Raw genomic sequence first — 56253 nt, forward strand, 5'->3', positions numbered from 1 at the left:
TCGGCCTCTGCGAGGTCTGCCGACATCGTGTTGAACGCGACGGCCAACTGGCCGATCTCGTCCCGCGACGTGGCACGAACCCGGTGCGTGTAGTCCCCGTTCGCCATCGCTCGCGAGGCTGCGGTCATCTCGCGCAGCGGCGAGGTCATCCCGTGCGCGACGATCTGCGTGACCACCAGAGCCACGACGAGTGCGAGCAGCAGCGCGTACCGGAACGGCTGCTGCGCCGCGAGCCAGAAGGTGCCCGACGCCGCGAACAGCGCGATCACCACCACCAGGCCGGTCTTGACCTTGAACGAGCGCAGCGAGTCGAGAGGGCGGATCATCCGCGTGCCCGGAACGCGTACCCGACGCCGTGGACGGTGCGCACGACGTCGGACCCCAGCTTGCGCCGCAACGCCTTGACGTGGCTGTCGACCGTGCGGGACGGCACGGACGTCATGGAGTCGTCGCGCGACCACCCCCACACGTCCGACAGCAGTCGATCTCGCGCGTAGGCCGCGCCCGGCCGCCGAGCGAGGAACAGCAGGAGATCGAACTCCGTGCGTGTCAGGTGGACCTCGTCGCCGTCACGGAAGACCCGCCGCGCGTGCTCGTCGACCCGCACGTCGTCGAACTCGTGCACGACGGTCGGCGTCGGCGCGGGATGGCGTTCCACCCGGCGCAGCAGTGCGTGCACGCGGGCCACCAGGGTGCGCATCGAGAACGGCTTGGACATGTAGTCGTCCGCACCCACCCCGAGGCCCACCAGCTGGTCCGTCTCGTCCGACCGCGCCGTGAGCATGAGGACGGCGACTGCTCCCTCGGGGCGGGACTGGATGCGTCGGCACACCTCGAGACCGTCGAACCCGGGCAGCATCACATCGAGGACAACCAGGTCGGGGTTCGTGTGGGCCACCGTCTCCACGGCGGCCGGTCCGGTTGACGCGAGGTCGACGTCGAAGCCCTCGGACCGCAGCCGCGCCGCGATCGCGTCGGCCAGGGCCCGTTCGTCCTCGACCACCAGAATTCGTCGTCGATCCATGAAACAGACCGTAACGGCATCATGTGCGGGTCTCGGGGACACGTTGTGAAGATTCCGTGGAGATCGCTCCGGCCCACGAACCGGACGCCGCGTCAGCCGAGCAGCCGCGCCACCTCGGCGGCCGCGCGACCACCCGACACCAGAGCACCCTGGATCGACGGGGTGTCGCGATGGTCGCCGGCGAGCAGCACGCGGTCACCGACCCGCAGCGATCGCCGGAGCGACGTCCCGGGTGCCTGGACCGGGAGCGCACGCCGCACGTCGTGACGCACGATCACCCGCCACGACGCGGTGGACCGACCCCACAGCCGATCGAGAACGGCGCGCACGACGGACTCCTCGGCGGGACCGGCGTCGTCCAGCAGCGTGGTCGCCTGCACCAGGGTCTTCCCGGTCGGCGCGTATCCCGGTGCGATGGAGCTCATCTCGGCGGTGTTGACCACCACGCCGCCCGTCCCCGAGATGCGGAGGAACTCGTCGGATTCCGCGGCGTCGGCCTCGAACCACCACGTCGACAACCCGCGCATGGGAGAGGTCCGGGTGTCCGTCAGCTCGTTCGCGCCTCGAGCGTCCGTCGCCACCACCACCGCGCGGGCCTGCAGCACCGACCCGTCGGCGATCCGCACGGCGGGTGCCGCGCCGTCGGTGACCTGCTCGACGCGCGAGGAGTACGCGATGTCGACCCCGGCATCGCGGGCGAGCTGCTCGGGGAACGCCTGCATTCCGCGGTTCGGCACACCGGGTGTCGCGAGAAGAAAGCTGCGGAGCACGAGCCGAACGTAGCGGTTCGACGTGTCTCCCACGCCGTCGGCGAGGACCCCGCTGAGAAACGGAGCCAGCAGTGCGGAGCGCAGCGGACCGCGGAGGCCGACGCGGTCCCAGTCGTCGGCGAGTGCAGCGTCGGGGGACGCGGCCAGGCGGCGCACCGGTCCGACAGCGGGCAACGCCCACCGCGCGGCGCCGACGACGGCGCCCGGGTGCAGCAGGCCCAGGCGAGCCGCGGACCGCACCGTCCCGAGCAGCAGGCCCGGGTGCCGTGTCGGGTCGGCGACCGTGTGCGCTCGCCCCGAGTCGTCGACGATCCGCACACCGCGACCGGCGACCCGCAGATCGAGCGCGGACACGTCGACATGACGCTTCACGGCCGGGTAGGAGGGGTTGAGGAGCTGGAAGCCTCGATCACAGCGGAAACCGTCCACGAGATCGGTGCGGATCCGTCCTCCCGGGGCGTCGCCCGCCTCCACGACCCGCACCGTGAATCCACGCCGGCGCAGCGCTCCGGCGCACCGTAGACCGGCGATACCCGCCCCCACCACGATCACGTCAGCATCGATGTCAGTCATGCCCTATCGATACCACCCGGGCGTCGGCGACCTCGGACGACGGGTCCGGAAACGAGAAGAACCACCTGCGCGGGCAGGTGGTTCCAGTCTGTGTCTATCTTCGGTGGCCAGAGCCGGGATCGAACCGGCGACCTTCCGCTTTTCAGGCGGACGCTCGTACCGACTGAGCTACCTGGCCGTGGGCACCCTCGCGGGTGCCGGTGATGCTGTACTACTCGGTGCTGACGATCATCGCATCACTGAGGTACTGCGACCTCTGAGGTGTTGCGACCCTGACGGGACTCGAACCCGCGACCTCCGCCGTGACAGGGCGGCGCGCTAACCAACTGCGCCACAGGGCCATGCTGTGAAGCATGTACTGCGTGGAAGACCCTACTGCATCTTCGTCCTACTTCTCACCACTCCCGCTCCAGCGTTGTCACTCGCTGAAACGTACCCCCTACGGGATTCGAACCCGCGCTACCGCCTTGAAAGGGCGGCGTCCTAGGCCGCTAAACGAAGGGGGCCCGTCGAATCGCTCCGACCGTACCCCAACGGCGTTCCGTTGGGAGCTTGGATAGCTTAGGACACCGCTTCGGAATTTCACAAATCCGCAGGTGAGGCTATGTTTCGACGCTCACGGCGTCGACTCGGGGCCACCCGTTGACGCGCCACTTGTCGAGCCATTCCCGCGACGCCATCGCCATCAGGAGAACCTCGAGGGACTCCTCGAACAGCACCACCAGGTCGGTGTCCTCGGCGGTCAGATCGGCCATGTACCGCTGGCCGGCGAGCGAGGTCACCAGCACGCGGGTGAACATGCGCGGATCGATGTCGGGGCGCAGCAGACCGGTCTCGTGCGCCTCGGCCGCGAGCTTGTGGGCGGTGCGACCCCACACGGCGCCCGCTCCCTCGCGGATGCTCGCGTGGAACTCGGGCTCGACCACGAGACGGAACTCCGCACGCACGACGACGTTCTCGTCGAAGGACCGGGCGAGCTGGAAGATGAGGTTGTGCAGCCACTCGAGGGCGTCGACGCCGTCCGGGCGCTCCACGTCCATGATCGCGACGTACTTCTCCATCGCGGTCTGCAGAACGGCGCGAGCCAGTTCTTCCTTGGAGCTGAAGTGGAAGTACATCGCACCCTTGGTGGCGCGTGATCCCTCGAGAATCGTGTTGACCGACGCCGCGGTGTACCCACGCTTGCTGAACTCGTACGCGGCTGCCTCGACGATCGCGGCCCGGGTGCGTCGAGCACGTTCCTGCTGTGCCATTGCGCTGCTGCCTCCGAAATTGAACACCCTGAAGGGCCCTGATACTGAGTGAAGGGTAGCCGACAAACCTGAGAATCCCCTCGGACGTGGCCGCAAACATCGAGCTCGAGCGGGTTCGTCCGGCGTGTTCGGACGGCCCCACCAGCGTGTCGTGCGTTCCGATGACCGGTTTGTCCGACATTCCCCCGGCCCGCGTCCGAATGTAGACCGTCGAGAATGGTGATGATTCATAGCGAATAGGTGAATGGTGAATGCGTCACTCTCGACACGAGGCCAGGTCGAGAGCGTCCGCCCGGGGTCCATTACACTCGTCGAGCACTGCCCCTATAGCTCAGTTGGTAGAGCTACGGACTTTTAATCCGCAGGTCGTAGGTTCGAGCCCTACTGGGGGCACAACGTCTTTCCCCACACCCGTCGACGCTCAGGAATTCTGGCTCAGCCGGGCCCCGATGCTCTGATGGAGTGAGCGCAACGCGTTCTGACCCAGCGCCACGGTCTCCGACTCGATGTGGCGGAGTAGATGAGCGTCGCTCACCACCTTCTCGGACGACTGGATCAGGACCGTTCCCGCACCGGTGAAGTCGAACTGCCGCTCCTCCCCCGTCTGTGCTCCGAGGAGCATCCCCTGCGCCGCCCCCAGGAAGCTCTGCATCCACTGCGCGTCGAAGTGGTGGGACGGAGCGGGGCAGTCGGCCCAGCCGACGAGTGCCTGCGGATCCACTCGAACGGGCGGTTCGGCGAACACGACCGCACCGTTGGACGAGGCGAGGAACTTCCCGGTGCCGAGCAGCGTGAGAAAACCGGGCACGATGGACTGCTTCAGCTCGAGGCCGGGTTCGAAGGCCAGCAGGTTGGACGCCCGGATGGTCAGGTTGCCGTCGTCGAGATCGAACGAGTTGATGTCGAAGCCGCGATCGCCGAGCAGCACCTTGCCGTGTCCGCTCGCGAGCACCCAGTCGTTCGCGTACAGCGGCGACGAGAAGCGTGAGGCCACGACGGCCACCATCGACGTCCGCCCGAGAGGCTCGAACTGCACCGACCCGTAGTAGGCGATCATCGCGCCCTTCGCCGTGAACCACGGCTGTCCCGCGAGTTCGATGCAGAAGGCGTAGTCGTTTCCCGGCACGTTGTCGTTCACCGGCAGGGTGTGGGGGTTGTGCACGACGTCGGTCATGTCCGATCCCTCTCGTCAGAACTTCTGCTCGGACGCCTGGACCCACACGGTCCCTGCGCCGCCGATAGCGAGTTGCACCGCTTCACCCGAACCGCGGCCGACGGCGTCACGCCACCCGACGTTCGTCGAGATGTCGACGGTGAGAGTGCCGCGGTGACACACGTACGCCTGCGGATCGACCACCACCTGCGGCCGGTGCGGACCCACCTCGATCTCGACCGTCCCACCGTGGGACAGCACGGCCACCTGCCCACGTCCGGCGACCTGTGTCGTGAACATGCCCTGCCCGGTCATCGCCCCGCGCACCGCGCCGCGGACCCCTCCCTGCTGCGTCAGGGGTACGACCGATGTCGAGAGTGCGCCACTGTGTGCGAGCAACCGTGACGCCTCGACCGAGAGGACACCGGTCCCGTCGAGATCGATGACGGACACGTGCAGCCCGGCGTGGCCGTAGTGCACGGTGCCGGACCCCTCGGCGGCCATCATGGCGACGTGCTCGCCCGACATCATCCGGCCGGCCATACCCACGACTGCACCCATCCCCGGCATGCCGCCCGCGCCGCCGATCGTGTGCGGGACGAAGCGGACGTCGCCCTGGTGGAACAACATGGATCCACGGCGCGCCGGCGTGGGCGAGCCCTGGGCGACGGTCGACTTCACGACCTTGCTGTTGACGAGTTCCAACATGTCAGCGCTCCTGCGGCTGGATGTAGACGACACCGGTGCCGTCGAAGCGGAGGGAGAAGGCCTCGCCGCTCCCGCCACCGACGGCCGACCGCCACGTGACGTCGGTGACGAAGCTCTGTGTCACCTGACCTCGGTGCGCGACGAAGGCGTCCGGATCGACCACCAACGGGTACTGCGGCGACACCTCGAGCGCGATGAGCGGTCCGCCCGCGGACAGCAGTCCCACCTCGCCCTGTCCACTGACGACCGTCGTGAACAGGCCCTGCCCGGACGAGGCGCCGCGGAGCCCGGCGAAGGCCACATCGGACCGCAGCCCGCCGGACAGAGCGAGCAACTGCGACGATTCGACGTGGAGTGCGTCACCCGCCAACGGCACGACGACGACGTGCTGCGCGTCGACCGCGAGCCGCACCGTTCCCTGCCCCGCCATCTCCATCAGGGACAGCGACTCGCCGGTGACCTTCTGCTTGAGAGCGGCGCGCAGTCCACCGCCACCGCCCATCCCGGCGTTCCGGAAGGTCACCTGGCCCTCGTACGCGATCATCGATCCGGTGACCGCCCGCACGCTGTCCCCGTGCAGGTCGACGACCAGAACGCGGTGTCCCTCGGTTCTCAGTTGCGCCACGGCAGACAGAATGGCAGACAACGGCCGTCGCCACAGTGGCTCCGGTGATCTGTCCCCTGCCACCGACTCCGAGTGACGCACAGTACATCGAGTTCGTTTCTCGCAGAAGTCACAACACCTGTACCCCGTACCCCGCGGCATATACTGGACGGGGTCGACGGCGGGCGGGCGTAACGAACTGTCGCCCCGCTCGATGAACGTCTACCGGACGGTACGCACCCCTCGCGGCGGCTCGTCGAAGCAATTCACATCGAAGTTACGGTGCCGTAGGCTGCCCTCACAGTACGAGGCAGCGCGGTCATCGCGCGGAAGCAGTGAGCCGAACACCATTCTGGAGGACACGCATGGCACGGGATCTGACCCAACTGGAGCTGCTCGGAGAGCTGCAGCCGGTTGCGGAAGAGAATCTGAACCGGCATCTCTCCATGGCGAAGGAGTGGCACCCCCACGACTACGTCCCCTGGGACGAGGGGCGTAACTTCGCCGCGCTCGGTGGCGAGGACTGGTCGCCCGAGCAGTCTCGGCTCGACGAGGTGGCCAAGGCCGCCATGATCACCAACCTCCTCACCGAGGACAACCTGCCGTCGTACCACCGCGAGATCGCGGAGAACTTCTCGCAGGACGGCGCCTGGGGCACCTGGGTGGGCCGGTGGACCGCCGAGGAGAACCGCCACGGCATCGTCATGCGCGACTACCTGGTGGTCACGCGCGGAGTGGATCCCGTCGCCCTCGAGCAGGCCCGCATCGAGCACATGACCAATGGCTTCTCCTCGGCCGCTGCCGGTGGCCACGATCAGATGGGCTTCCTGCACTCCGTCTCGTACGTGACGTTCCAGGAGCTGGCCACGCGAGTGAGCCACCGCAACACGGGCAAGGTCTGCAACGACCCCATCGCCGACCGCATGCTCCAGCGCATCGCGGCCGACGAGAACCTGCACATGATCTTCTACCGCAACCTGTGCGGTGCGGCGCTCGACATCTCGCCCGACCAGGCGCTGCGTGCCATCGCCGACATCGTGCAGAACTTCCAGATGCCCGGCGCCGGCATGCCCAACTTCCGCCGCAACGGCGTGCTGATGGCCAAGCACGGGATCTACGATCTGCGTCAGCACCTCGAGGACGTCGTCATGCCGGTGCTGCGCAAGTGGAACATCTTCGATCGCACCGACTTCACCGCCGAGGGCGAGCAGACGCGTGAGGAGCTCGCCGCCTTCCTCGAGAAGCTGGAGAAGGACGTTCTCAAGTTCGAGGAGCAGCGCGACCGCATGCTGTCCCGCGAGGCTGCCAAGCGGCAGGCCGCGCAGGCATCCTGACCCGCACCGCACCACGGAGTGGCCGAGTGCCAGTTCCGACGGATACCCTCGATGTGCCCGGCACCCGTTCCGCGGATGCCGGGCACATCGCTGTTTCCCGTCGACCATGTCTGGTGTGTGATCAACCATGACTCTGCAGATCGGTTCCCTCGCCCTGCGTAGTCCCGTCGTCCTCGCGCCGATGGCCGGTGTCACCAACGTGGCGTTCCGCACGCTGTGTCGGGAGCTCGAGGAGACGCTGACGGGCAGCACCTCCGGGCTCTATGTCTGCGAGATGGTCACCGCGCGTGCCCTCGTCGAGCGGCAGCCCGCCACGTTGCACATGACCACGTTCGGCCCGACCGAGACGCCTCGCTCTTTGCAGCTCTACACCGTGGACCCGGACACGACGTACGACGCCGCGAAGATGATCGTCGACGAGAACATGGCCGACCACATCGACATGAACTTCGGCTGCCCCGTGCCCAAGGTGACGCGCAAGGGCGGCGGCGCCGCCCTGCCGTACAAGCGATCGCTGTTCGGACGCATCGTCGCCGCGGCGGTGAAGGCCACCGAGGGGACCGACATCCCGGTGACCGTCAAGTTCCGGATCGGCATCGACGACGAGCATCACACGCACCTCGACGCAGGACGGATCGCCGCCGGCGAGGGTGCTGCGGCCGTCGCGCTCCATGCGCGCACCGCGGCGCAGCGTTACTCCGGTACGGCCGACTGGTCCGAGATCGCGCGCCTCAAGGATCACGTCCGCGACGTCCCCGTCCTGGGCAACGGCGACATCTTCGACGCGTCCGACGCCGCCCGCATGATGGCCGAGACCGGCTGCGACGGCGTGGTCGTCGGCCGCGGCTGCCTGGGACGCCCCTGGCTGTTCGCCGAACTGTCCGCCGCCCTGCGCGGCACCACTGCGCCGACTCCGCCCACGCTGGGCGAGGTCGCCGTCATCATGCGTCGGCACGCGGAACTGCTGTCCGACCACCACGGCGAGGGCCGCGGGCTCCGGGAGATGCGCAAGCACGTCGCCTGGTACATGCGCGGATTCCCGGCCGGCTCGGACCTGCGGGTACGCATGGCCACCGTCTCGACACTCGCAGAGCTCGACGAGCTGCTGGCCCGCCTGGATCCGACCGTTCCCTTCCCGGCCGACGCCGAGGGCCCCCGCGGTCGCCAGGGTTCCCCCGGCGCCGTGTCGCTGCCCGACGTCTGGCTCGACGATCCCGACGACTGTGCGGTGCCGGCGGGCGCCGATCTGATGCACTCGGGCGGATGATCAGTACTATGGCGTCGATCCGTCGACCACTGTTCGACGCCCGAGAGAAAGACGGAACGACCAGTGGGTGACGAGAACGAACCGGGGTCGCCCACACCCGGACGACGCGCCCCCTGGGAGCGTCCCATCTCGCGAGTGCCGCGCTCCGATCGCGACCCCGAGACACCGTCTCCCCCGTCCGAGCAGCCCGCGCCGGAACAGCGCCCGCCAGCGGATCGACCCGAGCCCGACCAGACCCCGCCGTCCTCGTCCGACGACCAGGATCGACGCCTCTCGGTGGCCGAGGTCGTGGATCGGATCTCCCGCATCGGTTCGAACCGGGGACGCGCAGCGGGTCGCGACGACTCGCCGACCTCCGGCGCGGACGATCGAGCGGTCGCGTCGAGCCCTCCACCGTCCCCGCCGGTTCCACCTCGCGAGGATCCGGAGCCGCCTACCGAGGTGATCGCCCCCGTCGTGGACGAGCGACGCACCGCGGAGCGTCCGGCACCCGAGGCGGTCGGCCCCGTCGCACCCCCGACGCTCACGCGGCTCGCCCTCAGCAGGGCACGCAAACGCAAGCGGATGCGGGTCGCCGGCCGTGTCGGCGTCTCGATGGTCTCGATCCTGGCCCTGGTCATCACCGGTGTCGTGTGGGGATATCTCCGGGCGACCGACCGCGGGTTCGAGCAGGTCGCGGCCCTGGACACCGAGTCCACCGACGTGGTCGACGCGCCCGGCCAGTACGGCGACGAGACCTACCTCATCGTCGGGACGGACACCCGAGCCGGAGCCAGTGGTGAGATCGGCGCCGGCACGGTGGCCGATGCCGAGGGTGCACGGTCCGACACCGTCATGCTCATCAACATCCCGGCCGACCGCAGTCGCGTGGTCGCCGTGTCGTTCCCCCGCGACCTCGACGTCGAACGCCCCGAGTGCGAGGGCTGGGACAGCACCACCGGTGACTACACGGGCGAGATGTATCCCGCCGCGGACGGCGACAAGCTCAACGCGACCTATGCGCTCGGTGGACCCAAGTGCCTGGTCAAGATCATTCAGAAGATCTCTGGACTGCGGATCGGCCACTTCGTGGGTATCGACTTCGCCGGCTTCGAGTCGATGGTCGACGAGGTCGGCGGGGTGGACGTGTGTTCCCCGGTTCCGCTGGTCGACGAGGAGCTGGGAACGGTCCTGGCCACCGCGGGCGAACAGCGCATCGACGGACGCACCGCGCTCAACTACGTACGCGCCCGCAAGGTGGACGCCGAGGGCACCGGTGACTACGGACGCATCAAACGTCAGCAACTCTTCCTGTCCTCGCTCCTGCGCTCCGTGCTGAGCAACCGCGTGCTGTTCGACCCGGGCGCCCTCAACGGTTTCGTCACGGCGTTCACCCGCGACACGTTCGTCGAGAACGTGAAGACGTCGGATCTGCTGACGCTCGGCAAGTCGCTGCGCGGCGTCGAAGCGGGCGCGGTCACGTTCCTCACCGTCCCCACCGCGGGTACCACCGACTACGGCAACGAGATCCCGCGCACCGACGACATCAAGGCGATCTTCCAGGCGATCATCGACGACCAGCCGCTCCCCGGCGAGGAACGCGCACCCGAGACCACCCCCGAGGTCGCGCCGCCGGTCACCACCGAACCGCAGGTCGCGGTCGACCCCTCGCTGGTGTCGGTCCAGATCTCCAACGCCTCGGAGACCAGCGGACTGGCCGCCACCACCGCGGACGAACTGGCGGCCTACGGCTTCCAGGTCGTCGGGACCGGCAACGCCGAGACCACCGGTGCCGCGGCGACCGTCGTGCGATACGGCGCCGGGTCGATCGCGGACGCGTCGACGGTGGCCAGCACCATTCCGGGAGCGGTTCTCGAAGAGACGCCGACTCTGGGCGGCATCGTCGAGGTCGTCCTGGGGACTGATTTCCAGGGCTTCCTGACGCCGCCGACCGTCGTCGGAGACCTGCTTCCGACCTTCGCGACGGGGATCTCCGGAGCGTCCACGGAGGTCGCGCTCCCCAGCGATCTGACGGTCACGAACGGGGCCGACGAGTCCTGTGTGTGAATCGCTGCTCCGCATTCACCGCCCGTTCACCGCCTGCATGCCCTGTACCCACGTACGGCCGAGTAAAATCGGGCCATGCGCGTGGCTTACAACGAACAGATGACAGAACTCGCCGACCTGCTCGGCGAGATGGCCGCCCTGGCCGGTAGTGCGATGGAGCGTGCCACGCAGTCCCTGCTGCAGGCGGATCTCCGGATCGCCGAGCAGGTGATCGGCGAGCACGACAAGATCACCGACCTCAGTGCCCAGGCAGAGGAGCGCGCCTTCGCGTTGCTTGCTCTCCAGGCACCCGTCGCCGGCGACCTCCGCTCGGTGGTCTCCGGTATCCAGATCGTCGCCGACATCGACCGGATGGGCGCTCTCGCCCTGCACGTCGCCAAGATCGCGCGTCGTCGCCACCCCCAGCACGCACTGCCGGAGGAGGTCAACGGTTACTTCGCCGAGATGGGACGCATCGCCGTCGCTCTCGGCTCCTCCGCACGTGAGGTGCTCGAGACGCGCGACCCCGAGCGCGCCGCGAAGCTCCGTGAGGAGGACGAGGCGATGGACGACCTGCACCGCCACCTGTTCAGCGTCCTCATGGACAAGGAGTGGAAGCACGGCGTCGCCGCAGCCGTCGACGTGACCCTGCTGGGTCGCTTCTACGAGCGCTTCGCCGACCACGCCGTCGAGGTGGGCCGCCGAGTCATCTTCCTGGTCACCGGCAGCCTGCCCAGCGACCTGCCGACGCCTCCCGCGCAGCACGTGTCCTAGTTCTTCCACTCGGTACCCGGACGCACGAAAGGGCGCCCTCCCCGCGGGGAGGGCGCCCTTTCCGTGTGTGGACGCGCGAGCTGCGGTCTAGCCGAAGCGACCGGAGATGTAGTCCTCGGTGGCCTTCTGCGACGGGTTGGAGAAGATCTTCTCGGTGTCGTCGATCTCGATCAGGTTGCCGGGCTTGCCGGTGGCCTCGAGGTTGAAGAAGCCGGTCTGGTCGCTCACACGTGCAGCCTGCTGCATGTTGTGCGTGACGATGACGATGGTGAAGTCCTTCTTCAGCTCACCGATCAGGTCCTCGATCGCCAGCGTCGAGATCGGGTCGAGAGCCGAGCAGGGCTCGTCCATGAGCAGGACGTCGGGCTGCACCGCGATCGCACGGGCGATGCACAGACGCTGCTGCTGACCACCGGACAGACCGCCGCCCGGCTTGTCGAGGCGGTCCTTGACCTCGTTCCACAGGTTCGCGCCCTTGAGCGACTCCTCCGCGACCTCGTCCAGCTGCTTCTTGCTGCGGCCACCCTGCAGCTTCAGGCCGGCCACGACGTTGTCACGGATGGACATGGTGGGGAACGGGTTCGGACGCTGGAAGACCATGCCGATGGTGCGGCGAACGCCGACCGGGTCGACGCCGGAACCGTAGATGTCCTCGCCGTCGAGCAGCACCGAGCCCTCGACGCGGGCACCCGGGGTGACCTCGTGCATGCGGTTCAGCGAGCGGAGCACCGTGGACTTGCCGCAGCCGGACGGTCCGATGAAGGCCGTGACGCTACGAGGAGGAACGGAGAGCGTCACGTTCGACACGGCGTGGAACTTGCCGTAGAAGATGTTGACGTCCTTGAGATCGAGTCGTTTTGCCATGTCGAGATCCTTCTGTCAGAAGTTCTTGGGAGCGAAGAAGCGGGAGACCAGCTTCGCGCCGATGTTCAGCACCGCAACGATGAGGATGAGGGTGAGGGCGGCACCCCACATCCGCTCGCTGGTGAGGGCAGCGGTTCCGGCCTTCTGGAGGTCGACCATCATGAGCGGCAGCGACGTCTGCGGACCGGCGAACAGGTTGAAGTTGATGGCCGTCGCGGACCCGACCAGGATCAGCACCGGCGCCGTCTCACCCATGACGCGGGCGAGAGCGAGCATGATGCCCGTGACGATGCCCGAGAGCGCCGTCGGGACGACGATCTTGGCGATGGTCTTCCACTTCGGCACACCCAGCGCGTACGACGCCTCGCGCAGGTCCTGGGGAACGATGCGCAGCATCTCCTCCGCCGAGCGCACGATCACGGGGATCATGAGCAGGACCAGGGCGAGCGAGACAGCCAGACCCGACCGGTCGAAGCCGAACGTCGCGATCCACAGCGAGTAGATGAACAGCGCCGCGACGATGGACGGGACACCGGTGAGGATGTCGACCATGAACGTCGTGGCCTTCGCGAGCCGCGTGCCCACGCCGTACTCGACGAGGTAGATGGCGACGAAGATGCCGATCGGGATGGAGATGACCGCGCAGAAGAGTCCCTGGAGCAGCGTTCCGACGATCGCGTGGTACGCGCCGCCGCCTTCCTTGAAGGGGGTGACACCCGCCTGCGAGTACTGCCACCAGTCGGCCGACGCGACGGCGCCGATACCGCGGGAGACGACGGTGTAGAGAACCCAGATCAGTGGGACGAGCGCAATGAGCACCGCGAGGGACACGAGGACCGTCGCGATCGAGTCGGAGGCCTTGCGACGGGCACTGACACCCTGGAAGGTCGGCTCCTTGACGGGGCGATCCATGGTGGCGGTTCCACCGGACGTGGTGTCGGCCATGGGTCAGTCCTTCTTTCCAGCGATGGCGGCGCGGGCGCCGGCGTTGACGACGAAGGTGAGGACGAACAGCACCAGGCCCGCGGCGATGTAGGCACCGGCCTGCAGCTGGTTGTTGAACTCACCCGCGGCCAGTGCGATCTTCGTCGCGAAGGTGTTGCCGCCGTCGAACAGCGTCCAGCCGAACGTCTCCTGGGTGCTGCGGATGATGATGTAGAGCGCGATGGTCTCGCCGAGCGCGCGGCCCAGGCCCAGCATCGAGCCGCTGACGAAGCCGGACTTGCCGAACGGGATGACCGTGGTGCGCACGACCTCCCACCGAGTGGCGCCGAGGGCGAGAGCAGCCTCGATCTGGCCACGGGGCGTCTGGACGAACACCTCGCGGGTGACCGCGGCGATGATCGGCAGGATCATGACGGCGAGCACGATCGCACCGGTGAAAATGGTGCCGCCGCCGGCGATGGAGACGGAACCGGTGGCGAAGAGCGGGAACCACGCGAGGTTCGTGTTGAGCCACTCGGCGACGGGCGAGATGACCGGCGCGAGAACATACAGGCCCCAGAGTCCGAAGACGATGGACGGCACGGCGGCCAGCAGGTCGATGACGTAGCCCAGCGGGCCCGCCAGACGCTTCGGGGCGTAGTTCGTCAGGTAGATCGCGATGCCCAGTGCCACCGGCATGGCGATCAGCAGAGCCACCACCGACACCGTGGCCGTGACCAGGAACAGGTCACGGACACCGAAGAGCATGGCGGACGTGTCCGACGTGCTCCACTGCCCGTTGTACGTGAAGAAGTTCACGGTGTTGTTCTGCAGCGCGGGGATCGCCCGCCACAGGAGGAACCCACCGATCGCCGCGATCAGGACGATGACGAAGACACCGGAACCGGTGGCGAGCGTCGAGAAGATGCGGTCACCCGGGCGGGTGACCGTACCTGAGGCTTTCTTGTCGGGCACTGGTGTCGGCGCTTCCGTCTTGCGAGCGGCGCTCACGGCCGATGTGGTGGCCGGCGTGACGTCGCTGATCGAATGGGTGTCGCTCATACCGCTCACTGTCTCGTGTGGGGTGGTACGGCATCGCCTGCATCACCCGGTGAATGGTCTTCGGGGGTGATGCAAGCGAGAACCAGTGTGTCAGGAAATGGCGTTGATCGCCGTCACCAGACGCTCCTTGAAGCTGTCCGGGAGCGGCACGTAACCGGCAGCCTCGAGGCCTTCCTGGCCCTCGTTGGCAGCGCTGAGCAGGAACGACTTGACACCCGCGGCGGTCTCCGCGTCGTAGCCCTTGGAGCAGACGATCTCGTAGGTCGACAGCACCAGCGGGTAGGAATCGGCTTCCTTGCTGGCGAACAGTGCGTCGGTGTCGAGCGCGAGGTCGTTTCCGTCACCGGAGAAGGTGACCGTGTCGATCGCCTTGGCGGCGGTCTCGGTGGTGAGCTCGACGGCACCGGCGCCGAAGTCGATCTGCGCCGCGGTCAGGTTCTCCTGATCGGCGAAGCCCTTCTCGACGTAGGTGATGGCGCCCGGGGTGGCGGCAGCGGCCTGAGCGACGCCCGACGAACCGTTGGCGCCCTCGCCCACTCCACCGGCCCAGTCGGAGCTGTGGTCCAGCGTCCAGGACTGCGGTGCGGCGTCGGACAGGAAGCGCTGGAAGTTGTCGCTGGTGCCCGAGGAATCCGAGCGGTAGATCGGCGTGATGGCGGTGGTCGGGAGCGACGCGCCCTCGTTCAGCGCGGCGATGGCCGGATCGTTCCAGGTGGTGATCTTGCCGGTGAAGATCTGGGCGATGACGTCGGGCGTCAGGACCAGGTCGTCGACACCGTCGAGCGTGTAGGCCACGGCGACCGGACCGAACACGAGGGGAAGGTTCCACGCCGGGTTGCCGGCGCAGCGCGTGGCGGCCGCGTCGGCCTGCTCTTCCTTGATGGACGAGTCCGAGCCCGCGAAGTCCACGAGACCGGCGACGAACTGGGTCCGGCCGTTGCCGGAACCGCTCACGGTGTACTCCACGGCCTTGCCGGAGCACACACCCGAGTAGACGGACGTGAAGTTGGACATCGCGTTCTGCTGCGCCGACGATCCTTCGCCGGTGATGGGGCTCTTGCCCTCGCACGTCGCGGCGGAGTCACCACTGCCGGTGGCCTCGACGTTCGCGTCGGAACCACATGCAGCCAGCGTCAATCCGCCGACAGCCAGTACACCCATGAGGGCAATGCTGCGCTCGAGCTTCACCTGTCTCCTCCAGAAACAGCCCGTCGGCGACCGATCGGTCGGCGGGCGAGAAAAGATGCGGTGACGTCGTACCGCAACGGGCAGCGTGCGCTACCCGTGGGAAAACGTAAGCGCCGGTGGTGGACGGTTCACCGCGCCTTTGTGAACGGAGGGTGAACAGACAGACCGAAAACCCGGATCGGGATGCGATGCGCGTCTCAGGGACCGCACCGGTCCCGCGTCAGACGCGCGCGAACGCCGCGTCGACGTGGAAGGTGGTGAAGCCGAGCCGGTCGTACGTGTGCACGGCGGCCGTGTTGTCCGACTCGACGTACAGCAGCACGCCGGCGAGGCCGCGATCGGCCAGGTACCGCAGGCCGGCGAGCGTGAGGGTCCGGCCGAGCCCCCTGCCCTGGGCCGCCGGATCGATACCGACGACGTAGACCTCACCCAGTTCGGGATCGTCTCCGGTCGGCGGGTGCACCTTGGTCCAGTGGAACCCCAGCACGGTGTCCGGGTCGTCCGTCGACGTCGCCACGAACAGCCCCGCGGGGTCGAACCAGGACTCCGCGCGGCGCTCGTCGATCTCCGCCTGCGTCCAGCCACCCTGCTCGGGGTGCCAGGAGAACGCGGCGTTGTTCACCCGCAGGATCTCGGCGTCGTCGGACTCCCGGTAGGTCCGCACGGTGATGCCGTCCGGGACGGTGAGTTCGGGCAGGGGCGCCGCGTCGGGGCCACCGAGCGGGCGGCGCATCTGCAGCAGTTCGCGGACCACCTCGAGACCGACTTTCTCGGCGACGCGATCGGCGGCGGGCAGCCGCCCGTGGGCCCACACGCGCGCCCCCGGTGCTGCGAGAGCGCGGTCGACCAGCGCGGTGCCGACGCCGCGGCCCCGGTGATCGGGGTGCACGACGGCCTCCACCATGACCGGCGCGTCACCGCGCGCGGGCGAGAGCGTCGCGTACCCCACGAGGTGTTCGCCGTCCAGTGCCAGCAGATGCTCGTCGTCCCGCGGAGAGTCCACGGCGCGCTCGGCCTGCTCCGACAGCGGCGGTGTCCCGTCGGCGGTCGTGGCGGCCTCGATCGCGTCGCGGACGCGTCGGGCCTCGTCGCCGACCGGTCGCCGTGCCTCGAGTCGAATCGCGTCGCTCACGTCAGAAGGCCGTCCGATCAGCTGGGGCGAACGAGGGTGTCGCCGTGTCGTTCTCGATATCCAGGTCGCCGTCCGACGGCAGGTCCACCGCGTCGTCGCTGCCCGCCGCACCCTTACCTGCCCGGCTCGGTCTCACGGCCTTGTATCCCACGTTGCGCACGGTGCCGATGAGCGACTCGTACTCCGTTCCGAGCTTCGCGCGCAGACGCCGGACGTGCACGTCCACAGTGCGGGTACCGCCGAAGAAGTCGTACCCCCACACCTCCTGCAGCAGCTGCGCTCGGGTGAAGACGCGGCCCGCGTGCTGGGCGAGGTACTTGAGGAGTTCGAACTCCTTGTAGGTGAGGTCGAGCGGTCGCCCGCGCAGACGGGCGGTGTAGGTGCCCTCGTCGATGACGAGCTCGCCGAGAGTGATCTTCCCCGAGGCCTCGGGACTGCTGACGCCTCCGTGGCGGCCCACGAGCAGACGCAACCGGGCATCGAGCTCCGCGGGTCCGGTGGTGGGCAACAGGATGTCGTCGAGGCCCCACTCCGCGTTGACGGCGACCAGACCGCCCTCGGTGAGCACCGCCACCACGGGTACCGACGAGCCGGCGCTGCCGAGCAGTCGACACAGTCCGCGCGCGGCGGCCAGATCGGTGCGGGCGTCGACGAGCGCGATGTCCGCGCTCCCGGCCTCGAGCAACGACGAGACCTCGGTCGGTGCGGGACGCACCGTGTGCGCCAGGAGCGCGAGGGACGGGAGCACGGACTCCGGATCCGGATCGGAGGTCAGCAGCAGCAACTCCACAGGGCCTCCTCGTCCACTCTTCTCCGGCCGGACGAGCCCACCAGCGGGTCCGCGACCGGCACTTCCGGTTGTTCTTCGGTCACAGACTAACCTGTCGGAAGGCAGGACAGTCGGCTGCGAGCCGCCACCGCCCGCCTCGGGACCCGCCCGCAGGACACCGAACCGCCCGAGAGGAACTCCGTGCGAAAACTGATCGTCGGGCTCGTCTTCGTCCTGGCGCTCGCTCTGGCCGCCGATTTCGGCACCGCCGCCTACTCCGAGTACCGCGTCTCGCGGGCACTGCGGGACGGCGGAGATCTGGTGTCCGATCCGCAGGTGACCATCCACGGCTTCCCGTTCCTGACCCAGGCGGCCGACGGCAGGTACGGCCGCGTGGAGATCCGAGCGCAGGACGTCCCCACCGACTACGTCGAGAAGACGACCATCGAGGCGACGTTGCGCGGCGTGCGCATTCCGGCATCCGACCTGCTCGACGGATCGGTGCGCACGGTGCCCATGGATCAACTCGACGCGCGCGTCCGTATCGACGCCACCGACCTCGGCCGGTTCCTCGAGATCCCCGACCTCCAGGTCTCCACTCCCCCCGCCGACCGCTCCGACGGCACCGGCGGTTCGGGCGGTTCCGGCGAGACCACCGCCGGGGCCGTGGTCCTCACGGGCACCGTGCCCGTCGGCCCCCTGGACACCGCGGTCAGCGTCACCGCCGAGCTCCGGCTCGACGGTGGAACCGTGTCCATCGTCGCGTCGGACCTCTACTTCGGGCCCGAGGGCCAGGCCGACTTCACCATCCCCGAATTCCTGAAGCCCGCGGTCCTGGGCCTGTTCACCCGCACGATCGACGAGCAACAGCTGCCGTTCGGCATCCTCCCCACGTCGGTCTACGCGGAGGGCGGGCAGATCGTGATCGAGGGCAGCGCCGAGGACGTCACCATCGAACTCGACGAGATCCGCACGCCGTGAGCGCCGTCGTCGTCCTTCTCGTCGCCCTGGCGCTCGCCGCCGTGGTGGGCCTGTGGGTCCGCCGCCGCGAGGGCGCCGTCCGCACGTCGGATCGCGGCGGCGCGTCGGGATCGCGAGCTCTCGCTCTGCGCGCCGCCGGCGCCACCGACGGCGCGGTGACCGTGCTCCACTTCTCCGCCACCTGGTGCGGCCCGTGTGCGGCGGTGCGACGCGTCGTGTCCGCCGTGGTGACCGACCTCGAGTCGGCGGGGCACCGCGTGTCCGACGTCGAGGTGGACATGGACGAGAATCCGCAGCTCGCCCGCGACTTCGGCGTGATGTCTCTCCCGACCACCTTCGTGCTCGACGGGGCGATGCGGGAACGATCGCGCGCGTCGGGTGTGCCGTCGTCGAAGGACCTGCGGGCCGCCGTGCTCTCGGCGTCCGATTCACCCTCGTCGGAGTGACGAGCGACACCCGGAACTTCTGGATCTGGACCGGCGTGGGTACCATGGCCGACGTGACCGCCAGCCACGAGCTTCTGCTCACCCGACGCCGCACAGTGGACCTGTGCCGCCTCGGTGGCTGTTGCTGCCGTTGCCGCTGACGACGGTCCTCCCCTCGTCGACCCGTCCGCTCGGGTACAGCCGTGCTGTACCGACCTCGGACCGCTCGACGATCGCCGGAGACCATGCGCATCCGCTCGGTCCCCTTTCCTCCACTCCAGGAGCATCTCGATGTCATCCATTCCCCCGCAGGTCGACGTTCGTGGTCCCCGCTTCGTCGCCTGGGTGACCACCGGCGTCCTCGTCGTGACGCTGCTCGTGTCGACGGTGTCGCTCACCGCTGCAGCGTTGCTCCTGGGCCTGCAGACGCTGGTCTTCGCGTACGGCGCTGCTGCCGGGCCGGCAGCGCATCCCTACGGACGCATGTTCCGCGCCGTCGTCGCACCGCGCCTGGGCCCGGTGTCGGAGACCGAACCGACGACCCCCCTGCGGTTCGCGCAGGGACTGGGATTCGCCTTCTCGATCGTGGGAACCGTCGGGTTCGCGCTGTCCTCGACGACCGTCGGCACCGTCGCCACGGGTCTGGCCCTGTTCGCCGCCGTGCTGAACGCGGCGTTCGGAATCTGCCTGGGCTGCAAGATCTACCCACTCGCGAGTCGGCTCCTGCCGGCTCGACATGCCACCACCTGAACCACCCACCACCTGTCAGAGAAGAATCGAAAGGAACCACATGGCTCGCTCCGACGTCCTGGTCACTGCCGACTGGGCCGAGCAGAACCTGCATGCTCCCAAGACCGTGTTCGTCGAGGTCGACGAGGACACCAGCGCCTACGACACCGGCCACATCGAGGGTGCCGTCAAGCTCGACTGGAAGTCCGACCTCCAGGATCCGGTCCTTCGTGACTTCCTGAACCAGGAGCAGTTCTCGGACCTGCTGTCGACGCGCGGCATCGCCAACGACGACACGGTGATCCTCTACGGCGGCAACAACAACTGGTTCGCGGCCTACGCCTACTGGTATTTCAAGCTGTACGGCCACAAGGACGTCCGTCTGCTCGACGGCGGCCGCAAGAAGTGGGAACTGGACGGTCGTCCGCTGAGCACCGACGCCGTCTCCCGCGAGGGAACGTCCTACAGGGCCGAGGCTCCCGACCTGTCGATCCGCGCGTTCCGCGACGAGGTCATCGCCGCCATCGGCACCAAGAACCTCCTCGACATCCGCTCCCCCGACGAGTACTCGGGCAAGATCCTGGCGCCGGCACACCTCCCGCAGGAGCAGAGCCAGCGTCCCGGCCACATCCCCGGCGCCGTCAACGTGCCGTGGAGCAAGGCAGCGAACGAGGACGGCACCTTCAAGTCCGACGAGGAACTGAAGGAGCTCTACGACGGTGTCGGCATCGATCCGAGCAAGGGGACGATCGCGTACTGCCGCATCGGCGAGCGCTCGTCGCACAGCTGGTTCGCACTGACGCAGCTGCTGGGCTATGAGAACGTCAAGAACTACGACGGCAGCTGGACCGAGTACGGCTCCCTCGTGGGAGCACCTATCGAGTTGGGAGCGTAATCATGTGTGGAGCACCTGCTCAGGGACAGACCCTTCCCGCCGGCGTCGACGTGGAGAAGGAGACGGTCATCACGGGCCGTGTCCTGGCCGCGTCGGACGGTCAGCCCGTCGGCGGTGCGTACGTGCGCCTGCTCGACAGCACGGGTGAGTTCACCGCCGAGGTCGTCGCGTCCGGAACCGGCGACTTCCGCTTCTTCGCGGCCCCCGGCACCTGGACGCTGCGCGCGCTGTCCGCGTCCGGCAACGGCGACGTGACCATCTCGCCCGAGTCCGCCGGCCTCCACGAGGCCGAGATCTCGATCGGCGCCTGACCGAACACCTCTCGTTTCAGCCGAACACCCTCCCCAGCGTGCTGGGGAGGGTGTTCGCGTCGTGGAGGGTGTGCGATCCGACCGCGGGAACTACTTGCCGGGCTCCGGCGGGAGGCCGAGGGACTTCAGCACTTCCTCCCACGTCGACGGCACCGTCTCCACGGGCTGCGCCGGCGGCGCGAGATAGCCGGGATTCACCGGGGGAATAACGCGGGGCTCGGCGGGCGCCGTCGTGTCTCCCGCAGGAGGAGCGGCCGGCTCGTCGACCGGAGGGGCCTCGCTCTGCTCGCGAGCGAGGTCGGTGATCCAGCGGATCATCTTCTCGCTCTCCCAGTCGCGGCCGTTGTCCGGGAAGTTGTCCCAGTAGTAGAGGTGCTGCAGGAACCCCCGTTCGACGTAGGGCTTCTCGAACAGCTGCGGGATGTCGGCGTTGTCCTCGCCGAACCCCACGGCCTCCGCCTGCAGCTTGGCCTCGACGACGGGGCGGCCGGGACCGAGCGCCCACGTCACGGCGTCGAACATCTCGCGCGGCGTCGGCGACCGCTCGTCCGGCAGTGGCTGGGTGCGGTCCGACACCCGGAGCATCACGTCGAGCAGGGACTCGTCCGACGTGGCGAAGTCAGGGTCGCTGAAGACGTGCGCGATGGTGCGAGCCGCGACGTCGGACGAGACCGCGACGAACTCGGTGACGGTGCGGCCCGGATCGAGCAGGGTGAAGTGCATCCGCCCGAAGACGTTGAGCGCCAACGGCAGGACGCCGAGGTTCTCCGGTGCGTCACAGGCGATGTCCATCGGACGGCACGCCCACCGGATCTTGTTCGTGAGGGTCCCGTAGTCCTTCGGCTCGGACGACATGAAGCCACCACCCGGCGGACCGGGCTTGTCCAGAGACGCAGTGCCGGCAGGGCGGTACGGATCTCCGACGAGGGCGACCCCGGCGATGTCGTCGGACGTCACGTGCGCCGTGGACGGTCGGGACCCGATGTCGACGGCGAGGCGCTCGACCACCTCGGCACCCACGCTGTAGCCGAGCAGCACGTACTTCGTCGACGTGCCGCACGCGGTCTTGTTGGCGTCGATCATCCGGCCCATGGTCGCGAGGCCCTCGGCGACGGATTCCTGATAGGTGGGCACCGGCTCGGCCACGGCCACGCCGTACTCCGACGCGTACGGCACGTACACCCAACCGACTCGTCCGGGCGTGGACGCCGAGGCCTCCCCCGCGGGCACGGTCACGTTGCCGACCCAGTTGGACCACGGCAGCCGGTCCACCTCGTCGACGGGGTTCCGGTCCGACTCCGAGTCCGTCGCGCCCGTGATGGCGACGATGAGCACGTCGGGGCAGTCGTACGCGTAGTTGTTCGGATCCTGATCGACCTTCGTGCCCAGCCCGAACGTGTCGAGCACCGACTCGACGGGGTCGTCGCCCAGACCGAGCGGATCGGAGGGGGTGATCGGTGCCGCCCCCGCCAGTCCTCCAGGGATCGCGCACAACAGCAGTGTCGCGAGGGCAGCGGTCGCCGCGCGCAGCACGATCCTCGTCGGCCCGGTCCGCCGACGGTCGGTCGGGTCGAGCCCGGTCACACGAAGCATGGATGGATCACCCTCGTCTCTCGATTCCAGAACCTCACGACCTTAAACAATGAATCGCGTCACCGGACCCGGCACAGGTTGTCATCCGTCACACAGTCTGCGGACCGCCTGCGTCGACCGATCGCGACGGCGGCCCGTGGCAGATCCACGACACCGCCGGTCTACAATCGGTGCGTGGTCCTATTCTTCGAAGCACTCCTCATCCTGGCGTCGATCCTCATCGCCTGGTTCTCGCTGTACGTCGTCTATCGCCTGGTCACCGACGAGTCGTGACCGACGAGTTCGGCACCCCGGCGCCCCGCCTGAGCGGTGACGCCGCGGTCGCGCGTGCGGAGGAACGGGCCAAGGAGACGGCCGGGCGCAACATCCCGCTGCTCCCCGATCTGCCCGGTGACGGTGACACCGCCAATCTGCGGCAGGGTCCCGACATCTCGCACTCCATGCTGGCACTGCTGCCGCTGGTCGGCGTGTGGCGCGGCACCGGTGAGGGACACGACGCCGAGGGCGACTACACACTGGGACAGCAGATCGTCGTGAGCCACGACGGCGGTCCCTACCTGTCGTGGGAGTCCCGCACCTGGCGCGTCGACGAGAACGGCGCCTACGCCGGTCGCGACCTGCGCGAGTCCGGCTTCTGGCGGGTGAGCGGAACCGGTGAGCCCGGTGACGACGGCGAGGAGACTCTCGAGCTCCTACTGACCCACGCGAGCGGGCTCATCGAGCTGTACTACGGCCGCGCACTGACGCAGTCGTCCTGGGAGCTGGCCACCGACGTGGTCATCAGAAGCACGTCGGCGGCGCTGGTCGGGGGCGCGAAGCGTCTCTACGGCATCGTCGAGGGTGGCGATCTCGCGTACGTCGAGGAGCGGGTCGGACCGGACGGCGATCTCGAGCCCCGGCTGTCCGCCCGCCTCGAACGCTACGTGGGCTGACGCTCGCCCTTCTCGCTCTCCGCATCCTTCCCGGAACCGGTGTCGGCCTTCTCGGTGTCGGATTTCTCGGTGTCGGATTTTTCGGTGTCGGATTTTTCGGAGGCACCGTCCTCGTCGAAGTCCGCGAACGCGGTACCGGACACGGTGCCGCCGGTGCCGGGCAGCGTCACCGTCTCACGCGCACCGGTCTCGTACCGCGCATTGAGGCCGTCCATCTTCTCGCCGGCGCGATCGAGGTCCTCCTGCGTCAGCTCGGGGCCCACGGTCTCCTCGTTCGCCGAACCGGTGTCGGAGGACGTGTCGTCGGTGTTCGTCGTGTCGGGCTGCTCGTCACTCGTCATGTCCCCCACAGTGACACAGGCGAGGGGGTCTGCTCGGCAGAACGGGAAAGACCAGGCGCGCGGGCCTGGTCCGGACATGGGACGACCCCCGAGCCCTACCGGTACACCGTTGCAGGAGTACAGGTCTCGGTCTGGACGGACCGAGGGCTCGGGGGTCGGGTAGCTGCCTGGTATTCGCCCGCCGCTCGCGCGGTGAGAGAAGAACCGTCAGCGGTTGCGGCTAGCGGGCAGCCACCTCACGCGTCCAAGAGTCATACAATTCCAGACCACCTCCTCTCTCGTGTACAGACGACGCTACGCGTGGATCAGCCCGGTCGGCAACGTCTTTTTCCGTGAGCGAACACACCTGACGTTCACCGCTCACGGTCACCACTCGAACGCCCGTCGGCACCGGTCGATGCGTCACGACCAGAACGGTCGTCGCCCGATCGAACAGTCCACCGTCGGGATCGAGCATCGCGGCGAGCAACGCGGCGGAGGACACGTCGTCCACGTGTTCGGTGGGCTCGTCGACGATGATCACCGCCGCCCGCGAGAGCGTCGCGCGGGCCAGCAGCAGTCGGCGACGCTGTCCGCCGGACAGCACCTCCGCGCCGCCGTCGAGGTCCGTGTGCACACCGTCGGGCAGTGCGCGCACCCAGTCGCCGAGCCCGACCCGGTCGAGTGCCGCCGTCGCCTCCGTCTCGGTCACGTCACCGCGCACCACACGGAGGTTCTCCAGAACGGTGGTCCGGAAGACATGGGCGTCCTCGGCGACGTAGGACACCGTCCGACGCACCGCGTCCTCGGACAGTTCGCCGACGGACCTGCCGTCGACGAGCACGGCGCCCGCGGCGGGGGCGACGAGCCCCGCGATCGTCATGGCGAGCGTGGACTTGCCGACGCCGCTGGGTCCGCTGATCGCCAGGCGCGCACCGGGTTCCACCACCAGAGATACCGGCGCGGTCCGCGATCCGCCGCGGCCTGCGACGACGTCGCACACCTCGAGGCGCACCGACGGCGACGGCGACGGGTCGTCCTTCGGCGTCACCGCCGGCCCGGAGCGGGCCTCGTCCACGAGAGCCATGATCCGCCGAGCCGCCGCGGATCCGCGCACCCACGCCACCGCGGCGGCGGGTATCGCACCCGTCGCCTCGAACGCGGCGAGCGGAACCAGCACCACGACGGCGAGCCCGGTGGGGTCGGTGCCGCCCGCGAACCCCGATGCGGTGCCGTACGCCGAGATGCCGACGGCGAGGGCGCCCAGCACCGCGACTCCCATCGACAGCGGGGTCGCCGCGGCGGACAGGGCGGACCACCCGGCGGCGCGGTCCTGCGCGGCACCGACGGCGCGGTCGGCCTCGTCAGCGCGGCGTCGCACGTCTGCCAGTCGCCCGGACACCCGGAGTTCGGCGGCGTGGTCGATCGCGGTGACGGCGTGGGCGGCGAAGTCGGCTCGCGCAGCGACGAGATCCTCGGCGGCGGCCCGCTCGGCCCTGGCGCTCGACCAGGGCGCCACGACCCCGGAGACGAGCAGCGCGACCGCCAGGACGATTGCCGCGGCAGGGGACCACACGGCGACGAGTCCGACCGCGAGAGCCGAGACCACCGCCGCGACGGCGACGGGAACGAGGGCGCGCACCACCACGTCGCCGACGGCATCCACGTCGGCGCCGGTCCGCACGAGGAGATCCCCTCGCCGCGTCGTCACCGCCGTGGCCGAATCACCCTGCGACAGTTCGCGGTACAGGGTGGACCGCGCACGGACGGTCCCGCGCAGTGCGACGTCGTGCGTGGCCAGTCGTTCCAGGTACCGACACACGCCGCGCGTGATGCCGAGCGCGCGCACCGCGACCACGGCCACCGAGAGGTGCAACACCGGCGGCATCTGCCATGCCCGCGTGATGAGCCAGGCCGAGAGCGCGGACAGCGCGAGTGCACTGCCCAGCGTCGCGACTCCGGCCGCCACGGCCCGCGCGACGCGCCCCGGCGGCAGGTCGAGCAGCCGCAGTGCCCGCGTCAGATTGCTCATGCCGACACCGCCGCTCGGTCCACGTGCACGACAGTGTCCGCGGCGGCGAGCACCTCGGGCGTGTGCCCCACGATGACGACGGTGCGGCCGCCGTCGGCCGCGGCCCGCAGGGACCCGAGCACCCGACGCGCCGATTCCGGGTCGAGGTGGGCGGTCGGTTCGTCCAGGAGCACGACGGATCCCGTCGCGGCGAGAGTGCGCGTCAGGGCCAACCGCTGGGCTTCTCCGACGGACAGTCCCACTCCCCCGGCGCCGAGCATCGTCGCGGCTCCGCGGGGCAGGGACGCCAGGACGGACGAGAACCCCGTGGCACGAGCAGCTTCGGCCACGTCACCACGCGCCCCGAGGTCGAGGTTGTCGGCGACGGATCCGGCGACGACGGCCGGACGCTGCGGCAGCCAGGTCACACGGCGCCACCACTGGTCGAGGTCGACGGTCGACAGGTCGACCCGCACCCCGTCGGAGCCCACGAGGGAGACGGACCCCTCGTCGGGATCGACGAGCCCGAGAACGGACGCCAGGACCGTCGACTTCCCGGTCCCGTTGGCGCCGGTCAGCACCGTCACCCGTCCCGCCCGGAACGTCGCGTCGAGGTGGCGGGGTGCCCACCCGTCCCGCCCGCGGACCGACAGGTTCGTCAGGACGACGGTGACCGGACCGGTGGGCGGCGCGGCCGTCCGCTGGTCACGCGGCGCCTGCGACTCGGCGCTCTCGAGCAGAGCGAAGGTACGTCCCGCGGCCTCCGCACCGTCCTCGGACGCGTGGAAGGCGGCACCGAGTGCGCGCAGCGGCAGGTAGACCTCGGGCGCCAGAATGAGCGCGACGATGCCGGGTGCCAGCTCCATGTCGCCGTACACGAGGCGTAGACCGATCGACACCGCGACGAGTGCGACGCCGAGCGTGGCCAGCAGTTCGAGCACCATGGACGAGAGGAAGGCGACGCGCAGTGCGGCCATCGTCCGGCGGCGGTGCTCGTCCCCGAGTTCGCCGACCCGCGCGGCTGGCCCGTCCTGCCGGCCGAGTGCGCGCAGTGTCGGGATTCCGGCGAGCAGGTCCATCAGCTGAGAGGACAGTCGCGTCATCGCGTCGAGGGTTCGTCGGGACCGCCCGCGGGTCATCAGACCGATCAGCACCATGAACACCGGGATCGTCGGGAGTGTGACCGCCACGATCACCGCGGAGAGCGGATCGACGAACGCGATCATAAGGGTCGCGATCGGCGTGACGGTCGCCGCCAGGACGAGGGCCGGGACGTAGTCGGTGAGGTAGGGCGCCAGTCCGTCGAGACCACGCGTGACCACCGTCGACCACTCGCCCCGATCCTCCCCGCCGCGCGAGCGCGTCGTCGTGGCCGCGTCCAGCATGTCCGCGCGCAACCCGCGCACGACTCGGACCGCCGAGCGGTGCGCGTACCTCGACCGCGCCCACGACGCGAGGACGCGGACCAGTACGGCGGCAGCCAGGACCGTCAGCTCGGTGGTCCAGGCTCCGACCGTCCGACGGGTCGGGTCGGTGACCGCGCCGCCCAGCACGGTCCCGACGACGACGGCGATGACGACGACGCACGCGGTCGTCACCAGGGAGAGCGCCACCGACCCCACGAGGTGACGACGGACGGGCACCGACCGGTGCCACAACCGGGGGTCGATCGGTCCTCGGGGCCGCCTCGTCGCGGTCATCGAGTGCTCGCCAGGCCGATGGACGCCGGGATCTGCGTCGTCGAGATGCGCCGACGGAAGACCCAGTAGGTCCAGCCCTGGTAGGCCAGGACCACCGGTGCCGCGATCGCCGACAGCCACGCCATGATGCGCAACGTGTACGCGGAGGACGACGCGTTGTCGACGGTCAGCGAGAACGCGGCGTCGATGGTCGAGGGCATCACGTCCGGGAACAGTGAGCAGAAGAGCAACAGCACGGCTCCGCCGATGGTCACGGTGGTGCCGACGAAGGCCCATCCGTCTCGCCCGCGCAGCACGGCCACCGCTGCCGTCACCAGCCCTGCCACGGCAGCGGCGACGATCCACCAGGTCCAGCCCTTCCCGTGCGCGAGCTGAGTCCACAGCGCGAACACCCCGGCGCCCACCACGGTCGGAAAGATCAGTGCCGCAGCGAGTCTCGATGCGTCCGCTCGAACCTCGCCGGCCGTCTTGAGGGCGATGAACACGGCACCGTGGAACGCGAAGAGCATCGCTGTGGTCGCACCACCCAGCAGCGCATAGGGAGTGAGAAGGTCGAGCAGTCCCGAGGTGACCTTCTTGTCCGCGTCGATGGCGACACCGCGCACGATGTTCGCGAAGGCGACACCCCACAGCACCGCGGGCACCCAGGAACCGATCCCGATACCGAGGTCGCACCGACGCCGCCACACGGGGTCGTCGATCTTGCCGCGGTACTCGATGGCACAGATACGCAGGATGAGCGCCACGAGGATCAGCAGCAGCGGCAGATAGAAGCCGGAGAAGAGCGTCGCGTACCACTCGGGGAAGGCCGCGAAGAGCACTCCTCCCGCCGTGATGAGCCACACCTCGTTGCCGTCCCACACCGGACCGATCGTGTTGAGCACTACGCGACGTCGGGCCTCGGCGTCGTCCCGGCCGGATCGACCGAGAACGGGCATGAGCATGCCGACCCCGAAGTCGAAGCCCTCGAGAACGAAGTATCCGACGAACAATGCGGTGACGACGGCGAACCAGAATTCGGGCGTTCCCATGATCATGTCTCCGGCGGGTCAGTAGGCGAACGAGAGCGGGCGGGCGTCGGCGTCGGTGTCGCCACCGTCGTCGTCGTGGGGGTGCCTGTCGTGCTCGAGCGGACCTGCCTGCACGTAGCGACGCATGAGCAGGAACCAGACGGCACCGAGCCCGGCGTAGAGGACGGTGAACGTCGCGAGGGACGCCGCCACCAGAGCGACGGGGTGGTCGGACACACCCTGGTCGACCGTCAGGCGGATCATGTCGACTCCGCTGGGGTTGGGCGCGACGATCCAGGGTTGGCGGCCCATCTCGGTGAAGATCCAGCCCGCACTGTTCGCCAGGAAGGGTGTCGGGATCGCGAGCAGTGAGAGCCGGGAGAACCAGCGCTGGTCCGGAACTCGGCCGCCTCGAGTGACCCACAGGCCGGCGAGCGCGAGCACGGCTGACCCGGCGGCGAGGCCGATCATCATCCGGAAGGCCCAGTAGGTCACGAAGAGGTTGGGCCGATAGTTGCCCGGTCCGTACTGCTCCTCGTACTGCTGCTGCAGCTCGGTGACCCCCTGGACGGTCGCGTCGAGGTCGCTCTTCGCGAGGAACGATGTCAGGCCGGGTATCGCGACGATGTGCTGGACGCTGTCGCAGTTGTTGTGGGTGCCGATGGTGAGGATCGAGAACGAGGCGCCGGTCTCGGTGTGACACAGCGACTCTGCCGATGCCATCTTCATGGGCTGCTGCTCGAACATCAACTTGCCCTGCACGTCTCCGGTGATCGCGAGTGCAGCGCCGGAGGCGATCATGACGACGAATGCCAGCCGGGCCGCGGGGCGGAACATGGAGCGGGCCTCCGACGAGGGACCGACGTCGCCGCGACGTGCGCTGCGCACCATCCACCACCCGGCGATGCCGGCGACGAATGTCGCTGCGGTGAGGAAGGATCCGGCCACCGCGTGCGGGAACGCCGCGAGCGCCGTGTTGTTGGTGAGCATGGCCCAGAAGTCGACGAGCTCGGCACGCCCCGTGTCCGGGTCGTAGACGGCCCCCACCGGGTGCTGCATCCACGAGTTCGCGGCGATGATGAAGTAGGCGGAGGCGTTGACCCCGATGGCCACCAGCCAGATCGTCGCCAGGTGAACGGCTTTCGGCAGCCGTTGCCACCCGAAGATCCACAGCCCGAGAAACGTGGACTCGAGGAAGAACGCGACGAGGCCCTCGAGCGCGAGCGGCGCACCGAAGACGTCGCCCACGAACCGTGAGTACTCGGACCAGTTCATGCCGAACTGGAACTCCTGGACGATGCCGGTGGCGACGCCGAGTGCGAAGTTGACGAGGAAGAGCTTGCCGAAGAACTTGGTGAGCCGGTACCAGGAGTCCTTGCCGGTGATCACCCACATGGTCTGCATCGCGGCGACGATCGGAGCGAGTCCGATGGTCAGCGGGACGAGCAGGAAGTGATAGACGGTGGTGATTCCGAACTGCCATCGTGAGACATCGAGTGCGTCCATGACCAGCTTCTTGTCGTCGGCTGCGAGGCGGGGATCCTGCCTACGGGGCCGACGCTACTACTACGCGTAGTAGTAGGCGATGGACTGTGTCCACCGTTACCTGTGGCGCGCGTCAACGCGCGACGGCGGTGTCCACCAGTTCGCGCACGACGCGGTCCGACGGCATCTCCTTGAGGTGCGTGGTGTCGAGCGTGTGCACGCGCGCGGCCAGCGTGACGGAGGAGATCAGCCAGACACTGTCGGCCAGGATCAGATCGGCCACCCGCAACGGCTCGTGCGCACAGTCGAAGCCGGCGTCGCCCGCGACCTCGAAGAGAGCGTCCACCGTGGTGCCGCGCAGCACCCCGTGCTCCACCGGCGGCGTGACCATGCGGCGGTCCACCACGGCCAGCACGCTCGACCGTGGACCCTCGAGCACCTGCCCCTCGATACTGCGGAACACGACCTCGTCGAAGCCCTCTCGTGCCGCGTGGCGCAGGGCCGCCATGTTGGTGGCGTAGGACAGAGTCTTCGCACCGAGCAGCGCCCAGGGCGACTGCTGTGTCGCGTCGATGGAGAAACCCCGGTTCAGGGTCAGGGCCGACACGCCCTCCGCGCGCGCCTGGGTGACGCGATCGGCGACGGCGGAGACCATGACGAGCGCCGTCTCGGCATCGTCCGCCCCCTCGCGCCCCCGGCTCAGCAGCAGCCGCATCGCACCCTCGCCGCCACCGGTCCTCTCCCACTGCGCGAGTGCCACGTCCACCGCGCGCCGCCATGCGTCGACGTCCGGTTCCGCGAGGTCGAGCATGGCCGCCGACCGGGTGAGGCGGGCGAGGTGAGCGTCGAGTCGGCACGCCCGACCCTCGCGGATCAGCACGGTCTCGAAGATGCCGTCCCCGCGCACCGCCGCCAGGTCGTCGGCATGCAGAACAGGCTCGGTCGGATCGAGCACGGCACCGTCCAGGGTCACCACCACGCGTGAAGTCATGGCCCCGAGGGTAGTGCCGTGGCCGGACCGGGCAGTCCGCTCCTAGACTGGTGGGGTGTCCGAGACCCCTGGCCTGTACTCCTCCCCCGTTCTGGCCCGCCCCGGCGCGGTGGCCGCACCCCAGGACGGTCCCGATCGTGGAACCGCCTGGCACTACGGGGATCCGTTGGGTGAGCAGCGCGCCGCCGTCACGACCGCCGCGGTCGTCGATCGGTCGAACCGGTTCGTCATCGCGATCACCGGCGAGGAGCGACTGACCTGGTTGCACACCATCTCCAGCCAGCACGTCGCGACGCTTGCCGACGGAGCCTCCGCGGAGAACCTGAGCCTGGACGTCAACGGGCGCGTCGAACACCACATGGTCATGACCGACCTCGACGGCACCACCTGGATCGACACCGAGGCGGACCGCGGACCGCACCTTCTCGCCTTCCTGTCGAAGATGGTGTTCTGGTCGAAGGCCGCGCCGCGTGGCGGCAGCGAACGGGTCGTCGTGTCGTTGCTCGGCCCGAAGGCCGGCTCCATCCTGCGAGCGGTGGGCGCCGAGGTGCCCGCGATGCCGTACGACGCCCTTCCGCTCGACGCCGCGAACCCCGACCTCGGTCTGGTCCGCCGGATGCCGTGGCCGACCCGCACCGATTCCTTCGACGTCCTGGTCCCCGCCGACCGTCTCGACGAGTGGTGGGCGAAGTTCGTCGTCGCGGGTGCGCGTGAGGCGGGCAGCTGGGCGTTCGAGGCGCTGCGCGTCGAGTCCGGTCGACCACGCCTCGGTCTCGACACCGACGACCGCACGATTCCCCACGAGGTCGGCTGGATCGGCGGGGTCAGCGAGTTCGGGGCCGTCCACCTCGAGAAGGGGTGCTACCGCGGACAGGAGACGGTGGCGCGCGTCCACAATCTGGGCAAGCCGCCGCGCCGACTGGTCCTGCTGCACCTCGACGGCTCCGCGGACGGTCGACCGGAGACGGGCGACGACGTCACCGTCGGCGGCCGATCCGTGGGCCGCATCGGCACCGTCGTCGATCACTTCGAACTCGGGCCGATCGCGCTCGCTCAGATCAAGCGCGCGGTGCCGGTGGAGACCACGCTCGACGCCGGGCCGTGCGCCGCCTCGATCGATCCAGACTCCTACGTCCTGGACACCGCGGTCCAGGCGGGCCGCGCCGCGGTGGATCGGCTGCGCGGCCGGTGACGCAGCCGGCCCGGTCGGGACGCGTGCTGTCGGTGTGCGTCGTGCACACCATCCACCCCATCTCTCGGCCGGCGGTGGTCGACTCCGCCATCGACAAGCGAGCGGTGTCCGGACCGGTCGACGTCACCGAGCTCGGTCTGCACGGTGATCGCTCCTGCGACGTCACTTTTCACGGCGGCGCGGACCAGGCGGTCTACGCGTACGACGAGGCCGAGGCCGACAGGTGGGCCGAGGAACTCGGCCGGGAGGTTCCCGCGGGGTGGTTCGGTGAGAACCTGCGCGTGAGCGGACTGCCCGTCACCGATGCGGTCGTCGGAACGCGCTGGTCGGTGGGCACCGCCGAGCTCGAGGTGACCATTCCGCGGCGCCCGTGTGCCGCCTTCGCGCGGTGGACGGGCGAGAAGACCTGGGTCAAGCGTTTCACCGCGCGGGGCGATGTCGGGGCGTACCTGCGCGTCGTGCGAGTCGGCGCGCTCTCGGCGGGCGACGACATCGAGATCGTGTCCGTTCCCGACCACGGAGTCACCGTGCGGGACCTCTTCACCGGGGTGTCGGCGGAGGCGATGCAGATCCTTCTGAACACCCCCGATCTGGCGCCCAAGGTCTACCGCGAGGCCCGCGACATGGCGGCCCGGGCGGCGCGGCGCGCACCGTCGGTGTGACACCGGCGCCGGTGGAAGCGCAGACCCGATTCGCACGCTAGAGTGTGGGCAGGAAGAACACACAATCAGACGGGGCCGCCAAAAAATCCCAGGCCGCCCCGCTACTCGCGAGGGGGTTAGCCATGGGCCGCGGCCGGGCTAAGGCAAAGCAGACCAAAGTTGCACGTGAGCTCAAGTACAGCTCACCGTCCACGGACTTCGAGAGTCTCCAACGAGAGCTCACAGGTTCCCCCGACTCGCACCGCAACGGCATCGCCGATCGGGAGCCGTCCCGACACGACGATGACGACTACGACGACTGGCGGCGCTGACCGCATCCCCTGACACGGGGGGAATCCTCACATCGCACACACGACCGTGCGGGGCGTTCCGACTCAGGGACGCCCCGCACGGTCGTGTGTGCGAGGTTCTTCACGCGAGGTCAGATCGCATACTGTCGCGGCGTGTGCTGGACGCTGATCCAGTGGTCGGTGGTGAACTCGTCGATGGCCCACTCGCCGCCGAAACGACCGATGCCCGAGTTCTTCTCGGCGCCGAACGCGGTGTTGGGCTCGTCGTTGATCGTGGTGTCGTTCACGTGTGTCATTCCGGCCTCGAGTCTCGTCGCCACCCGGACCGCACGCCCGACGTCTCGCGAGAACACCGCGCTGGAGAGCCCGTACTCGGTGTCGTTCGCGATCCGGACGGCGTCGTCCTCCCCGTCTGCCCGGATCACCGTGGCGACGGGTCCGAACACCTCCTCGGCGGCGGTCGCGACGCCGTTCGTCCCCAGCACGAGATGTGGGCCCAGCACCCGCCCGGCCGGTCCCGAACGCTCCCCGCGCACGCGGACTTCCGCGCCGTCCGACTCCGCGCGAGAGATCCGGTCGAGAATCGACTCCACCTGCGCGTCGTTGATGATCGGGCCGATCTGTGTGTCGGGATCGGCGGGGTCGCCGGTGCGCAGTGACCGGACCCGCTCGGTGAGCCGGTCCACCACCTCGTCGTGCACCGCATCGACCGCGATCACCCGGTTGGTCGCCATACACACCTGACCCTGGTGGAAGAACGACCCGAAGACCGCCGCGTTCACGGCTGCCTCGACGTCCGCGTCCTCCAGCACGACCAGAGGCCCGTTGCCCCCGAGTTCGAGGGACATTCTGGTGAGCGGCGCCGACGCCGCGATGCCCGACCCCACGGGCGTCGAACCCGTGAACGACACGAGCCGTGTGAGGGGATGCGAGGTCACGGCGTCACCGATCTCGCTGCTCTTGCCGACGACGACGGACAGCAGGCCGGCGGGCAACCCGGCATCCTCGAGGATTCTGGCCAGCAGGAGTCCGCCGGTGACGGGGGTGTCGCTCGCGGGCTTCAGCACCACTGCGTTGCCGAGCGCCAGCGCGGGCGCCACCGAGCGGGCGGACAGTTGCATCGGGAAGTTCCACGGACTGATCACCGTGACCACGCCGAGGGGCCGCCGGTACACGCGGTTCTCCTTGCCGTCGATCAGGGCGGCAGGGAGGATGCGCCCGGCCGATCGAGTGGGGTAGCTCGCCGATTCGAGCACCACCGCGCGGACGGCCAGCCATTCCCACTCGGCGCGGGGGCGGATGGCGCCGACCTCCGCGACGAGCCAGTCCACGATCTCGTCCTTGCGCTCCTCCATGATGCGCGCTGCGCGGTGGAACACGTCCGCACGCTCGGTCGGGAGCGTGGACTCCCAGTCCCGCTGCGCGATGCTCGCCGCCGTGAACGCTGCGTCGACGTCGGCCGCATCGGCCAGCGGGAGGGTGGTCAGGACGTCGCCCGAGTACGGGTTCACGTCGTCGGCGGTGCGGCCGTCTCGGCCCACTCGCCACTGACCGGCGATCGGGAGGGTGTCGAATCCGTCGTACGTCGTCATGCCGGTCGGGTGCCCGACCAGTCCTGCGACAAACGAGAACCTAGAAACGCGGGTGATTACCCGTCAGCACGGCGCGCTCGTCGGTTCCGCTGTCGGCGGACTTCTTGACCGTCCCCAGCGTCCAGCAGTCGATGTGGCGAGCAGTGAGCACGGCGAGGGCGCGGTCGACGTCCTCGGGTGCCACGATCGCGACCATGCCGACGCCCATGTTGAACGTGCGGTCCATCTCCTCGCGCTCCACGCGTCCGCGCTGCGCGATCATCGCGAAGATCGGAGCCGGGCTCCACGTTCCGCGATCGAGCTCGGCGACGAGGCCCTTCGGCATGACGCGAGCGAGGTTGGCAGCCAGGCCACCACCGGTGACGTGGCAGAACGTCCGCACGTCCGTCTCCGCCGCGAGGGCGAGGCAGTCCTTGGCGTAGATGCGGGTGGGTTCGAGCATCTCCTCGCCGAGCGTGCGGCCGAACTCCTCGACATGACCGGTGAGCGACATGCGGCTGATGTCGAGCAGAACCTTGCGAGCGAGGGAGTAGCCGTTGGAGTGCAGTCCCGAGGACCCCATCGCGAGGACCACGTCGCCGGGACGCACCCGGTCCGGGCCCAGTACCTGGTCGGCCTCGACGACGCCGACACCCGTCGCGGACAGGTCGTACTCGCCGTCCGCCATCATGCCGGGGTGCTCGGCGGTCTCGCCGCCCAGCAGTGCGCATCCGGCCAGGATGCAGCCGTCGGCGATGCCCTTGACCAACTGCGCGACGTGCTCGGGCACCACGCGCCCCACCGCGATGTAGTCCTGCAGGAACAACGGCTCGGCGCCGCAGACGACGAGGTCGTCCACGACCATCGCGACCAGGTCGAGTCCCACCGTGTCGTGCTTGTCCAGAGCCTGCGCGACCGCGATCTTGGTGCCCACACCGTCGGTGGACGCGGCGAGCAACGGCTCGCGGTATCCGCCCTTCAGCGCGAACAGGCCGGCGAACCCACCGAGACCGCCCATGACCTCCGGTCGCGACGCCCGCTTGGCGAGGGGCGCGAACAGCTCGACGGCACGATCACCGGCTTCGATGTCCACTCCTGCCGCTGCGTACGAGGCTCCTGCGCCGGGCTGGTGGGTGTCATCGGTCATGGGTGTACTGCTCCAGCCTGATCTGTGTGTGAGTACCCGGGAGGGTCGGATGCGGCCCTAACGGTACCGGAGGCCTATCGGTCCTTCCGGTCTCGTGTCACCTCGGGCCTGGGAATGGCCGCGATCAGGCGCTTGGTGTACTCCTCCGCCGGATCCCGGAGGATCCGTCCGGGCGTCCCGAGCTCGACGACGGCGCCGCCCCGCAGCACCGCCACCCGATGCGCGAGGCGGTCGACCACGGCGAGATCGTGACTGATGAACAGGCACGCGAAGTGCAGTTCGGTCTGCAGTTCCTCGAAGAGGTCGAGAACCGCGGCCTGCACCGAGACGTCCAGCGCGCTGGTCGGTTCGTCGGCGACCAGCAGATCCGGCTTCAGGACGAGTGCCCGCGCCAGCGATGCCCGCTGACGCTGACCCCCCGACAGCTCGTGCGGGTACCGCTTGTCCGTGCCCTTCGGGAGCTGGACCGCATCGAGCCACTCCACGACCGTGCGCGCGATGTCCGCCTTCGACCCGGCCTTGTGCACGATCATCGGCTCGGCGATGCACTGGCCGACGGTCAGTCGGGGGTTGAGCGACGTGGACGGATCCTGGAACACGAATCCGAAACGCTTGCGCAGACTCTTCAGCGCGGACCCCCGCAGCCTGCCCACGTCCTGACCGAGGACGTCCACCGAGCCGGACGTCGGCTTCTGCAGTGCGGCCACGCAACGGCCGATGGTGGACTTGCCCGAACCGGACTCCCCCACCAGACCGAGGGTCTCGCCGCGGTGCAGATCGAAGGTCACTGAGTCGACGGCCCGGAAGACGGGCTGACCGATGCCGCCGGGGAACTGCACGACGAGATCGCGCACCGACAGCACCACCTCGTCCGAGACGGTGCGATCGGTGACCACGGGATCAAGCGTCGGGACCGCCGCCAGCAACGTCTTCGTGTAGTCGGCCTTCGGCGCAGCGAAGAGATCGTGGACGAGTGCCTCCTCGACCACCTCGCCGTCCTTCATGACGACGACCCGATCGGCGATGTCCGCCACCACGCCCATGCTGTGCGTGATCAGCACGATCGCGCAACCCAGACGGTCCTTGAGGTCGCGCAGCAGGTCGAGGATCTCGGCCTGCACGGTCACGTCGAGTGCCGTCGTCGGCTCGTCCGCGATGATCACCTTCGCCTCGCACGAGATGGCGATCGCGATCATCACACGCTGCTTCTGGCCACCGGACAACTCGTGCGGGAAGTAGCCGAATCGCCGCTCCGGGTCGGGCAGACCCACCATGGTGAGCAACTCGATCGCCCGGACGCGGGCGGACTTCTTGTCCAGCACCTTCCCGTCCGGTCCGGCGTGAGCTCGCAGGGCCTCGACGATCTGGAAACCGACGGTGAACAGCGGGTCGAGGGCGCTGCCGGGTTCCTGGAACACCATCGCCACGGCGTTGCCGCGGAGATCGGCCCACTGCTTGTCCGACAGCGACGTCACCTCGCGGGACCCCACGGTGACGGTTCCGCGTACGCGGGCGGTGTCCGGGAGCAGCCCGATGGCGGAGCGGACGCTGACCGACTTCCCGGAGCCCGATTCGCCGACGACGGCCAGGACCTCGCCCGGGAAGACCTCGAAACTCACTCCCTTGACGGCGTCGACGGGCCCCGCGTCGGTGGCGAAGCTGACCGACAGTGCCTCGAGGGTCAGAGCCGCCTGCGGGGTGGACGCTGAGGCCGTCATGAGGGATCTTTCTGCTTGCGTCTGGTTCTCAGAACGGGATTGAGTGTCTCGCTGACGGATTCGCCCACCATGGTCATACCGAGCACGACCAGGACGATGGCCGTGCCGGGGAAGATCGACGTCCACCAGATGCCGTTGGAGATGTCCGGCAGCGCCTTGTTGAGGTCGTATCCCCACTCGGACGCGGACGTCGGCTCGATGCCGAACCCGAGGAAGCCGAGACCCGCCAGAGTCAGGATGGCCTCGGCGCCGTTGAGCGTGAGGATCACCGGCAGTGTCTGCGTGACGTTGGCGAGGATGTGGCGGAACATGATCCGCACCGGGCCGGCGCCGGTGACCCGCGCCGCGTCCACGTAGGGCTCGGTCTTCACCGAGACCGTCGCGTTGCGCACCACGCGGAAGTACTGCGGCACGAAGACGGCGGTGATGGCGATCGCGGCCGAGAGGACACCACCGAAACTGCTGGACTGGCCTCCGGCCACGACGATCGAGACCACCACGGCGAGAAGCAGACTCGGGAACGCGTACATCGCGTCCATGAAGAGGACCAACACCCGGTCCACCCACCGGCCGACGTAGCCGGAGAGCAGTCCGAGGGGAACGCCCACCACGATCGACAGCACCAGCGACGTGACGATGACGAGCAGGGCGGTCCGTGCGCCGTAGACGACGCGGGAGAACACGTCCTCTCCGCGCACCGACGTCCCGAAGATGTGGTCCGCACTCGGCGCCGCCTGGCGCGCGAACTCCATGCCGTCGGCGGACGTCTGGGAGAAGGTGTACGGCGCGATGAGCGGAGCGAAGACCGCCATGATCACGAACAGCACCACCAGCACGAGCCCGATGACGATGGTGGCCTTCTGCAGTCCGGCACTCGAGCGGATGATCGACAGGCCGGGCACACCCCGACGTCGCTTCGGCGCCTCGATCGAGCCGACGCTCACCTCGATACTCATCAGAACCTCACTCGTGGATCGACGATCGCCACGATGGCGTCGGTGAGGAAGCTGACGACCGCGACGACGATGGCCAGGAACGTGACGATGCCCTGGACGGCGATGAAGTCGCGCGCCTGCAGGTAGCGGGCGAGCTGATAGCCCAGTCCCTGCCACTCGAAGGTCGTCTCGGTGAGCACCGCGCCGCCCAGCAGCATGGCGATCTGCAGCCCCATCACGGTGACGACCGGGATGAGCGCGTTGCGGAAGGCGTGCCGCCGGGCGACGACGCGCGCCGAGAGTCCGCGTGCGCGCGCAGCTTCCACGTAGCCGGACTGCAGGGTCTGCAGAAGGTTCACCCGCACCAGGCGCAGGAACACGCCGGCGGTGAGAAGTCCGAGCGCGACCGCGGGGAGCACGGCGTGCTTCAGCACGTCGACGGTGTAGCTCGGCTCCCCGTAGAGAATCGAGTCGATCAGCAGGATGTTGGTCTTCGGTGACACGTTCTGCAGTGCCAGTTCGACGTTGGTGCTCGCCCGGCCCGCCACCGGCAGCCACCCGAGCTTCACGGCGAAGACCAGCTTGAGCAGCATGCCGACGAAGAACACCGGCGCCGCGTAGAACAGGATCGCCAGGATGCGCAGGGTGCCGTCGGAGATCGAGTCGCGGCGGGTCGCGGCGTAGAAGCCGAGGGGGATGCCGACGGCGAACGCGACGAGCAACGCCCAGAACGCGAGTTCCAGCGTCGCCGCGCCGTTGGTGATCAGCACACCGCTGATCTCCTGGTTGCTGGTCGCGGAGCGACCGAAGTCTCCCCGCAGCAGACCGGACAGGTACTCCCAGTACTGCACCAGGATCGGCCGGTCGTAACCGGCTGCGGCGCGTCGTTCGGCGATCTGGTCGGCGGGCAGTCGTCCACCAAGGGCAGCACTGATGGGATCGCCGAGAACGCGCATGAGGAAGAAGACGACCGTGACCAGGATCCATGCCGTGGGAATGATCAGCAGGAACCGGATCACGAGATAACGGGCGAGCGCGCCGTAGCGTGACGACGCGCTCGCCCGTGACTGCTTCCCCACCGACGCCTCGTCGGGCGTGGTGGTGACCATGGATCAGCCCTTCGTGAGCGGGGTGAAGCGGAACTTGAACGAGGCGTCGAGAGTCTCGTCGACACCCTGGACCTCGTCCGTCGAGATCGCGATCTGCTTGCCCTCCAGGAGCGGCAGCGTGGACACGAAGTCCTGCGCCATCCGCGTCTGGATCTCACCGATGATCTCGGAGCGGCGAGCCGGGTCGGTCTCGGTCCGCTCGGAGTCGATCAGCGCCGTGATCTCGGGGTTCTCGAAGTGGTTCTGCAGGAAGTTGTCCGGTGCGAAGAACGGCGTCAGGTAGTTGTCCGCATCCGGGAAGTCCGGGAACCAGCCGAGCTGGTAGACGGGGTACGTGTCCGCGACGCGTTCCTTGTTGTAGGTGTTCCACTCGGTGGACTGCAGGTTCACCGTGAACAGGCCCGAGCTCTCGAGCTGCGCCTTGACCGCCGCGTACTCCTCCGACGACGAGGAACCGTAGTGATCGGGGTTGTACTGCAGATTGACCGCGACCGGGGTCTGCACACCGGCGTCGGACAGGAACTTCGCTGCCTCGTCCTTGTTCGGGGCCTCGCCGTAGACGTCCTTGAACGCGGTGTTCGCGCCCTCGAGGCCACTGGGCACCACGGACCACGCCGGCGTGAACGTGCCCTTGTAGACGTTCTCCGACAGTGCGTCACGGTCCACCGAGGCGGCCATGGCCTTGCGGATCGCGAGCTTCTGCTCGGGTGTGCCGCCGGGCATCGTGTTCTGGTTGAAGACGATGTAGCGGAGCTCGCCGCCGGGGCCCTCGTGGACGGTGAGGCCGTCCACCTGGTCGAGCGACTCGATGTCGGTCGGGGTCAGCGAACGCCACGCGACATCGATGGACTTGTTCTGCATGTCGAGCTTGAGGTTGTCCGCGCTGGTGTAGGTGCGCAGGGTGACCGATCCGGTCTTGGGCTCGCCCAGCACGCCCTTGTAGTCCGCCGCGGCGGAGAAGCTGACGAGGGAGTTCTTCTCGTAGCTGTCGATCGAGTAGGGGCCGGCGAAGGGCTTGGCCGCCACGACCGCGTTGTCGTCCATGATCGAGTCGGCCGGAAAGACCTCGGAGTCGATGATGGGCCCGGTGTTGGTGGCGAGAACCTGGGGGAAGGTCTGGTCGTTCGCGGCCTTCAGCGTGAACTCGACGGTCTTGTCGTCCGGCGCGGCCACCGAGTCCAGGTTGGCCAGCAGCGAGGACGGGCCGTTGGGATCGTTGATGGACACGATGCGATCGAACGAGAACTTGACGTCCTCGCTGGTCAGCGCGTGGCCGTTGGCGAAGGTCAGGTCGTCCTTCAGCGTGCAGGTGAAGACCGTCGGCTGACTGAACTCGCAGCTCTCGGCGGCGTCGGGCTGCAGTTCGTCGCTGCCGGGGGCGTAGTTCATCAGGAACGGATAGACCTGGTTCATGATCGTGAACGAGCCGTTGTCGTACGAGGCGGCAGGATCGAGCGAGTAGACCTGGTCGGTGGTGCCGACGACGAGCGCCTCGCCGCCGCCCTCACCGCCTGCGCCGCCGCCGTCGTCGGTGCGGCCGGAGCCGCACGCTGCCGCGGTGAGAGCCGCGACGGACAGGATGGACACGGCTGCGGTGCGCCGCGCCGTGCGTCCTCGGGAGGGCACGCTCATGGTGTGGATGTCCTTCGTGAGTCTGGGCCCGCGGTGTCGGAAGCGCGCGTCGCGTCCCGTCCGGCCGGGTCGTTCCGGTGGTTCGGTGAACGGCACGTTACCGAGTGCGCATGTCGTTCATGTGTCGAACCACACGAAATTTTTAACATGACCGGTACTTACCTGTCCGACCGCCTGATGTCCAACAGCTTCTCGCCTCGCGGAGACAGCCGATATCCCACCTTCAGACTCTCGGTCAGACCCAGCGCCTTCAGCCGTCGCACCCTCGGCTTGAACACGTCGCGTTCGAGTCCCAGCACGGCGCCGAGGTCCGCCGCCAGCACCGCCGGGCGCTCCCGGATCAGCTCGAGGGTGCGCCAGGCCCACGGCGCGTCGGCACGCTCGTCCATGCGATCGAGCTTCGTGGTCACCATGGCGACGTCGTCGTCGGACAGATCGTCGTCCGCACGCAGCCCCACTCGCGGGTCCTCGCCCCGATCCGGCCGGCCTCCGGCCTCCCCGCCCCGATCCGGCCGGCCTCCGGCCTTCCCGCCACCGAACGACACCTCGACCCGCCAGACGGGATCACCGTCGGCGCCCCGAAACCCCTTGCGCAAGGCCGAGATCGAGGGCTCCCCCGCCGCGCGGGCATCGTCGTCCGTGAGCGACTCGGGGTCGCACTCGGAGATCGAGTCCACGACGACGACACCGGCCGGCGTGTGGATCCACGTACCCGCCTTGACGCGCCGCTTCGCCCAGCGCCGGTACTGCACCCGGATCGTTCCCGCCGCGATCGCCTCGGCGATCGCGAGCCGGATCAGCATCTGGGTGTCAGGGGCGCGAGAGAGCGCTCACGTTGTCGACGGCCGCGGGCATCGCGATGCCCGCTGCGGTCGCCAACATGCCCTCGAGGACGTTCTTGCCCATGGCGGTCTCCTTGGGGAGCTCGATGGGGTACTTGCCGTCGAAGCAGGCGGAGCACAGCCGCGTCGCGGGCTGCTCCGAGGCGGCGATCATGCCCTCGATCGAGATGTAGCCCAGCGAATCGGCGCCGATGGCCTGCCGCACACCCTCGAGCATGCCGTCCTCGGAGTCCATGCCGTTGGCGATCAGTTCCGCGGGCGAGGCGAAGTCGATGCCGTAGAAGCAGGGCCAGCGGACCGGCGGCGACGCGATGCGCACGTGGATCTCGAGCGCGCCCGCCTCGCGCAGCATGCGTACCAGGGCCCGCTGGGTGTTGCCGCGGACGATCGAGTCGTCCACCACGATGAGGCGCTTGCCCCGGATGACCTCGCGGAGAGGGTTGAGCTTCAGCCGGATGCCGAGCTGACGGATGGTCTGCGACGGCTGGATGAACGTGCGTCCGACGTAGGCGTTCTTCATCAGGCCCTGGCCGTACGGGATGCCCGAACCCTGCGCGTACCCCACGGCGGCGGGGGTACCGGATTCCGGAACGGGGATGACCAAGTCGCCTACCGCGGGGTGTTCCTCCGCGAGGCGGCGGCCGATCTCGACGCGTGTCGAGTGGACCGAGCGGCCACCGATGACACTGTCGGGACGAGCGAGGTAGACGTACTCGAAGATGCAGCCCTTGGGCTCGGGAGCCGCGAATCGCGACGACCGCACGCCGTCCGCATCGATGGCGAGCAGTTCGCCCGGCTCGATGTCGCGGACGAACGAGGCGCCGACGATGTCCAGGGCGGCGGTCTCGGAGGCGACGACCCAGCCGCGGTCGAGGCGACCGAGCGACAACGGGCGCACGCCGTGAGGATCACGTGCCGCGTAGAGGGTGTGCTCGTCCATGAAGGTCAGGCAGAACGCGCCCTTCAGCGTCGGCAGCAGTTCCATCGCGGCCTGCTCGATCGTGCTGTCCGCTGCGCCGTGCGCGAGAAGAGCGCCGACGATGTCGGAGTCCGACGTGGCACCGGTCCCACGGGGACGGCCCATGATTCCCGCATCGCGGGCGCGCTCCGACAACTCGGCGGTGTTCACGAGGTTGCCGTTGTGGCCCAGAGCGATGCCACTGCCGGCCGCGGTGGTGCGGAAGATGGGCTGCGCGTTCTCCCACGTCGTCGATCCGGTGGTGGAGTACCGGCAGTGCCCGATGGCGATGTGGCCGCTCATCGCGCCCAACGTCTGCTCGTCGAACACCTGGCTGACCAGGCCGAGATCCTTGAACACCAGCACCTGCGAGCCGTCGGCGACGGCGATGCCGGCAGCCTCCTGACCGCGATGCTGCAGAGCGTAGAGACCGTAATAGGTCATCTTGGCGACGTCCTCGCCCGGAGCCCACACACCGAAAACGCCGCATTCCTCGCGCGGGTCGTTCTCGTTGATGTCCAGTTCCGGACCGGATGTGTCATCGAGCAGATTCGGGCTGTGGACCGATGGTTCACGAGTCACGACGCGCTCTCCTTGACTACGGCGAGGGGTGGGGTGCAGAAGATGCGCTGCACACACACTGCGTGAGTCTACGGCCATCACGACCTCGAACCAGCCCCCGGCGGCAATCGATACCGCCGCTCGGTGTGATCCCCGACTCGTTCATCGGTGCCATGATGGACGCATGGCCAGCAGACTCCCGTACGGCGTGACCCCCGAACAGCCCGGCGAGGGCCAGGAATCGGTGTGGGACTACCCCCGACCGCCCGCGCTCGAAGCGTCGGACAAGCGACTCGTCGTCCGGTTCGGAGACGTGGTCGTCGCCGACAGCACGTCCGCGTACCGGGTGCTCGAGACCAGCCACCCGCCCACCTGGTACATCCCTCGCGCCGACATCGACGAGAGCCGACTCCGCCGATCCGGCGCCCGATCCACCATGTGCGAATGGAAGGGCTCGGCGACGTACTGGGACATCCTCGGCGAGGACGGCGCCGTTCTGGAGGCCGGCGGCTGGAGCTACGAGAACCCCACCCCGTCCTTCGCACCGATCGCCGGCGCGCTCTCCTTCTCTCCCGTGTCCCTGACGTGCGAGCTCGACGGCGAGGTGGCACGCCCGCAGGAGGGCGGCTTCTACGCGGGGTGGATCACCCGGGACGTCGTCGGACCGTTCAAGGGCATCGCCGGGAGTTGGGGCTGGTAGTGGCCGAGAAGAACTTCTACAGCCACTCCGACGCGGCCGAGAAGTCCCGACGCGACAAGGCCGTCGCTCTCGCTCGGTATCTGTGGGACCGCGACATCTCAGCGGACGATCTCGCGGCGATGGCCGCGGACGTCCGACGCAAGGTGGCCCGGGCCGCGGACATCAACCCGCCCAGCTCCGACGAGACGTGGACGGTGGTCTCGACGCTGTTGCGCGAGAAGGCCGAGTGGGCGCGCGATCACCCCGATCACGACGCGGCCCGCCGGGCGCATTCCGGCGAGAAGATTCTGTGGGTGAAGCCGCCGGTGCAGCCCTGGCGGTGACAGTCAGATACGCACGAGCGGAAGCCAGTGCGCCACCTCGCCGGCGCGGCCACCCGATGCCGTGACGCCCGCTCCGCGCACGGCGTCGTCGAACGCCACGCGCCCCGTCACCAACAACAGCCATGTCCGCGGGTCACATTCGACGACGTTCGGCGGCGTCCCTCGGGTGTGACGCGGCCCGACGATGCACTGCACCGCGACGAACGGCGGCACGCGCACCTCGACACTCGAGCCCGGCGCCGTCTGCTCGATGGTGCGCGCACTGAGCCGCACCGCGGCGGCGAGATCGGCGCGCGGCGGCTTCGGGAGGTCGGGGTCGTCGAGCCACGGAGACACGGTCTGCAGTGCGCTCCGGAGCTCGGCCGGGTCGACGGGTTTCGAGGGTGCCACGCCGTTCAGTGTCTCACCGAGCGCGGTGTGCCCCGAGCCGTGCCTCACCGTCCACAGGTCGCTCTGATCGACGGGATCCCGTCGATTCGTGAGACTTGCGGATGCTGAGGCACGGTCTGATCAACGAGGACTGCCGCTGTCGCGATGGACGCTTCACTGTCTCCATGACACCGAACCCCTATCAAGGATCGACCATCGACCACCTCAACGTGACAGTCACGAACGTCGACCGCTCACTCGCGATCTACGTGCCGGCCCTCGCGGTACTGGGTATCGAGAAGTTGCTCGACGTCACCGGCGGGTCGGACGACGACTACGTCCGCATGGTCGGATTCGGCAGTGGCCGCAAGCCGTTCCTCTGGCTGGTCCAGGGAAGCACCGTCGATCCCGCACTGCACGTGGCGTTCTCGGCACCGACCCGTGACGCCGTCCGGGAGTTCCACGCCGCGGCCCTCGCGGCGGGCGCACGGGACAAGGTGTCTCCGCGCGTCTGCCCCGAGTACCACGAGAACTACTTCGGCGGCTTCGTGTACGACCCCGACGGCCTCAACCTCGAGGCGGTCTGTCACCTCGAGTAGAGCGCCACCACGTCGATGCGATCGCACCGACCGAGTTGGCGGCCCAGTGCAGTGCCATGGGCGTCAGAATGGTGCCGGTTCGCCGCTTCGACTCGACGAACAGTGCGCCGGCCGCCCCGGTGAACAGGACGACGGGCACCGACCTGCCCGAGTCGTACCAGTGCCAGACCCCGAATGCCGTGGAGCCGACCACCAGTGCGGCACGGGGACCCACCACGGCGGTGGCCACGGTGTCGACGACGCCGCGGAACAGGAATTCCTCGGGTAGCACTGTCCCGATGGGGATGTCGAACAGCACCCATCGGGCCAGTCCGGTCACTTCTCGGGACCGTCGGCGTCGGCGTACTCGTTCATGACGACGCGGATGCGTTCGGTGTCGGCCTGCGTCCACCCGTCGGGGGCGGCCACAGCGGCGAAGCCGTCGAGCACCGTCGTCCCGTAGTTGTGGCCGTGCCCGTCCGGCACGCCGGCCGCGTTCGTGAGGTCGGCACTCACCTGCCAGAAGGTGACGAACGGGAACCACCGCATGCTGGGCAGTCGGTCGTACCCGGGCGGCTCGGCGAGCCAATCCGGACGCTGGAAGATCAGATCCGGCGTCCACCACACGATGGGGTCGGACGGGTGCTGGATGTACAGCACGCGCGGGTAGGGCCAGTCCCCGCGCAGCGCCTCGACGTCACGGGTGCTGTCGGCGAACCGCATCAGCAGTCCGCCGGCGTAGACGGGTTCCACCTCGGTGGTTCCCGGATCGCGTCGGCTGACGTAGGTGTCCCAGATGCGATTGGAGTTCGGCGGGCCCACCCACAGCACTCCGTCGACGGTGTCCCGGATGTCGGCGATGTCCGCGAACGCGCCTTCGCCGGCCTGGGTTCCGAGACTCTCGCCGTAGACGTAGAACTTGGGCCTGGTCGCCTCGGGCTCCTGCTCCCATCGCTGGTGCACGGTGTCGATGAGCAACTTCCCCGCGGCCGCCGCCTTCTCGCGATCGGCGAGGAAAGAGATCCAACTCGGAAGGTACGAGTACTGGGACGCCACGAGCGCGACGTCCCCGTCGTACATCAGTTCCACGGCCCGAGCTGCGGTGGGATTGACCCACCCGGTTCCCGTGGTCGGGATGACGACGATGGCCTTGCGGGAGAACGCATCGGTTCGATCGAGTTCGCGTACCAGGAGATTCATGCGCTCCTCGTCCGTCTCCGCGCTCTCGAGTCCCACGTACGCGCGGATCGCCTCCATGCCCGTGCGGCCGGTCGCTCGGGTCATCTCGTCGGCCGACAACCCACCCGAGACGAAGTTCCGGCCCTCGAATCCCAGTGTGTCCCAGTCCACGAGCGAACCGGTACCACCGGAACGCTCGGGCACCGTCGGCTGTTCGGCACCCTCACGCGTGTTGCTGTTCTGAGTGCTGAAGACCGAGTTGGCGACGGTCATGGTGCCGCGCAACAGCACACCCTGCACCAGTGTGACGAGCACCGTCACGACGAGGAGGAACCCCACGAGGTTGGCAACCCATTGCGGGAGTCGGATCAGACGCAGGATCGAGCGCACGACGAAGCGGCGGATGTCCCGGATGACCCGCCACAGGCCGATGAGCGCGGCGCACACCGCGAAACTGATGATGCCGGTGCGGATGAACCCCGTGGACGTGAGCCCCTCGGCGCCCATGAGCGCGGCGAGCTGACGCTGCCAGTCCGCAGAGGCGTAGAGCATGACCGCTCCGGCGACGGTCGCGATCACCGGGACAGCGACCAGGAGTGCGCGCTCCACGCGGATCGGCAGCGGCCACCACGGCTGCTGACGAAGCACCGTGCGCAGGAGAATCCAGCCGACAGCGACGCCCACCCCGTACCCGATGGCCGCGGTGATGCCGCTGACGATGCCCTGGAACAGCCAGCCGCGTGGCAGCAGTGACGGCGTCAGCGACCAGCAGAAGAACAGGGCGCCGAACGCGATGCCGGTGACGTCGAGCCGCAGCAGACCCCACGCCCAGATCCACGCGGGGTGCTTGCGCACCGTGCGGGTCGCCGAGCTCAGGACGTACGCCGGCAGTTCCTCGAAACTGTGGGGGCGCTGCAGTTCGTCCGACGACCGAGTATCGGTGTCGGTCATCGGACGGTGCCGGTGCCGGGAAGGTCGGTCAGCCGAAGAGCGCCGGGAGCGTCCCCTCGTACGCCTCGCGGAGTTCGGTCAACGGGACACTGAACAGTCCCTGGAACTCCACCTCGTCCGACCCTTCGTCGGCCACCCCGATACGCGTCCATGGCATCCCCCTCGCGCTGCACATCCCCGTGAACCTGGTCTCCTCGGTCCGAGGGACAGCAACGAGTACCCGCCCGGACGATTCCGAGAACAAGGTGACGAAAGGATCTGTTCCTTCGGGCGGCAGAATGCGGCACCCGGTCTCGCCGGCGAGCGCGACCTCGACGACGGTCTGCGCGAGCCCGCCCTCGGAGAGGTCGTGCGCCGCGGTGACCAGACCGTCGCGGCTCGACGCCGTGAGGATGTCGGCCAGCAACTGCTCGCGAGCCAGATCCACCTGCGGCGGAACACCACCGAGATGGTCGTGAACGACCTGGGCCCAGATCGAGCCGTCCAGTTCGTCGTGCGTGTCACCCAACAGGATCAGGGTCTCGCCCGGCTCCAGGCCGATGCCCGTGGGGATGCGGCGGTGGACGTCGTCGAGGACACCCAGCACACCCACCACCGGGGTCGGCAGGATCGGCGTCGACCCGGTCTGGTTGTAGAAACTGACGTTTCCGCCGGTGACCGGAATGCCCAGTTGCACACAGCCGTCCGCCAGGCCGCGTACCGCCTGCTGGAACTGCCACATGACACCCGGATCCTCGGGCGACCCGAAATTCAGGCAGTTGGTGACGGCTTTCGGCGTGGCGCCCGTCGTCGCGACGTTGCGGAACGCCTCGGCCAGCGCCAGCTGCGCACCACGGTACGGATCCAGCGCGGTGTACCGGCCGGACGCATCGGTCGCGAGAGCGATTCCGCGGCCGGTCTTCTCGTCGATGCGCACCACACCGGCATCGGCGTGCTCGGCGAGCACGGTGTTGCCGCGGACGTACCGGTCGTACTGCTCGGTGATGAGCCGCCGACTGCAGAGCTGGGGGGAGGAGATCATCTGCAGCAGGGTCTCGCGCAGTTCCACACCTGTGGCCGGACGGGGCAGACCCTCGGTGGTGTTCGCCACCAGGGCATCCTGGCTCGCGGGCCGCTGCACGGGACGCTCGTAGACGGGACCGTCGTGGGCCACCGTCTTGGGCGGCACGTCGACGACGACGTCGCCGTGCCAGGTGATCTCGAGATGCTCGCCGTCCGTGACCTCGCCGATGTCGGTCGCCAGCACGTCCCACTTGGCGCACACCGCCATGAAAGCGTCGACGTTCTCCGGTGCCACCACGGCGCACATGCGTTCCTGCGACTCGCTGGACAGCACCTCCGCCGGCGTCATCCCGGTCGCACGCAGCGGAACCCGATCCAGGGCGATGTGCATACCGCCATCACCCGCCGAAGCGAGCTCGGAGGTGGCACAGGACAATCCGGCACCGCCGAGGTCCTGGATACCGACCACGAGCTTCTGCTGGTAGAGCTCGAGGCAGCACTCGATGAGCACCTTCTCGGTGAACGGGTCGCCCACCTGCACCGCGGGGAGCTTGCGTCGGCCCTGCTTCTCGTCGAACGTCTCGGACGCCAGCACCGACACGCCGCCGATCCCGTCGAGGCCCGTACGGGCACCGAACAGGATGATCTTGTTGCCCGAGCCCGACGCGAACGCCAGGTGCAGATCCTCGGTACGCATCACTCCGGCGCACAGCGCGTTGAGCAACGGGTTGCCGGCGTAGGACGCGTCGAACACCGTCTCGCCGCCCACGTTCGGGAGCCCGAGTGAGTTTCCGTAACCGCCGACGCCGCGCACGATGCCCTCGAGCACCCGGCGCGTGTCCGGAGCATCAGCCGCACCGAAACGCAACTGGTCCATCACCGCGATCGGACGAGCACCCATGGCCATGATGTCGCGCACGATGCCGCCGACGCCGGTGGCCGCACCCTGGTACGGCTCGATGTACGACGGATGGTTGTGGCTCTCCACCTTGAAGGTGACAGCCCACCCGTCGCCGACGTCGACCACGCCCGCGTTCTCACCGATTCCGGCGAGCATTCCCGACCGCATCTCGTCCGTCGTCGTCTCGCCGAAGTACTTGAGGTGCACCTTCGACGACTTGTACGAGCAGTGCTCGCTCCACATCACCGAGTACATCGCCAACTCGGCGTCCGTCGGACGGCGGCCGAGGATCTCCCGGATGCGGGCGTACTCGTCCTCCTTCAGACCCAACTCCGCCCACGGCTGAGCGACGTCGGGCGACCCGGCCGCAGCGGAGACGGTGTCGACCGGAGGGGTGGGGAGGGCGTCGACCTGAGGAGTGGACTCGACAGACACGGTGGATGGGGTCCTTCCCTCGGCAGAATGTCGAGGTCATTCTATGTGCAGGACCCGACACCGTCCGACCGGCCTCCGGCCTGCCCGTTCGTCAGCCCCGACCGGCCTCCGGCCTGCCCGTTCGTCAGCCCCGACCGGCCTCCGGCCTGCCCGCTAGTCCCCCTTGACGGCGTAGTCGACGACCACGTTGCCCTTGCTCGTGACGAGGGAGTTCGTCAGGACGAGACGAGTGAGCGGATCACCCGGCTCGAACAGGTGCTGGCCCTTGCCCACGACGACGGGGTGCGTCATCAGGGTCAGGGTGTCGAGCACACCGGCCAGGAAGAGCTGGCGGACCAGAGAGACGCCGCCCACCAGCGCGATGTCGCCACCGTCGGTCTGCTTGAGTCGACGCACGAACTCCACCGGATCGCCGTCGATGAGCGTCGAGTTCTGCCACGCGAGATCTCCGGTGAGCGTGCGTGAGGCGACGAACTTCTCCACCGGATTGATGAAGCCGGCGAAGGGGTCGTCCGCCCCCGCGTTGCCGAAGTGATCCGACCACGACTCGTAGGCGACCCGACCCATGACGGCGGTGGTGGTCCTGCTCATGAACCCGCCCATGGACTGGCCGAGTTCGTCGTCGAAACTGTCGAACTGCCACTGGTCGGGAGCCTCGACCACACCGTCCACCGAGTGGAAGAGCCCTGCCGTCACCGCACGCATCGTGTACCGCCCTCGTGAAGAACCGGCGCCGATCGCCGATCACTGCGGGACAGACCATGCCAGACGCCGGAACTCATCACCCGTCGTTCGCCGCGGACTCGATCCAGTCCGTCGCCGCGTCCGTCAGCTCGGACGACCCGTCGACGGACTCACCGGCCCACCACGACGGGTCGGTGAGATCGCCGTTCACGCGCAGCACGTCGTCCCTCACGGCGGACGGGAGCGGCTCACCGTTGTGTTCGACCAGCCAGTCCCGAGTCTCCGCCGTCACGGCCGGCCACCACTGCGCGATCTCCATCCCGCCAGTCTCCCCCGCCGGGCCCTGTACGGCAGCAGGATTCGTCGGCCGCGTCGACGGGGTTCCCGTACCACCACGCGGCCCGCGCGCACCGCCCGGTGCAGCGCGCATCCCGTAGCGTGCGCTGACCATCGCGCGCACCGCCCGGCGGCGGCATCGGATCGACAGGCGGCCCAACGGCCAGGATGCAACCGGCACTCAGCGCAGCCCGACCCAGCGCTACGCCCCCAGGAACGCAGCCAAGGCGTCGGCGTACATGTCGACGTCGTGTGCGCCCATCACCTCGCGCGCGGAGTGCATGGCGAGCTGCGCGGCACCCACGTCGACGGTGGACAGACCGGTGCGGGAGGCGGTGATGGGGCCGATGGTGGAGCCGCACGGCAGATCGGCTCGGTGGACGTATCGCTGCAGCGGGACGTCGGCTCGCTCGCACGCCAAGGCGAAGGCCGCGGCACCGGCGGCGTCGGTGGCGTAGCGCAGATTCTGGTTGACCTTGAGCACCGGGCCACCGTTGACCTCGATGCGGTGCGCGGGCTCGTGCCGCGAGACGTAGTTCGGGTGGGTCGCGTGCGCCATGTCGCCCGAGGCGTGGATCGACCCGGCCATCGCGCGCAGGAATTCCTCGCGGCCGCCGCCACGCGAGAGCACGATGCGCTCGAGGACGGTGTTCATCAGATCCGAGAACGCGCCACGGTCCGACATGCTGCCCACTTCCTCGTGATCGAAGAGTGCGAGGACGGGGATGCAGTCGTCGGCTTGCGCGGCCGCGACGACCAGCGCCTCGGTTCCGGCGTAGCAGGTGCCCTGGTTGTCCAGTCGCGGCGAACTGACGAGGTCGTCCGAGAGTCCCACCACTGCAGCAGGATTGAGGTCGTGGGTCATCAGTTCCCACCCGAGCACGTCACCGGGATCCACCCCGACCTCGTCGGCGAGGAACCCGATGAACGAGTGGGGTGATCGCCCGACGCCCCAGATCGCGTTCACGTTGTTCTGCGGATCGAGGTGCACTCCCTTGCGATCCTCCGACAGGTGGATCGCCAGCTGGGGCACCCGCAGGATGGGACGGTCGACGCGCACGAGGACGTCTCGCACCGAGCCGCCGTCACGCACACCGAGACGGCCGGAGATGCCGAGATCGCGGTCGAGCCAGGAGTTGAGCCACGCACCGCCGTACGGCTCCAGGGCGACCATCTGCCACCCGGCGACGTCGAGATCGGGGTTCTGCTTGACGCGGAGGTTCGGACTGTCGGTGTGCCCGCCCACGATGCGGAACGCCGCGTCGGGCGCGCGTTCGGTGGACCAAGCGATGATCGAACCACCGCGGACGACGAGGTACCGGCCGGGCTCGGAGGGCCACGCGTCCGTCTCGGCCACGGCGGTGAACCCGTGCGCCGCCAGTTCCGAGGCCACCGTCTCGACGACGTGGAACGGCGACGGGGACGCGTCGACGAAGGAACAGAGGCCGGCCGCGGTCGCGGAGGTGAGGGACGCCATGGTCACCGATCGTAGAGAGACGGGGTGCGGAGTCAGCGATGCCGGGCCCACCACGAGGGTGGACCCGGCATCACGAGTCGAGAAGGGTTCAGCTGAAGAAGCTCAGGCCGTCGAGGAAGCTTCCGGCGCCACCGAAGATGTCGGACAGTGCACCGAGAAGGTCGACGAAGCTGGCGAGGTCGGTCATGAGGAGCTCCCTTTGTGAGGTTGGTGGGCTTGTTGCCCGCTTGCTAAGTAATCCACACAAAAGAATGGCTCGCAACCCGAAAATTGTCGCGATTCGGTGACGAGAATCGACTCACGGGTCGATCTGTGCACCACCTGCAACGCCGTGCCACGGGTGAGCCATTGTCACCAGCACTGTCACCACGCGTGGACTCCGACCCGATCCGACGCCGACTCCTGCCATTCCACGCCGGGCACACCTGTGGGGCGGACTCGGCCGAGTTCGCCCCACAGGGATGATCGGGTCAGCTGAAGAAGGACAGTCCGTCGAAGATCGATCCGAGCGCGTCGACGATCCCGGACAGGTTCTGGAAGAGTTCGAGCAGATCGGTGAGGTCGGAGGACATGGTGACTCCCTTGGCACGGTGGTGACGAACGGTCGTCCGCCGACGTCAGTTACTCATAGTGACAGTCACTACACAACCGGAATCGAATTGTGCGATCCGACAAGCAGACCGTCGCTCGGCGAACCCTCGCCGAGACCGGGAAAAAGGGGGAAATGCGATGCAGGACTGGGTCGATCACGTCATCTGGTGGCAGGTGTACCCCCTCGGGTTCGTCGGCGCCGAGGCCGAGGCAGTGGACCGCACCGAACACCGACTCGACCGGATCGAGGGCTGGTTCGACTACCTCCTCGAGCTCGGGTGCAACGGCCTCGCACTCGGCCCGGTGTTCGCGTCGGAGACCCACGGCTACGACACCGTCGACCATCTCCGCATCGATTCCCGTCTGGGAACCGACAGCGACATGGACGCACTTATCGGTGCGGCACGCGCCAAGGGCATCCGAGTTCTGCTCGACGGCGTCTTCAACCACGTCGGCAGGAGCCACCCGCAGTTCGTTCGTGCGGAGCAGGACGGGCCCGACTCGGACGCGCGGCGGTGGTTCCGCTGGAAGGACGGTCGGCCGCGCACGTTCGAGGGCCACGATCTGCTGGTCGAGTTGAACCACGACGAGCCGGCGGTGCAGGAGCACGTCGCACAGGTCATGACGCACTGGCTCGACCGCGGTGTCGACGGATGGCGGCTCGACGCGGCGTACGCGGTCTCACCGGCCTTCTGGGCGGCGGTGCTCCCCCGTGTGCGAGAGGCACATCCCGACGCCTGGATCGTCGGCGAGATGATCCACGGGGACTACGCGTCGTATGTGCGGGAGTCCGGACTCGACTCGATCACGCAGTACGAGCTGTGGAAGGCGACGTGGAGCGCCCTGAAGGACGCGAACTTCTTCGAGTTCGCCCACGCGCTGGGGCGCCACGACGAGTTGCTGCCCACGTTCGTTCCGGCGACGTTCGTCGGCAACCACGACGTCACCCGGATCGCGTCCACCCTCGACGACGACGATGCCGACATCGCCGCCGCGCTGCTGTTCTTCGTGGCGGGAACGCCGACGGTGTACTACGGCGACGAGCAGGGATTCCGCGGGATCAAGGAGGAGCGGGTGGGTGGCGACGACGCCATCCGACCCGAGTTCCCGGCGACACCCGACGATCTGGCGCCGTACGGATGGCCGCACTACCGGCGCCACCAGGCCCTGATCGCGATGCGGCGACGATTCCCGTGGCTGCACCGTGCGCACGCCGAGGTGTCCGGACTGGAGAACACCGCGGTCACCCTCACCGCGACGGACGGCACGACGACGCTGGTGCTGTCGGCGAACATCGGCGACGCACCCGTGCCTCGACCGGCCGGAGACATCGTGGCAGCAGCCGACGGAGTGGAGAACGACCTGCGGCCGCACTCCTGGGCGGTGACCGTCAGGCCGTGACGATCGCGTCCAGCGCAGAGTAGAAGATGCCGAGGCCGTCGTCGCTGGGGCCCGTGAGGGCCTCGGTGGCGTGCTCGGGGTGCGGCATGAGTCCCACGATGCGCCCGTCGGCGGACGAGATGCCCGCGATGGACCGCTGCGAACCGTTCGGGTTGTCACCCGAGTAGCGGAACACGACGCGTCCCTCGCCCTCGAGCTCGTCCAGGACCGCCTCGGACGCCTGGAAGCGACCCTCGCCGGACTTGAGCGGAACGAGGATCTCGGCGCCCGCCTCGTACCGCGAGGACCACGCCGAGGACGTGCTCTCGACCGTGAGCCACTGATCGCGACACGTGAAGTGGAGGTTGGCGTTCCGGGTGAGGGCGCCGGGCAGGAGTCCGGCCTCGCACAGCACCTGGAAGCCGTTGCAGATACCGAGGACGGGCATGCCGCCCTTCGCTGCGTCGATGACCGCATCCATGACGGGGGCGAAGCGCGCGATGGCGCCGGCGCGCAGGTAGTCGCCGTAGGAGAAACCGCCGGGGACGACGACGGCGTCGACGTTCTTCAGATCTGCGTCGCCGTGCCAGAGGCTGACGGCCTCACCACCTGCGAGCGTGACCGCGCGCGAGGCGTCGATGTCGTCCAGCGTGCCGGGGAAGGTGATCACACCGATCCGGGCGGGAAGGCCGGAGGCCGGTCGATCTTCGAGGCGAGTCACAGCCGGGTCACTTTCCATTCCTCGATGACGGTGTTGGCCAGAAAGGTCTCGGCGATCTGGTCGAGAGTCGCATCGTCGACGTCGTCGCCGACCTCGAGCTCGAATCGCTTGCCCTGACGGACGTCGGAGACACCGGCGAAACCGAGTCGCGGCAGCGCCCCGACGATGGCCTGTCCCTGGGGGTCGAGAATTTCCGCTTTGGGCATGACGTCGACAACCACACGGGCCACGTGAGAGCTCCTGAGCTAAGAGGGCAGATCCAGCAGGCACTTTACCCAGTCCCGAACCACTCCACGAATCCGGCGCATACTGGGGAACCATGGAGCTGACTCACTTCGGACATTCGTGCATTCAGGTGTCGATGGCGGGATCGACGGTGCTGTTCGACCCCGGCGCCTTCTCTCACGGGTTCGAGGGCATCACCGGCCTCGACGCCATCCTGATCACGCACCAGCATGCGGACCACGTCGACACCGATCGGTTGCCGGCGCTCCTCGAAGCCAACCCCGACGCGGCGCTGTACGCGGACCCGCAGACGGCCGACCAGCTCGGGGATCGGTGGACCGCCGTGAACGCAGGAGACGTCTTCTCCATCGGGGGCGTGCAGGTGACGGGCGCGGGCGGCACGCACGCGACGATCCACCCGGACATCCCGCTGATCGACAACATCGCGTATCTCCTCGGCACGCCGGAACAGCCCGGGCAGCTGATGCATCCCGGCGACTCGCTCTTCGTTCCCGACGTGGAGATCGACGTGCTGGCACTTCCCGCAGCGGCCCCGTGGATGAAGATCGGCGAGGGCATCGACTTCCTCCGCGCCGTCTCTCCGCGACTGGCCGTTCCCATCCATCAGGCCATCGTCGCGCCGGACGCACGCGGCATCTACTACGGCATGCTGTCGGGCCTCGCGGGCGAGGGGACGGAGTTCCGCGCCCTGGAGGAGGAGACGGGCACGTCGCTCTAGACATTCCCGGACCGTCGTGGACACTGACCCGATGACGTGGACCAGGAGTACCTCGAAGGTCATCGGATCTACCGCCCTGCTGGCCGTCGTGGCGGCGACCGCGGCATGCGGGACCGGGGAGTCCGGTGCGTCGGCCACCGACACACCGCCGGGGATCTCCGTGTCCGGGGTCGGCGAGATCCAGGGCACCCCGGACACTCTCACCGCTCAGATCGGTGTCGAGACGACGGCGGACGAC

Annotated in this window: 56 protein-coding genes and 4 tRNA genes (2 of these 60 only partly in view); 20 read left to right on the top strand and 40 right to left on the bottom strand. The window is 68.5% G+C overall.

Annotation, left to right across the window (positions count from 1 at the left end; translation table 11 throughout):
* The 7 genes from OHB23_RS20305 to OHB23_RS20335 all read right to left on the bottom strand — a co-directional run.
* Nucleotides 1–326, bottom strand: partial view of a HAMP domain-containing sensor histidine kinase gene (locus OHB23_RS20305; protein ID WP_328810263.1) — the 5' portion only. It extends 637 nt beyond the left edge of the window; the window shows 326 of its 963 coding nt (coding positions 1–326); the start codon lies at nt 324–326; its stop codon lies off the left edge, out of view.
* Entirely contained in the window at nt 323–1024 is a 702-nt protein-coding gene (locus tag OHB23_RS20310; protein ID WP_328810264.1) for a response regulator transcription factor, read from the bottom strand. The genes OHB23_RS20305 and OHB23_RS20310 overlap by 4 nt, the downstream gene beginning before the upstream one ends.
* A gap of 92 nt (nt 1025–1116) precedes the next feature.
* On the bottom strand, nt 1117–2367 hold the full coding sequence (locus tag OHB23_RS20315) for an FAD-dependent oxidoreductase (RefSeq protein WP_328810265.1): 1251 nt from the start codon (nt 2365–2367) through the stop codon (nt 1117–1119).
* Nucleotides 2368–2471: 104 nt separating this feature from the next.
* Nucleotides 2472–2545 (bottom strand) — tRNA-Phe (locus OHB23_RS20320).
* Nucleotides 2546–2634: 89 nt separating this feature from the next.
* Nucleotides 2635–2708 (bottom strand) — tRNA-Asp (locus OHB23_RS20325).
* A 92-nt stretch (nt 2709–2800) separates the two neighbouring features.
* Nucleotides 2801–2873: transfer RNA gene (locus tag OHB23_RS20330), tRNA-Glu, on the bottom strand.
* Between the two features lie 96 nt (nt 2874–2969).
* Nucleotides 2970–3620 (bottom strand): ScbR family autoregulator-binding transcription factor, encoded by a 651-nt coding sequence (locus tag OHB23_RS20335; protein WP_027504258.1) that lies wholly within the window; start codon nt 3618–3620, stop codon nt 2970–2972.
* A 320-nt stretch (nt 3621–3940) separates the two neighbouring features.
* Between OHB23_RS20335 and OHB23_RS20340 the strand changes: the two genes are divergently transcribed.
* A tRNA-Lys gene (locus OHB23_RS20340) sits at nt 3941–4013 on the top strand.
* Nucleotides 4014–4041: 28 nt separating this feature from the next.
* Here the strand turns inward: OHB23_RS20340 and OHB23_RS20345 are convergent.
* The 3 genes from OHB23_RS20345 to OHB23_RS20355 are packed head-to-tail and all read right to left on the bottom strand — an operon-like array spanning nt 4042 to nt 6097.
* The gene (locus OHB23_RS20345; RefSeq protein WP_328810266.1) at nt 4042–4794 is read right to left on the bottom strand and encodes an AIM24 family protein; all 753 of its coding nucleotides are present in this window, start codon (nt 4792–4794) and stop codon (nt 4042–4044) included.
* A gap of 15 nt (nt 4795–4809) precedes the next feature.
* Nucleotides 4810–5481 (bottom strand): AIM24 family protein, encoded by a 672-nt coding sequence (locus tag OHB23_RS20350; RefSeq protein WP_328810267.1) that lies wholly within the window; start codon nt 5479–5481, stop codon nt 4810–4812.
* Nucleotide 5482: 1 nt separating this feature from the next.
* Nucleotides 5483–6097: an AIM24 family protein gene (locus OHB23_RS20355; RefSeq protein WP_373428398.1), complete on the bottom strand. Its 615-nt coding sequence runs from the start codon at nt 6095–6097 to the stop codon at nt 5483–5485.
* A gap of 353 nt (nt 6098–6450) precedes the next feature.
* On the opposite strand from OHB23_RS20355, the gene OHB23_RS20360 reads away from it, so the two are divergent.
* The 4 genes from OHB23_RS20360 (at nt 6451) to phoU (ending at nt 11485) form a co-directional block, all read left to right on the top strand.
* Nucleotides 6451–7419 (top strand): acyl-ACP desaturase, encoded by a 969-nt coding sequence (locus OHB23_RS20360; protein WP_027504262.1) that lies wholly within the window; start codon nt 6451–6453, stop codon nt 7417–7419.
* A 127-nt stretch (nt 7420–7546) separates the two neighbouring features.
* Complete coding sequence (gene dusB, locus OHB23_RS20365; RefSeq protein WP_328810268.1) at nt 7547–8686, top strand: tRNA dihydrouridine synthase DusB; 1140 nt, start codon at nt 7547–7549, stop codon at nt 8684–8686.
* Nucleotides 8687–8749: 63 nt separating this feature from the next.
* On the top strand, nt 8750–10732 hold the full coding sequence (locus OHB23_RS20370) for an LCP family glycopolymer transferase (protein WP_328810269.1): 1983 nt from the start codon (nt 8750–8752) through the stop codon (nt 10730–10732).
* Between the two features lie 75 nt (nt 10733–10807).
* Entirely contained in the window at nt 10808–11485 is a 678-nt protein-coding gene (phoU, locus tag OHB23_RS20375) for a phosphate signaling complex protein PhoU (protein ID WP_027504265.1), read from the top strand.
* Nucleotides 11486–11572: 87 nt separating this feature from the next.
* On the opposite strand, the gene pstB is transcribed toward phoU, so the two are convergent.
* The 6 genes from pstB to OHB23_RS20405 form a co-directional block, all read right to left on the bottom strand.
* On the bottom strand, nt 11573–12349 hold the full coding sequence (gene pstB, locus OHB23_RS20380; protein WP_027504266.1) for a phosphate ABC transporter ATP-binding protein PstB: 777 nt from the start codon (nt 12347–12349) through the stop codon (nt 11573–11575).
* 15 nt (nt 12350–12364) lie between these two features.
* Nucleotides 12365–13294 (bottom strand): phosphate ABC transporter permease PstA, encoded by a 930-nt coding sequence (gene pstA, locus OHB23_RS20385; protein WP_027504267.1) that lies wholly within the window; start codon nt 13292–13294, stop codon nt 12365–12367.
* 3 nt (nt 13295–13297) lie between these two features.
* Entirely contained in the window at nt 13298–14335 is a 1038-nt protein-coding gene (pstC, locus tag OHB23_RS20390; RefSeq protein WP_027504268.1) for a phosphate ABC transporter permease subunit PstC, read from the bottom strand.
* Between the two features lie 90 nt (nt 14336–14425).
* Nucleotides 14426–15523, bottom strand: a complete 1098-nt coding sequence (gene pstS / locus OHB23_RS20395) for a phosphate ABC transporter substrate-binding protein PstS (RefSeq protein WP_027504269.1) — start codon at nt 15521–15523, stop codon at nt 14426–14428.
* Nucleotides 15524–15743: 220 nt separating this feature from the next.
* Nucleotides 15744–16655 carry a mycothiol synthase gene (gene mshD, locus OHB23_RS20400; RefSeq protein ID WP_442972997.1) on the bottom strand — a complete coding sequence of 304 codons (912 nt, stop codon included), beginning with the start codon at nt 16653–16655 and terminating at the stop codon, nt 15744–15746.
* A gap of 1 nt (nt 16656) precedes the next feature.
* On the bottom strand, nt 16657–17445 hold the full coding sequence (locus tag OHB23_RS20405) for a winged helix-turn-helix transcriptional regulator (protein WP_056446762.1): 789 nt from the start codon (nt 17443–17445) through the stop codon (nt 16657–16659).
* Between the two features lie 180 nt (nt 17446–17625).
* Here OHB23_RS20405 and OHB23_RS20410 point away from each other — a divergent pair, with 180 nt between their 5' ends.
* The 5 genes from OHB23_RS20410 (at nt 17626) to OHB23_RS20430 (ending at nt 20765) form a co-directional block, all read left to right on the top strand.
* Nucleotides 17626–18405, top strand: a complete 780-nt coding sequence (locus tag OHB23_RS20410; protein ID WP_328810270.1) for an LmeA family phospholipid-binding protein — start codon at nt 17626–17628, stop codon at nt 18403–18405.
* Nucleotides 18402–18851, top strand: a complete 450-nt coding sequence (locus OHB23_RS20415) for a TlpA family protein disulfide reductase (protein ID WP_328810271.1) — start codon at nt 18402–18404, stop codon at nt 18849–18851. The genes OHB23_RS20410 and OHB23_RS20415 overlap by 4 nt, the downstream gene beginning before the upstream one ends.
* A gap of 270 nt (nt 18852–19121) precedes the next feature.
* A complete protein-coding gene (locus tag OHB23_RS20420; protein WP_328810272.1) occupies nt 19122–19580 on the top strand; it encodes a DUF4395 domain-containing protein in 459 nt (152 codons plus the stop codon).
* Nucleotides 19581–19620: 40 nt separating this feature from the next.
* Nucleotides 19621–20454, top strand: a complete 834-nt coding sequence (locus OHB23_RS20425) for a sulfurtransferase (protein ID WP_027504275.1) — start codon at nt 19621–19623, stop codon at nt 20452–20454.
* 2 nt (nt 20455–20456) lie between these two features.
* Complete coding sequence (locus OHB23_RS20430) at nt 20457–20765, top strand: DUF1416 domain-containing protein (protein ID WP_027504276.1); 309 nt, start codon at nt 20457–20459, stop codon at nt 20763–20765.
* A gap of 90 nt (nt 20766–20855) precedes the next feature.
* Here OHB23_RS20430 and OHB23_RS20435 read toward each other — a convergent pair whose 3' ends face one another.
* Nucleotides 20856–22358, bottom strand: coding sequence for a cutinase family protein (locus OHB23_RS20435; protein WP_328810273.1), 1503 nt, complete (start codon nt 22356–22358; stop codon nt 20856–20858).
* A 269-nt stretch (nt 22359–22627) separates the two neighbouring features.
* On the opposite strand from OHB23_RS20435, the gene OHB23_RS20440 reads away from it, so the two are divergent.
* A complete protein-coding gene (locus OHB23_RS20440) occupies nt 22628–23290 on the top strand; it encodes an FABP family protein (protein WP_027504278.1) in 663 nt (220 codons plus the stop codon).
* Here the strand turns inward: OHB23_RS20440 and OHB23_RS20445 are convergent.
* The 6 genes from OHB23_RS20445 to OHB23_RS20470 form a co-directional block, all read right to left on the bottom strand.
* Nucleotides 23278–23631 carry a hypothetical protein gene (locus OHB23_RS20445; RefSeq protein ID WP_328810274.1) on the bottom strand — a complete coding sequence of 118 codons (354 nt, stop codon included), beginning with the start codon at nt 23629–23631 and terminating at the stop codon, nt 23278–23280. The two genes, OHB23_RS20440 and OHB23_RS20445, sit on opposite strands and share 13 nt — an antisense overlap.
* Before the next feature lie 220 nt (nt 23632–23851).
* Nucleotides 23852–25642: a thiol reductant ABC exporter subunit CydC gene (gene cydC, locus OHB23_RS20450; RefSeq protein WP_328810275.1), complete on the bottom strand. Its 1791-nt coding sequence runs from the start codon at nt 25640–25642 to the stop codon at nt 23852–23854.
* On the bottom strand, nt 25639–27321 hold the full coding sequence (gene cydD / locus OHB23_RS20455) for a thiol reductant ABC exporter subunit CydD (protein ID WP_222646613.1): 1683 nt from the start codon (nt 27319–27321) through the stop codon (nt 25639–25641). Before cydD ends, cydC begins: the two co-directional genes overlap by 4 nt.
* Entirely contained in the window at nt 27318–28352 is a 1035-nt protein-coding gene (gene cydB / locus OHB23_RS20460; RefSeq protein ID WP_328810276.1) for a cytochrome d ubiquinol oxidase subunit II, read from the bottom strand. The genes cydD and cydB overlap by 4 nt, the downstream gene beginning before the upstream one ends.
* An 18-nt stretch (nt 28353–28370) precedes the next feature.
* Nucleotides 28371–29837, bottom strand: coding sequence for a cytochrome ubiquinol oxidase subunit I (locus tag OHB23_RS20465; protein ID WP_328810277.1), 1467 nt, complete (start codon nt 29835–29837; stop codon nt 28371–28373).
* 112 nt (nt 29838–29949) lie between these two features.
* Nucleotides 29950–30807 (bottom strand): aminodeoxychorismate lyase, encoded by an 858-nt coding sequence (locus OHB23_RS20470; RefSeq protein ID WP_222650967.1) that lies wholly within the window; start codon nt 30805–30807, stop codon nt 29950–29952.
* Nucleotides 30808–30862: 55 nt separating this feature from the next.
* Between OHB23_RS20470 and ygfZ the strand changes: the two genes are divergently transcribed.
* The 3 genes from ygfZ (at nt 30863) to OHB23_RS20485 (ending at nt 32972) form a co-directional block, all read left to right on the top strand.
* A complete protein-coding gene (ygfZ, locus tag OHB23_RS20475) occupies nt 30863–31999 on the top strand; it encodes a CAF17-like 4Fe-4S cluster assembly/insertion protein YgfZ (RefSeq protein ID WP_328810278.1) in 1137 nt (378 codons plus the stop codon).
* Nucleotides 31996–32661 (top strand): MOSC domain-containing protein, encoded by a 666-nt coding sequence (locus tag OHB23_RS20480; protein ID WP_328810279.1) that lies wholly within the window; start codon nt 31996–31998, stop codon nt 32659–32661. Before ygfZ ends, OHB23_RS20480 begins: the two co-directional genes overlap by 4 nt.
* 122 nt (nt 32662–32783) lie before the next feature.
* On the top strand, nt 32784–32972 hold the full coding sequence (locus tag OHB23_RS20485; RefSeq protein WP_081821107.1) for a DUF3073 domain-containing protein: 189 nt from the start codon (nt 32784–32786) through the stop codon (nt 32970–32972).
* A gap of 110 nt (nt 32973–33082) precedes the next feature.
* On the opposite strand, the gene OHB23_RS20490 is transcribed toward OHB23_RS20485, so the two are convergent.
* The 8 genes from OHB23_RS20490 to purF all read right to left on the bottom strand — a co-directional run bounded on the left by OHB23_RS20490 (nt 33083) and on the right by purF (nt 43445).
* Nucleotides 33083–34543, bottom strand: coding sequence for an aldehyde dehydrogenase family protein (locus tag OHB23_RS20490; protein ID WP_328810280.1), 1461 nt, complete (start codon nt 34541–34543; stop codon nt 33083–33085).
* A 40-nt stretch (nt 34544–34583) separates the two neighbouring features.
* Complete coding sequence (gene purM, locus OHB23_RS20495; protein WP_027504286.1) at nt 34584–35669, bottom strand: phosphoribosylformylglycinamidine cyclo-ligase; 1086 nt, start codon at nt 35667–35669, stop codon at nt 34584–34586.
* Nucleotides 35670–35743: 74 nt separating this feature from the next.
* A complete protein-coding gene (locus tag OHB23_RS20500; protein ID WP_328810281.1) occupies nt 35744–37387 on the bottom strand; it encodes an ABC transporter ATP-binding protein in 1644 nt (547 codons plus the stop codon).
* Entirely contained in the window at nt 37384–38343 is a 960-nt protein-coding gene (locus OHB23_RS20505) for an ABC transporter permease (protein WP_056446726.1), read from the bottom strand. Before OHB23_RS20505 ends, OHB23_RS20500 begins: the two co-directional genes overlap by 4 nt.
* Nucleotides 38343–39431, bottom strand: a complete 1089-nt coding sequence (locus tag OHB23_RS20510; protein ID WP_081821062.1) for an ABC transporter permease — start codon at nt 39429–39431, stop codon at nt 38343–38345. The genes OHB23_RS20505 and OHB23_RS20510 overlap by 1 nt, the downstream gene beginning before the upstream one ends.
* 3 nt (nt 39432–39434) lie before the next feature.
* Nucleotides 39435–41063 (bottom strand): ABC transporter substrate-binding protein, encoded by a 1629-nt coding sequence (locus OHB23_RS20515; RefSeq protein WP_328810282.1) that lies wholly within the window; start codon nt 41061–41063, stop codon nt 39435–39437.
* A gap of 158 nt (nt 41064–41221) precedes the next feature.
* Nucleotides 41222–41866: an ASCH domain-containing protein gene (locus tag OHB23_RS20520; protein WP_328810283.1), complete on the bottom strand. Its 645-nt coding sequence runs from the start codon at nt 41864–41866 to the stop codon at nt 41222–41224.
* A gap of 7 nt (nt 41867–41873) precedes the next feature.
* Nucleotides 41874–43445, bottom strand: coding sequence for an amidophosphoribosyltransferase (gene purF / locus OHB23_RS20525; protein ID WP_328810284.1), 1572 nt, complete (start codon nt 43443–43445; stop codon nt 41874–41876).
* A gap of 163 nt (nt 43446–43608) precedes the next feature.
* Between purF and OHB23_RS20530 the strand changes: the two genes are divergently transcribed.
* Together OHB23_RS20530 and OHB23_RS20535 are read left to right on the top strand one after the other, a co-directional pair.
* The gene (locus OHB23_RS20530) at nt 43609–44124 is read left to right on the top strand and encodes a DUF427 domain-containing protein (protein ID WP_328810285.1); all 516 of its coding nucleotides are present in this window, start codon (nt 43609–43611) and stop codon (nt 44122–44124) included.
* Nucleotides 44124–44447, top strand: a complete 324-nt coding sequence (locus OHB23_RS20535; RefSeq protein ID WP_328810286.1) for a hypothetical protein — start codon at nt 44124–44126, stop codon at nt 44445–44447. The genes OHB23_RS20530 and OHB23_RS20535 overlap by 1 nt, the downstream gene beginning before the upstream one ends.
* A 3-nt stretch (nt 44448–44450) precedes the next feature.
* Here the strand turns inward: OHB23_RS20535 and OHB23_RS20540 are convergent, their stop codons facing one another.
* A complete protein-coding gene (locus tag OHB23_RS20540) occupies nt 44451–44837 on the bottom strand; it encodes a sterol carrier family protein (protein ID WP_222627871.1) in 387 nt (128 codons plus the stop codon).
* A gap of 164 nt (nt 44838–45001) precedes the next feature.
* On the opposite strand from OHB23_RS20540, the gene OHB23_RS20545 reads away from it, so the two are divergent.
* Nucleotides 45002–45415, top strand: coding sequence for a VOC family protein (locus OHB23_RS20545; protein ID WP_328810287.1), 414 nt, complete (start codon nt 45002–45004; stop codon nt 45413–45415).
* Here the strand turns inward: OHB23_RS20545 and OHB23_RS20550 are convergent.
* The 6 genes from OHB23_RS20550 to OHB23_RS20575 all read right to left on the bottom strand — a co-directional run bounded on the left by OHB23_RS20550 (nt 45384) and on the right by OHB23_RS20575 (nt 52359).
* Nucleotides 45384–45734, bottom strand: coding sequence for a CPBP family intramembrane glutamic endopeptidase (locus tag OHB23_RS20550; protein WP_051612986.1), 351 nt, complete (start codon nt 45732–45734; stop codon nt 45384–45386). The genes OHB23_RS20545 and OHB23_RS20550 overlap by 32 nt on opposite strands.
* The gene (locus OHB23_RS20555) at nt 45731–47524 is read right to left on the bottom strand and encodes an alpha/beta hydrolase (protein ID WP_328810288.1); all 1794 of its coding nucleotides are present in this window, start codon (nt 47522–47524) and stop codon (nt 45731–45733) included. The genes OHB23_RS20550 and OHB23_RS20555 overlap by 4 nt, the downstream gene beginning before the upstream one ends.
* Before the next feature lie 28 nt (nt 47525–47552).
* Nucleotides 47553–49862: a phosphoribosylformylglycinamidine synthase subunit PurL gene (gene purL / locus OHB23_RS20560; RefSeq protein ID WP_222627879.1), complete on the bottom strand. Its 2310-nt coding sequence runs from the start codon at nt 49860–49862 to the stop codon at nt 47553–47555.
* A 153-nt stretch (nt 49863–50015) separates the two neighbouring features.
* On the bottom strand, nt 50016–50558 hold the full coding sequence (locus OHB23_RS20565) for a dihydrofolate reductase family protein (protein WP_197027713.1): 543 nt from the start codon (nt 50556–50558) through the stop codon (nt 50016–50018).
* Between the two features lie 85 nt (nt 50559–50643).
* Complete coding sequence (locus OHB23_RS20570; protein ID WP_328810289.1) at nt 50644–50997, bottom strand: hypothetical protein; 354 nt, start codon at nt 50995–50997, stop codon at nt 50644–50646.
* Nucleotides 50998–51084: 87 nt separating this feature from the next.
* Nucleotides 51085–52359, bottom strand: coding sequence for a M18 family aminopeptidase (locus tag OHB23_RS20575; protein WP_222641124.1), 1275 nt, complete (start codon nt 52357–52359; stop codon nt 51085–51087).
* A 729-nt stretch (nt 52360–53088) separates the two neighbouring features.
* Between OHB23_RS20575 and OHB23_RS20580 the strand changes: the two genes are divergently transcribed.
* Complete coding sequence (locus tag OHB23_RS20580) at nt 53089–54351, top strand: alpha-amylase family protein (RefSeq protein ID WP_328810290.1); 1263 nt, start codon at nt 53089–53091, stop codon at nt 54349–54351.
* Here the strand turns inward: OHB23_RS20580 and purQ are convergent.
* Nucleotides 54341–55051 carry a phosphoribosylformylglycinamidine synthase subunit PurQ gene (gene purQ, locus OHB23_RS20585; protein ID WP_307095590.1) on the bottom strand — a complete coding sequence of 237 codons (711 nt, stop codon included), beginning with the start codon at nt 55049–55051 and terminating at the stop codon, nt 54341–54343. The genes OHB23_RS20580 and purQ overlap by 11 nt on opposite strands.
* Complete coding sequence (purS, locus tag OHB23_RS20590) at nt 55048–55281, bottom strand: phosphoribosylformylglycinamidine synthase subunit PurS (protein ID WP_027504302.1); 234 nt, start codon at nt 55279–55281, stop codon at nt 55048–55050. Before purS ends, purQ begins: the two co-directional genes overlap by 4 nt.
* 89 nt (nt 55282–55370) lie before the next feature.
* Here purS and OHB23_RS20595 point away from each other — a divergent pair, with 89 nt between their 5' ends.
* Together OHB23_RS20595 and OHB23_RS20600 are read left to right on the top strand one after the other, a co-directional pair.
* The gene (locus OHB23_RS20595; RefSeq protein WP_027504303.1) at nt 55371–56015 is read left to right on the top strand and encodes an MBL fold metallo-hydrolase; all 645 of its coding nucleotides are present in this window, start codon (nt 55371–55373) and stop codon (nt 56013–56015) included.
* Nucleotides 56016–56046: 31 nt separating this feature from the next.
* On the top strand, nt 56047–56253 hold the start of the coding sequence (locus tag OHB23_RS20600) for an SIMPL domain-containing protein (RefSeq protein ID WP_328810291.1). It continues 528 nt past the right edge of the window; only the first 207 of its 735 coding nucleotides appear in the window; it begins with the start codon at nt 56047–56049; its stop codon lies off the right edge, out of view.

This window comes from Rhodococcus sp. NBC_00294, from assembly GCF_036163995.1.
Taxonomy (GTDB): domain Bacteria; phylum Actinomycetota; class Actinomycetes; order Mycobacteriales; family Mycobacteriaceae; genus Rhodococcoides.

What these genes read in the sequence shown, in the direction of transcription:
- OHB23_RS20310 (WP_328810264.1), bottom strand. Translation starts at nt 1,024, where the DNA reads ATGGATCGACGACGAATTCTGGTGGTCGAGGACGAACGGGCCCTGGCC.
- OHB23_RS20315 (WP_328810265.1), bottom strand. Translation starts at nt 2,367, where the DNA reads ATGACTGACATCGATGCTGACGTGATCGTGGTGGGGGCGGGTATCGCC.
- OHB23_RS20335 (WP_027504258.1), bottom strand. Translation starts at nt 3,620, where the DNA reads ATGGCACAGCAGGAACGTGCTCGACGCACCCGGGCCGCGATCGTCGAG.
- OHB23_RS20345 (WP_328810266.1), bottom strand. Translation starts at nt 4,794, where the DNA reads ATGACCGACGTCGTGCACAACCCCCACACCCTGCCGGTGAACGACAAC.
- OHB23_RS20350 (WP_328810267.1), bottom strand. Translation starts at nt 5,481, where the DNA reads ATGTTGGAACTCGTCAACAGCAAGGTCGTGAAGTCGACCGTCGCCCAG.
- OHB23_RS20360 (WP_027504262.1), top strand. Translation starts at nt 6,451, where the DNA reads ATGGCACGGGATCTGACCCAACTGGAGCTGCTCGGAGAGCTGCAGCCG.
- dusB (WP_328810268.1), top strand. Translation starts at nt 7,547, where the DNA reads ATGACTCTGCAGATCGGTTCCCTCGCCCTGCGTAGTCCCGTCGTCCTC.
- phoU (WP_027504265.1), top strand. Translation starts at nt 10,808, where the DNA reads ATGCGCGTGGCTTACAACGAACAGATGACAGAACTCGCCGACCTGCTC.
- pstB (WP_027504266.1), bottom strand. Translation starts at nt 12,349, where the DNA reads ATGGCAAAACGACTCGATCTCAAGGACGTCAACATCTTCTACGGCAAG.
- pstA (WP_027504267.1), bottom strand. Translation starts at nt 13,294, where the DNA reads ATGGCCGACACCACGTCCGGTGGAACCGCCACCATGGATCGCCCCGTC.
- pstC (WP_027504268.1), bottom strand. Translation starts at nt 14,335, where the DNA reads ATGAGCGACACCCATTCGATCAGCGACGTCACGCCGGCCACCACATCG.
- OHB23_RS20420 (WP_328810272.1), top strand. Translation starts at nt 19,122, where the DNA reads ATGTCATCCATTCCCCCGCAGGTCGACGTTCGTGGTCCCCGCTTCGTC.
- OHB23_RS20425 (WP_027504275.1), top strand. Translation starts at nt 19,621, where the DNA reads ATGGCTCGCTCCGACGTCCTGGTCACTGCCGACTGGGCCGAGCAGAAC.
- OHB23_RS20430 (WP_027504276.1), top strand. Translation starts at nt 20,457, where the DNA reads ATGTGTGGAGCACCTGCTCAGGGACAGACCCTTCCCGCCGGCGTCGAC.
- OHB23_RS20435 (WP_328810273.1), bottom strand. Translation starts at nt 22,358, where the DNA reads ATGCTTCGTGTGACCGGGCTCGACCCGACCGACCGTCGGCGGACCGGG.
- OHB23_RS20445 (WP_328810274.1), bottom strand. Translation starts at nt 23,631, where the DNA reads ATGACGAGTGACGAGCAGCCCGACACGACGAACACCGACGACACGTCC.
- cydC (WP_328810275.1), bottom strand. Translation starts at nt 25,642, where the DNA reads ATGAGCAATCTGACGCGGGCACTGCGGCTGCTCGACCTGCCGCCGGGG.
- cydD (WP_222646613.1), bottom strand. Translation starts at nt 27,321, where the DNA reads ATGACCGCGACGAGGCGGCCCCGAGGACCGATCGACCCCCGGTTGTGG.
- cydB (WP_328810276.1), bottom strand. Translation starts at nt 28,352, where the DNA reads ATGGGAACGCCCGAATTCTGGTTCGCCGTCGTCACCGCATTGTTCGTC.
- OHB23_RS20465 (WP_328810277.1), bottom strand. Translation starts at nt 29,837, where the DNA reads ATGGACGCACTCGATGTCTCACGATGGCAGTTCGGAATCACCACCGTC.
- OHB23_RS20470 (WP_222650967.1), bottom strand. Translation starts at nt 30,807, where the DNA reads ATGACTTCACGCGTGGTGGTGACCCTGGACGGTGCCGTGCTCGATCCG.
- OHB23_RS20485 (WP_081821107.1), top strand. Translation starts at nt 32,784, where the DNA reads ATGGGCCGCGGCCGGGCTAAGGCAAAGCAGACCAAAGTTGCACGTGAG.
- OHB23_RS20490 (WP_328810280.1), bottom strand. Translation starts at nt 34,543, where the DNA reads ATGACGACGTACGACGGATTCGACACCCTCCCGATCGCCGGTCAGTGG.
- purM (WP_027504286.1), bottom strand. Translation starts at nt 35,669, where the DNA reads ATGACCGATGACACCCACCAGCCCGGCGCAGGAGCCTCGTACGCAGCG.
- OHB23_RS20500 (WP_328810281.1), bottom strand. Translation starts at nt 37,387, where the DNA reads ATGACGGCCTCAGCGTCCACCCCGCAGGCGGCTCTGACCCTCGAGGCA.
- OHB23_RS20505 (WP_056446726.1), bottom strand. Translation starts at nt 38,343, where the DNA reads ATGAGTATCGAGGTGAGCGTCGGCTCGATCGAGGCGCCGAAGCGACGT.
- OHB23_RS20510 (WP_081821062.1), bottom strand. Translation starts at nt 39,431, where the DNA reads ATGGTCACCACCACGCCCGACGAGGCGTCGGTGGGGAAGCAGTCACGG.
- OHB23_RS20515 (WP_328810282.1), bottom strand. Translation starts at nt 41,063, where the DNA reads ATGAGCGTGCCCTCCCGAGGACGCACGGCGCGGCGCACCGCAGCCGTG.
- OHB23_RS20520 (WP_328810283.1), bottom strand. Translation starts at nt 41,866, where the DNA reads ATGCTGATCCGGCTCGCGATCGCCGAGGCGATCGCGGCGGGAACGATC.
- OHB23_RS20530 (WP_328810285.1), top strand. Translation starts at nt 43,609, where the DNA reads ATGGCCAGCAGACTCCCGTACGGCGTGACCCCCGAACAGCCCGGCGAG.
- OHB23_RS20545 (WP_328810287.1), top strand. Translation starts at nt 45,002, where the DNA reads ATGACACCGAACCCCTATCAAGGATCGACCATCGACCACCTCAACGTG.
- OHB23_RS20555 (WP_328810288.1), bottom strand. Translation starts at nt 47,524, where the DNA reads ATGACCGACACCGATACTCGGTCGTCGGACGAACTGCAGCGCCCCCAC.
- OHB23_RS20570 (WP_328810289.1), bottom strand. Translation starts at nt 50,997, where the DNA reads ATGGTCAGCGCACGCTACGGGATGCGCGCTGCACCGGGCGGTGCGCGC.
- OHB23_RS20575 (WP_222641124.1), bottom strand. Translation starts at nt 52,359, where the DNA reads ATGGCGTCCCTCACCTCCGCGACCGCGGCCGGCCTCTGTTCCTTCGTC.
- OHB23_RS20580 (WP_328810290.1), top strand. Translation starts at nt 53,089, where the DNA reads ATGCAGGACTGGGTCGATCACGTCATCTGGTGGCAGGTGTACCCCCTC.
- OHB23_RS20595 (WP_027504303.1), top strand. Translation starts at nt 55,371, where the DNA reads ATGGAGCTGACTCACTTCGGACATTCGTGCATTCAGGTGTCGATGGCG.